Source organism: Citrobacter sp. GW821-FHT02E08 (genome assembly GCF_059421685.1).
Window position 1 is genome coordinate 228326 of sequence record NZ_JBWKVL010000001.1, and the last position, 57671, is coordinate 285996.

Sequence of the window (57671 nt, forward strand, 5' to 3'; positions counted from 1 at the left end):
TTGCACGGCGTGGGAATTTCCGTGGTAAACGCCCTGTCAAAGCGTGTTGAAGTTGCCGTTCGCCGCGACGGCCAGATCCACAGTATCGCCTTTGAGCACGGTGAAAAGGTCGAGGATTTGCACGTTTCCGGCACCTGCGGTAAACGCAACACCGGGACCAGCGTCCACTTCTGGCCTGATGAAAGTTTTTTCGACAGCCCGCGTTTTTCCGTGTCTCGTTTAACGCATGTGTTGAAAGCTAAAGCGGTTCTGTGTCCGGGTGTTGAAATCACCTTTAAAGATGACGTTAACAATACCGAACAACGCTGGTGCTATCAGGATGGTCTGAACGACTATCTGGCCGAAGCCGTAAATGGCCTGCCCACGCTTCCTGAAAAACCGTTTATCGGCAATTTTGAAGGTGAAACGGAAGCCATCGACTGGGCGCTGCTATGGCTGCCGGAAGGCGGCGAGTTGCTGACCGAAAGCTACGTTAACCTGATACCGACCATGCAGGGCGGTACCCACGTCAACGGCTTACGCCAGGGGCTGCTGGATGCCATGCGCGAATTCTGTGAATACCGCAATATTTTACCGCGCGGCGTGAAGCTGTCTGCGGAGGATATCTGGGATCGCTGCGCGTACGTGCTCTCCGTGAAGATGCAGGACCCGCAATTTGCCGGTCAGACCAAAGAGCGTCTCTCTTCGCGTCAGTGCGCGGCCTTTGTTTCTGGCGTGGTGAAAGATGCCTTTAGCCTGTGGCTGAACCAGAACGTGCAGGCAGCGGAACTGCTGGCGGAAATGGCGATTTCCAGCGCTCAGCGTCGTTTGCGCGCCGCGAAGAAAGTGGTGCGTAAAAAACTGACCAGTGGTCCGGCGCTGCCGGGGAAACTGGCGGACTGTACCGCGCAGGATCTCAACCGTACCGAATTGTTTCTTGTGGAAGGGGATTCGGCAGGCGGTTCTGCAAAACAGGCGCGCGATCGTGAGTATCAGGCGATCATGCCGCTGAAAGGTAAGATCCTAAACACCTGGGAAGTCTCCTCCGATGAAGTTCTTGCTTCGCAGGAGGTTCATGATATTTCCGTGGCGATCGGCATAGATCCTGATAGCGACGATTTAAGCCAACTGCGTTACGGCAAGATCTGTATCCTCGCGGATGCGGACTCCGATGGTTTGCACATTGCCACCTTGCTGTGTGCGCTGTTTGTGAAACACTTCCGTACGCTGGTGAAGCATGGACACGTCTACGTTGCGCTGCCGCCGTTATACCGTATCGATCTTGGCAAAGAGGTCTATTACGCACTGACGGAAGAAGAAAAAGCCGGTGTTCTGGAGCAACTGAAGCGCAAGAAAGGCAAGCCGAACGTGCAGCGCTTTAAAGGTCTGGGTGAAATGAACCCGATGCAGTTGCGCGAAACCACGCTGGATCCGAACACCCGTCGTCTGGTGCAGCTCATCATTGATGACGAAGACGATCAGCGTACTAACGCGATGATGGATATGCTGCTGGCTAAGAAGCGTTCTGAAGACCGCCGCAACTGGCTGCAAGAGAAAGGCGACCTGGCAGATCTCGAAGGATAATTTTCGCGAAGGCGTATGGTTACTGAAAGCGGGGGGAAGACGATTCCCCCCGTTTTTTTACTGAGCAATCAGGAAAAACAGCCCGGTCAACGCGGCGCTCATCAGATTCGACAGCGTACCGGCGAGGATCACCTTAACCCCCATTTTGGCGATAAAGCTTTTTTGTGCAGGTACAATTCCGCCCAGCACGCCGATTAGCGCCGCAGGGGCAGAGAGATTAGCGAACCCCGCCAGCGCCATAATGACAATAATTTGTGAATAGTCGGACAGGCTGGCTTTCAGCGGGATAAAGCTGGTGTACGCGACAAACTCATTGAGCACCAGCTTCTGCCCAAGCAGATTACCCACCTGCAGGATCTCAGACGAAGGCACGCCCAGTAGCCAGGCGACAGGAGCGAACAGGTAGCTGAAGATCAGCTGCAGGGTGACGTTCTCCATGCCAAACAGGCCGAACGCCCAGCCAAGCAGCCCGTTAACCATGGCGATCAGCGCAATCAACGCCAGCAGCATCGCCCCTACATTGACCGCCAGCTTCAGTCCCTGGCTGGCCCCATTGGTGGCCGCTTCGACGATGTTAATCGGTTTTTCTTCTCCGGTAGCCATTGCGCCGGAAACGTCGGCAATATTCTCTGCTTCGGTCTCCGGGTAGAGGATCTTCGCCATCAGCAGCCCGCCAGGGGCGGACATAAACGACGCGGCCACCAGGTAGCGAATTTCAATTCCCATACTGGCGTAACCGACCAGCACCGATCCGGCAATCGACGCCACGCCGCCGCACATCAGGGCGAACAGCTCAGAGCGGGTCATTTTCGGCGCATACGGTCGCATCAGCACAAACACATCTGTATTACCGGCAAAAATATTGGCTGTTGCCGCCATCGACTCCGCCGGGCTGGTTTTCAGCAGCTTATGGATACCGGTGCCGATGAGGCGGATCACCCACTGCATAATGCCCAGGTAGTAGAGCACCGAGAACAGCGCTGACATAAAGATAATGATCGGCAGGACATGGAAGGCGAACAGAAAGCCCATTTTAAAGCGGCCCAGATCGCCAAACAGAAAATTGATCCCCTCGGAAGAGTAGGTGAGCACGCCGGACAGGCTGTTAGAAATCGCCAGCAGGATTTTTTCCCCGGCCGGGACATACAAAATAAACGCAGCCAGCCCGGCCTGAATGGCGAACGCACCGCCCACGGTTCGCAGATTAATCGCTCGTCGGTTGGTGGAAAAGAGCAGTGCGATTGCCAGCAGCACCACGATACCAAGACACAGAATCAGAATTTGCATCATCGCTCCTTATCCGCGTCGATAATCTTGCGAAACAGATCTTTAAACAGATTGTCCCGCTCAATGAACTTCACCACCCGAATCAGATGACGGCGGTTGTCGAAGCTCCAGTTCAGATTGTCATTAATCAGCGGTGCGGGCTGGTACTGGCAGGTGTACCAGCCTGGGTTCAGCACGAACCCGACGGTGGTGATGTCCCAGATAACCTTACGGGACGCGAAGCCAATCCACGGGCAGCGCGGGGCTATCTCCGCAAAATAGCGGCCAATCCGGCTAGTGTTGGCAAAATAAAACTGCATTTCCGGAACGGAGGTCGCCATGCAGTTCGCCACGCCGAAGCAGGGGACTTGCGTCAGCGCCACACCGCTGTCAAACAGCACGCGGCTGGCGGCGATATCCTGCATCAAATTGAATTCCTGATTATCCTTCCAGTCGTGACTATTGCCGCCGAGCCAAATCAGATGAATTTTTTCAATAATATCGGGGGCGAGCAGCAGCGCATTGGCAATATTGGTCGGCGCGCCGATGCTCAGAACCTGAAGCGTCTGCTTTGCCGAACGGGCACGGGAAATCAAATCTGCGACTGCGGGTGAACATTCCGGCATATCGCTGCCGGTCAGATAGCGCGTTGCGCCTTTGAAAATCTCAGGCAGAGCCTGACACGCTGGGAGCTTTTCAAAGACCCGGTGGATCTCTTCAAAGCTAAGCGTCATACCGATGGCGGGATCGTTGACGTCAGTGTGTGAATTGCCCTCGCCAAAAAAATGGTTAGTAAACGGGGCGGCGTAAACGGCCTCTAGATCGATGCGTTCCGGGTGAAGGTAAGCCCAGGCGATAGCAATCTGATCGTCGATTTCATTATAAGTATCGCTATCGATGACGACCGGGACGCGTCCACCCTCCGGAATTGACATCAGCGATATTCTTTTTTCCAGCGTTAACGCTGGCCATTGTGCGGTTAACATAGCAATTCATTCCATGGGTTAGAAATCATAAGCCAGGCGATAGATCAGAATATCTCCGTATCCGTCGGCGCCGAGTTTGTTATAGAAATAGCGGTACATAAACGTGGTGGAGATATGATTGGTAATTTTCCACGTCAGATTAAGTCCGCCATTGAGACCTTCGCTGCCGTAGTTATTTGCAGAGTAGTCGTCATTACGATCCAGCTCAATTTCATTCCAGTTAGAGAATAAAAAATCCTGGTTAAATAGCTGGAAAGCATACCCGGCATTCCAGCCGATGGTAAAACCGTTGAGACCGTTAATATCATAAGCAGGGCCAAAGTTATTATGTGCAGTAATATATTGCCTGGCGATCCACGGTTTAAACCACCATCCATCACCTTTCAAATTTGTATAACCAAGACCTATAAATTGATTCGTTTCTTTAAAGTCGGGACTTTGCGAGTTATAGACCTTGGTGAAAATGCTGGCTCCTGTGTCCCATAAATAGGTATGAATCTCGCCATTGGCAGTTTGCCCCTGGTTCCCTTCTTCCTCTAATATGTTTTCAAAATCGTAAAAGCCATACATTTCCCCCCAATCAAAACCTATGCCACCTTCAATGCCGATCAATGCTTGTTCATATTCTAAATCTTTAACGCCAGCATCCCATGACTGATAATCAAAATGAATATTTCCCCAGCCATATTTTTGTTCTGCTATGGCGGGTAGAGAAATTAATGCAATAATGAGCACTGAAATTATTTTTTTCATTCTTTATATTCCTTATACCGGGATGGTTAGGCGGAATGAGAGTTTGTGAGTGAATTAAGGCGTTTGATAACCACGTTATGTTCCGGCATATTGGATGCCCCCTGACGTTCAACGGCCAGAGAGGCAAAAGCGCCGGCATAAATCAGTGCGCTGGTGATGTTTACTCCGCTGGATAACTGTGCTGCCAGAGCGCCATTAAAAGCATCACCAGCACCTGCGGTATCGATATTCACCGCCGGAAAGGCTGGAAATGAGCGATGTTGTAGGCCGTCAAAGAGCCAGCAACCTCTATTCCCTAATGTGATGATGACAAGTTGCGGTCCCGTGTGATGAATTGCTTCTGCGGCGCGGCGAATGTCATCTTCTGTACGAACAGGCGAACCAACAATTGATTCAGCCTCTGTCAAATTTGGCGTGACAATGGTTGCCCATGACAACAGGTTCCGCGCACTTTCACGCCATGGCGCTGGGTTCAGGATCGTAGTGATACCGCATGTATGAGCAAATTTGAGCGCCATTGCGGTAGCATCAGGGTTGTTTTCCATCTGGGTGAGAAAAACATCAGATTTACCGATAGCGTCATAACAAGTCATTACCTCGTCGGTGCTGAGCGTCTGGTTTGCGCCGGGATTAATCACAATTGCATTATCTCCCGCATCTTCAGAAATCATGACGACAGCGCTGCCGGTTGGAATGGAGGGATGGCTAAACAGCGTGAGTGATTCAAGCCCTACGTTGTCCAGGAATTGTTGTGCTTTTGCCGCAAATTCATCTTCACCCACTTTTGCAGCGAAATGTGTATGTGCTCCGGCCATGCAAGCTGCGACGGCCTGGTTGCTCCCTTTTCCACCAGGAAGGCAGCAAGAACTTAGTGCACGTATGGTTTCTCCAGAATCCGGGAAATGTTGTAAGCGATAGACTAAATCGGTATTGAATGATCCCAAAATAAATACACGTCCATTTTTTTGGGTACTGGCTTGCTTAAAACTAAACATGTTAATATCCATATTGGTATGTAAATAAAGTTTGTTTTCTTCATACGGAAACGCATCGTTAATACTGCAAAGCACAGCGCCGCCATATTGAGGTTGTATCAACCCTGTGTGTTTCAAATCCTGAATGTCACGACGAATTGTTCTTTCGGCTACGCATAATGTTTTTGCTAGCGTCGTAACTTTTACACTTTTATTTTTTTTGATTTCCGAAAGGATAAAGTCTTGACGCAGTTGCCTATAGCGATGGGCCATTGTTTAAATCCTCGTTAGAAACAGTAGATGCAACGCTTAATAATAAATAATTTGTGGATTTTTATTTTTAATATCCATAGTAAATTCCATTATCTGAATAAGTAATTACATGCCTGGCTGTGGCTGATTATATATAACTTCTAAAGCATTTTGGCACGCGAGATTTTTTTCCAGGATCTCAGAGACAATGTCTGTAATTACACCTGCTCGTTAATTCGTATTTAAATGATACAGATAAAAGTTAAGAATTGAATGCGGCTTAAATCACATAAAAAACGTACAACTGGACATAATGTCCGATTGAATCATCGGTAGCGGTATTTATGCTATAGAAATATTTTATTCGTGAATTAAATATGGATGTTTATTCTGCTGGGTTATGCGAACTATCCTGCCGGAAAGTTTTTCAGGATATATTTGATGACAGATTTGGTATGTCAGTTGGGAGGGGACTTCAGTGTGGCTGCTTTAAGCGATAGTTCATGTTGCCTGATGGTACTGCACTCATTGCGCATACCATCAGGAGTTGGCCGGATTCGGCTTTACGCCGTCATCCGGCATTAAGACACACTTAAAGACCTGATTCCAGAATACGAATATTCGTTTCCAGCACTTCGCCTTTAACGGCTTCGCTCCAGGCTTTCATGTGTGGGGTCTGCAGATGCGCTTCAAGATGCGCCACGCTTTCCCACAGTTCGATCATCACGATTGAATCAGGGGCTGTGGTCTGGAAGCTCACACCCGCGGCGTGATCGACCATCGGCGCATAGCCGTGGCAACCCTCTTCTTTCAATACGGTGGGGACGATTTTAGCGAACTGTTCCAGTACCGCCTGGCGGTGGTGTTGACCTGGACGCGTACGGATTTCAGCAATGACTGTAAGCATGGTTAACTCCTTCTATACCCGGCATACTTCAAGCTGCAGCTGCGTTGGCTACAGCTTGAATTACTGGGGTCTAATTTTGAATGACCAGTTAACCAAAAATCTCGCTCAGATGCTTGCGATATTCTGCGATATAACGTGGGACGTCCGGCATTTTAATCACGTCGTTGACGATAAAGGTCGGCAGCGGATCCATCCCCAGGAACTGGTTAGCTTTATGGAACGGCAGGTATGCGCCATCCACGCCCACGCCTTCAAAGAATTGATCTTTCTCGGTGAAGGCTTCCATCGGAGCGTTCCAGGTCAGTGAAAGCATATATTTTTTGCCCTGAATCAGACCGCCTGAACCGTACTTCTTCGAGGCGTCTGAACGGGTGCGTCCATCGCTGGCGTACAGGATGCCATGACCTTCAGTGAAGACGTCATCAATGTATTTTTTAACCGTCCACGGCGCGCCCATCCACCAGCCTGGCATCTGCCAGATTATTGTATCGGCCCAGACGAAGTTCTGAATTTCGATGTTGATGTCGTAATCACTTTCGGCACGGACGACTTTAACATCATGCCCGAGGTCGCGCAGGAGGCCATCCGCGACCTCGGTCAGGGTGTCATTCAACTGACCATTGGAATGGGCGAATTTTTTTGCGCCGTTGATAATCAGAATGTTGCTCATTATTTGTCCTCACAGGAATGCGTTTGAAGGCGATTTTACGCTGATGAACGTCCCGGTAAAATTAGCAAAATGTGCAAAGTCTTTTGCTAATTTAGCAATAATCCTGGTTCACCACGTCACCACGTCACCACGTCACCCTGGCTTCAAACCCTCCCTGGGCGGCATGACTAAACGTCACCTCCATGCCATGTAATGCGGCGATCCGGCGAACGATCGACAGGCCCAGCCCGCTGCCTGTCACGCTCTGTCCCGGTGGGCGATAAAAACGTTCGCCGATGTGGGGCAGAATGTCGGGCGCCACGCCGGGGCCATTATCGGTAACGGTAAAACAGCGCGCCTGTAAGGTCACGTTCACGATGCTACCCTGCGGGCTGTAGCGAATGGCGTTATCCAGCAGATTTCGTACCAGCAGACTCAGCAGCAGAGGCTGTGCGGTTCGCATGACATTGTGTGCATTAATGTTCAGACGCACATCGATGTGTGCCTGCTGCGCCAGATGATAAATCTCCATCACCGCGGATTGCAGAACCTCCTCCAGAGAGAGTTCTGCCACATCCTGTAGATTGTCGAGCGAGTCGAGTCGTGAAAGGGTTAAGAGTTGATCAACCAGTCGCGTGGCGCGGTCAATACCTGCATGCAGTTGCACAAGCGCTTTTTCCCGGGCCTTCGGATCGTCGTCAGAGAGTTGCGCCACTTCAGCCTGGACTTTCAGCGCCGTTAACGGGCTGCGCAGTTCATGTGCCGCGTCTGAGGTGAAGCGTCGTTCACGCACCATCATTGAGTGCGTGCGGATAAATAACTGATTGAGTGCTTCAACCAGCGGGCGAACTTCACTGGGGACGCCTTTAGGATCAAGCGGCTCCTCTGATTCCGGGGCGCGCAAACGCAGAGTTTGCGCCAGTTTTTTCAACGGCTTGAGTTCCCAACTGAGTAACACAATCAGGATCAGCAGCATCAGTGGGAGGGCGATAAGCCAGGGGGTGAGTTGCGCCGTGACGATCGCCAACGCCATATCTTCGCGGTATTCCCACTCTTGCCCCGCCACAATACGGTATTTACCGTCGGCGGAGGTTAACCAGATAAACCGCCATTTGTCGTTATCCCCTTTCAACCGGCCATCATCAAAACCATCCCGACGGTAGCTATAGGGAATGTCCCGTCCGTTATCACCATCGTGCAGCACCATTCTGCCGTCGCGGGTGTACACCGCAAAAGCCAGAACATCGTCATCGACGTGGCCGTGTTTGAATTTTTTCGGCGTACGCGCCATTCGGGCCGACGCGTTGATGTCGTTGATATCCAGCGCGCTCAGACGTTTGGCAAACAGCATCAGTTGCGTGTCAAACAGCTCATCAACGTTGTCGGTTGTTTTCTTCCACGCGACAAAGCTGGAAACCGCCCAGGTGAGGGATGCCAGGATCAGAAAGATCAGGGTTAGCCTGACCCGCAGGCTGAGACGTTGCGTTAATTTCATGCGTCACCCAGGGTGTAGCCAATTCCATGTACGGTACGGATAAAGTCGCTGCCAAGTTTGCGGCGCAGATGATGGACATGCACTTCTACGGCATTGCTGGAGACGTCATCGTCCCAGCTATACAGTTTTTCTTCGATGAGTTTGCGTGGCAGAACTCGCCCGCTGTTGCGCATGAGCAGTTCCAGCAGCGCAAATTCTTTCGGTTTGAGCGGTAAAGGTTCGCCCGCCAGCGTCGCCACCAGGCTACCGGGATTGAGCACCACCTGCCCGTGACGCAGTTCGCTGCTGGCCTGGCCGTTGGCGCGGCGCACCAGCGCCTCCAGTCGGGCGGCGACTTCGATGAGCGCAAAGGGTTTGCAGAGATAGTCGTCTGCGCCGAGACGCAAACCTTCAACACGTTCCGCCAGCGCATCACGCGCCGTCAAAATCAAGACCGGTTCGCGTTTACCGTTTTCACGCCACTCGCGCAGAATCTCCCGCCCGTCCATTCCCGGCAGCGTCAGGTCGAGGATCACCGCATCATACGGGGCGCTGTAGAGCGCTTCTTTACCCAGGCGTCCTTCGGTAAACCAGTCGACGTTGAATCCCATTTTACCCAGACCCGCTTTGACGCCATCGCCAATCAACGCGTCATCTTCTACCAGTAAAATTCGCATGATATTCGTCCCTGCAGTGATTCAGTCTGTGGTCAGTAAACCCTGTCGTCGTGGGCGATGTACAGAAAAAATATCTCTTTTTTTGGCTTAAGAAGTTGTTAAGGATTAACGTATTTAATGGACGTGAAACAACATGAAAGGGAGAAAGTATTATGAAGAAATTGGCTGCAATGATTGCCGTGATGGCATTGAGTTCTGCACCGGTCCTGGCGGCTCAACAGGGCGGATTTTCTGGTCCGACGGCGACGCAAAGTCAAAGCGGTGGGTTTGTTGGCCCGAATGGGAGCAGCACGACGGTCGAAAGCGCGAAATCGCTGCGTGATGATACCTGGGTAACGCTGCGCGGGAATATCGTTGAGCGTATTTCCGACGATTTGTATCTGTTTAAAGATGCCACCGGCACCGTGAATGTGGATATCGACCACAAACGCTGGAACGGGGTGACCGTGACGCCGCAGGATGTTGTGGAAATCCAGGGAGAGGTCGATAAAGACTGGAACTCTGTGGAGATCGATGTAAAACAGGTCACCAAAGTTGCCAAATAATCCTCATCAGGGCTGCGCTGGCGGCCCTTTTCTTTATGTCTGAAAGATGATGTAAATCAGCCTTCTGACGACATTCAGGCGTAAAGTGATACGCTCTACTTTTTCTGACAGAGATATCATGAAAATGCGTCCTCTATTATGGCTGGTCAGCCTGATATGCACTCCCTCTCTTTTTGCCGCGACAGTTCCTGAAGGAACCGTGCTCTCACCGCAACAAATTTTCCGCTATAACAACCACAGCGACCCAGGCACTCTGGACCCACAAAAGGTGGAGGAAAATACCGCCGCACAGGTCGTTCTTGATCTATTTGAAGGTCTGGTCTGGATGGATGGCGAAGGCAATGTGCAACCCGCGCAAGCAGAGCGCTGGGAGGTGTTGGACGGCGGCAAACGGTATGTTTTTCATCTGCGAAAAGGGCTGCAATGGTCAGATGGAACGCCACTGACGGCTCAGGATTTTGTCGTCGGCTGGCAACGCGCGGTGGATCCGCACACGCTCAGCCCCTTTGCGGGGTATCTCGGCGCAGCGCACATTCGCAATGCGCAGGCTATCGTTGAAGGAAAATCGCCGGTGGCCTCACTTGGGGTCAAGGCCGTGGACGACCAGACGCTGGAGGTTTCCCTTGAGCAACCCGTCCCGTGGTTTACCGCTATGCTGGCATGGCCAACGATGTTTCCTGTTCCGCATCATGTGATTGCACAATATGGTGATGCCTGGAGTAAGCCTGAGCATATGGTCTTCAACGGCGCGTTTGTGCTGGATAAATGGGTGGTTAACGAGAAGATCGTGGCGCGTAAAAATCCACGTTACCGCGACGCGCAGAAGACGGTATTGCAGCAGGTGGAGTATCTGGCGCTGGATAATGCGGTGACGGGATACAATCGCTATCGTGCAGACGAGGTCGATCTGACCTGGGTGCCCGCGCAGCAGATTCCGACAATTGAAAAGAACCTGCCTGGCGAGTTGCGGGTCATTCCCCGTCTGAACAGTGAGTATTATAACTTCAATACCCGCAAAGCCCCCTTCAATGACGTGCGCGTGCGACGAGCATTATATCTCACGGTAGACCGGCAGCTTATTGCGCAGAAGGTTCTGGGGCTGCGGACACCAGCGACAACGCTAACCCCGCCACAGGTCTCTGGTTTTGCCGCGCCCGCGCTGGATGAATTGCAGCTGCCGATGAGTCAGCGGGTCGAAATGGCAAAAGCGTTGCTGAAGCAAGCGGGCTATGACGCCCAACATCCGTTAGCGTTTGAGCTGTTTTACAATAAGTACGATCTTCACGAAAAAACGGCGATCGCACTCTCTTCTGAGTGGCGAAAGTGGCTGGGCGCGGACGTGAAATTGCGGACAATGGAGTGGAAAACGTATCTGGATGCGCGTCGGGATGGGGATTTTATGCTCTCTCGCCAGTCGTGGGACGCCACTTACAATGAAGCCTCAACGTTCCTGAATACATTGCAGTCGGAGAATACCGAGAATGTCGGGCACTGGCAAAATGCGCACTATGATGCCTTGCTGGCGCAGGCGGCTCAGACAACCGATGCAAAGCAGAGAAACGCACTTTATCAGCAGGCGGAGCTGATCATTTATCAGCAAGCGCCGCTGATCCCGCTCTATTATCAACCGCTGATTAAATTGCTTAAACCGTATGTGGGCGGCTTTCCAGTTCACAATCCGCAGGATTATATCTACAGCAAAGAGTTGTACATCACTGCACACTAGTGGCGTTGCCCCCGTCCTTGCCAATGGGACGGGGGAAAGCTGGCAGACTTTGTGACTCAACGCGCCAGATAGGGTAATATCTGCGGCAATATTGCCTGGCAGATAGCGGGTATTGTTCAGGCTAACAGTTGAGGAACCACGATTAATGAGCGATATGGCAGAGCGCCTTGCGCTGCATGAATTCACGGAAAACGCCTATCTGAACTACTCCATGTACGTCATCATGGACAGGGCGTTACCGTTTATTGGTGACGGGCTGAAGCCGGTTCAGCGTCGTATTGTGTATGCGATGTCGGAACTGGGGCTGAATGCCAGCGCCAAATTTAAAAAATCCGCCCGTACCGTCGGTGACGTACTGGGTAAGTATCATCCTCATGGTGACAGCGCCTGCTACGAAGCCATGGTGCTGATGGCGCAGCCATTCTCTTACCGTTATCCGTTAGTTGACGGCCAGGGGAACTGGGGGGCGCCGGACGACCCGAAATCCTTCGCAGCGATGCGTTATACCGAATCTCGCCTGTCGAAGTACGCGGAGATTCTGCTGGGCGAACTGGGGCAGGGGACGTCAGACTGGGTGCCGAACTTTGACGGTACGATGCAGGAGCCGAAAATGCTGCCTGCGCGTCTGCCGAACATTCTGCTCAACGGGACTACCGGTATTGCGGTCGGGATGGCAACAGACATTCCTCCACATAACCTGCGCGAAGTGGCGAAAGCGGCCATCACCCTGATTGAACAGCCGAAAACGACGCTGGATCAACTGCTGGATATCGTGCAGGGGCCGGACTACCCGACAGAAGCCGAGATCATTACCTCCCGTGCTGAGATCCGTAAGATTTACGAGAACGGGCGCGGTTCCGTGCGCATGCGTGCGGTATGGAATAAAGAAGACGGCGCAGTGGTAATTACCGCGCTGCCGCACCAGGTTTCCGGCGCGCGTGTCCTTGAGCAAATCGCGGCCCAGATGCGCAATAAAAAGCTGCCGATGGTGGACGATCTGCGTGACGAGTCGGATCACGAAAACCCGACACGTCTGGTGGTCGTACCGCGATCCAATCGCGTGGACATGGATCAGGTGATGAACCACTTGTTCGCCACCACGGATCTGGAAAAAAGCTATCGCATCAACCTGAATATGATCGGTCTGGATGGTCGTCCGGCAGTGAAAAATCTGCTGGAGATCCTGACCGAATGGCTGGCGTTCCGTCGTGACACCGTGCGCCGCCGCCTGAACTATCGTCTGGAGAAAGTCCTCAAGCGCCTGCACATCCTTGAAGGTTTGCTGGTGGCGTTTCTCAATATCGACGAAGTCATTGAGATCATCCGTCACGAAGATGAACCAAAACCTGCGTTGATGTCGCGCTTTGGCATCACTGAAACGCAGGCTGAAGCCATCCTCGAACTGAAACTGCGTCATCTTGCCAAACTGGAAGAGATGAAAATCCGCGGTGAGCAGGATGAGCTGGCGAAAGAGCGTGATCAGTTGCAGAGCATTCTGGCTTCCGAGCGCAAAATGAATAACCTGCTGAAGAAAGAGCTGCAGGCTGACTCTGATGCCTATGGCGACGATCGTCGTTCTCCGTTGCAGGAACGCGAAGAAGCTAAGGCGATGAGCGAGCACGACATGCTGCCGTCTGAGCCAGTGACCATCGTGCTTTCCCAAATGGGCTGGGTGCGTAGCGCCAAAGGTCACGATATTGACGCGCAAGGGCTGAACTATAAATCGGGTGACAGCTTTAAAGCCGCCGTGAAAGGCAAGAGTAACCAGCCCGTGGTGTTCATTGACACGACCGGGCGCAGTTATGCCATCGACCCGATTACGCTGCCGTCGGCACGTGGTCAGGGCGAACCGCTGACCGGTAAGCTTACGCTGCCGCCAGGGGCGACGGTGGATCATATGCTGATGGAAGGCGATGAGCAGAAACTGTTGATGGCGTCTGATGCGGGTTATGGCTTTGTGTGTACCTTCAACGATCTGGTCGCGCGCAATCGTGCGGGCAAAGCACTGATTACGTTACCGGAAAATGCGCATGTGATGCCGCCGGTGGTGATTGAAGATGACACCGATATGCTGCTGGCAATAACACAAGCGGGCCGCATGTTGATGTTCCCGGTCAGCGATCTGCCGCAATTGTCGAAAGGCAAAGGGAATAAGATCATCAATATTCCTTCTGCAGAAGCCGCGAAAGGCGAAGATGGCCTGGCGCAGCTTTACGTTCTGCCGCCACAAAGCACGCTGACGATTCACGTCGGCAAACGCAAAATTAAACTGCGTCCTGAAGAGCTGCAAAAAGTGACTGGCGAACGTGGCCGCCGCGGCACGCTGATGCGTGGTCTGCAACGTATCGATCGTATCGAGATCGACTCTCCTCGTCGCGCAAGCAGTGGCGATAGCGAAGAGTAATTGTCTCGTCTTATTCTCCCTCCTTTCATGGAGGGAGAATAAACGTTAAAAATTCCCGTGAAACCGTTGTTTATTCGTGCGTTGCGATTAACAATACGCTTTTCCAGAGAGCCGCTCTTAACAAAGCTCTAACCTGATAGCAGGTGACGTACAATAGGTAGGCTCTTGGGGCTTCAGAGGTTGTTATGCTATATATTTTTCGTCTCTTTATTACTGTTATTTACTGCATTCTGGTCTGTATTTTTGGGTGTATCTACTGTCTCTTCAGTCCACGAAATCCTAAGCACGTCTCGACCTTTGGTCGTATGTTTGGTCGCCTGGCCCCTTTGTATGGCTTGAAGGTGGAATGTCGTTTGCCTGCCGGTGTTGAAAACCACGGCAATGCTATTTATATCGCTAACCATCAGAATAATTACGACATGGTGACGGCTGCGAATATTGTTCAACCGCCTACCGTTACCGTGGGTAAAAAAAGCCTGTTGTGGATACCGTTTTTCGGGCTGTTATATTGGTTGACCGGCAACTTATTGATCGACAGAGATAACCGGGCCAAAGCGCACAGTACTATTGCGCAGGTGGTACGCCATATTAAGAAACGCCATATTTCCGTCTGGATGTTCCCGGAAGGCACGCGCAGCCGTGGGCGTGGTCTGCTACCGTTTAAGACGGGGGCGTTTCATGCCGCGATTGCCGCAGGCGTACCCGTTATTCCCGTGTGCGTATCCAATACCTCAAATAAGATTAACCTTAACCGACTGAATAACGGTCTGGTGATTGTTGAGATGTTGCCGCCGATTGATATCAGCGCCTTTGGTAAAGATCAGGTTCGGGAACTCGCGGCACATTGCCGTACACTGATGGAACAAAAAATCGCAGAACTCGACAAAGAAGTCGCAGAACGGGAAGCGGCCGGCAAGGTTTAAGTCGGTTAGTGAGAGATTTGCGGAATACGATTTCCTGCGCATTATTTTAGCCAGTTTTACATGGAGCTTATATGTCACTCAGTCGGCGTCAGTTCATTCAGGCCTCAGGGATCGCACTGTGTGCTGGTGCTGTTCCGCTGCGAGCACATGCTGCCGGACAGCAGCAACCGTTACCTGTTCCGCCACTGTTAGAGTCCCGTCGTGGACAGCCATTATTTATGACGTTGCAGCGTGCGCACTGGTCCTTTACGCAAGGGACTCGCGCACCGGTCTGGGGCGTTAATGGCCGCTATTTGGGACCGACGATCCGCGTCTGGAAAGGGGATGACGTTAAGCTTATCTACAGTAACCGCCTGGCGGAAAATGTCTCGATGACCATCGCGGGTCTTCAGGTGCCAGGGCCACTGATGGGCGGCCCGGCGCGCATGATGTCGCCGAATGCTGACTGGGCGCCGGTGTTACCGATTCGCCAGAGCGCCGCCACCTTGTGGTATCACGCCAATACGCCGAACCGAACCGCGCAGCAGGTGTACAACGGCCTGGCCGGGATGTGGCTGGTAGAAGATGAAGTCAGCAAGTCGCTGCCGATCCCTAACCACTACGGTGTGGATGATTTCCCTGTCATCATCCAGGACAAACGGCTGGATAATTTTGGCGCGCCAGAGTACAGCGAACCGGGAAGCGGCGGTTTTGTCGGCGACACCTTGCTGGTTAACGGCGTACAAAGCCCGTATGTGGAAGTGTCTCGCGGTTGGGTGCGACTGCGTTTGCTGAACGCTTCCAACTCACGTCGCTATCTTTTGCAGATGAGCGACGGTCGCGCACTGCATGTGATTTCGGGTGACCAGGGCTTTTTACCTGCGCCCGTATCAGTTAAACAGTTGTCGCTGGCGCCGGGCGAGCGTCGTGAGATCCTGGTAGACATGACCAACGGTGATGAGGTGTCGATCACCTGTGGTGAAGCGGCAAGCATTGTCGACAGGATCCGCGGGTTCTTTGAGCCTTCCAGTATTCTGGTGTCGACGCTGGTGCTGACGTTGCGCCCAACGGGGCTTCTGCCGCTGGTGACAGACAATCTGCCGATGCGCCTGTTGCCGACGGAAATCATGAGCGGCGCGCCGATTCGCAGTCGGGATATCAGCCTTGGCGAAGATCCGGGTATTAATGGGCAGTTGTGGGATGTAAACCGCATTGATATCACCGCTCAGCAGGGCTCCTGGGAGCGCTGGATTGTACGCGCCGATCTGCCACAGTCGTTCCACATTGAGGGTGTGACCTTCCTGATTCGCAATGTGAACGGTGCAATGCCTTTCCCGGAAGACCGGGGCTGGAAAGACACCGTTTGGGTGGATGGTCAGGTGGAACTGTTGGTCTATTATGGACAACCGTCCTGGGCGCATTTCCCGTTCTACTTTAACAGCCAGACTCTGGAAATGGCGGACCGTGGCTCTATCGGGCAGTTACTGGTGAACCCGGCGCCGTAATCCTCTTCTCGCCCGCGAGGGCGAGATAAGAATACCTTTCGATTTCTCATTCGTTCCGGCTTATAATCGCCGGCCTTTGATTATTTTTTTACCATTTTTGGAAGTGTTATGAGCGCAATATCCCTGATCCAGCCAGACAGAGACCTTTTCTCCTGGCCTCAGTACTGGGCAGCCTGTTTTGGTCCCGCACCTTTTTTGCCGATGTCACGCGACGAAATGGACCAACTTGGCTGGGATAGCTGCGACATTATTTTGGTTACCGGTGATGCGTATGTCGATCATCCGAGTTTTGGTATGGCGATTTGTGGCCGTATGCTGGAATCGCAAGGATTTCGTGTCGGCATCATCGCTCAGCCGGACTGGAACAGCAAAGACGACTTTATGCGTTTGGGTAAACCGAACCTGTTTTTCGGCGTTACCGCCGGCAACATGGACTCGATGATCAACCGCTATACCGCCGATCGCCGACTGCGCCATGATGATGCCTATACCCCGGATAACGTGGCGGGCAAACGCCCGGATCGCGCCACGCTGGTCTACACCCAGCGCTGTAGAGAAGCGTGGAAAGATGTCCCCGTGATCCTCGGCGGCATCGAAGCCAGTCTGCGCCGCACCGCACACTACGATTACTGGTCGGATACCGTACGCCGCTCGGTGCTGGTGGATTCCAAAGCCGACATGCTGATGTTCGGCAACGGCGAGCGCCCGCTGGTGGAAGTTGCGCACCGTCTGGCGATGGGGGAAACCATCGACCAGATCCGCGATGTGCGTAACACCGCGATTATGGTGAAAGAAGCTCTGCCGGGCTGGAGCGGCGTGGATTCCACGCGTCTGGACACGCCGGGTAAAATCGATCCCATCCCGCATCCGTATGGCGAAGACTTGCCGTGCGCCGATAACAAACCGGTAGCGCCGAAAAAGCAGGAAGCAAAAGCGGTCACTGTTCAGCCGCCGCGTCCGAAGCCGTGGGAAAAAACCTACGTGCTGCTGCCATCCTTTGAGAAGGTGAAGGGCGACAAGGTCTTGTATGCGCATGCTTCGCGTATTTTGCACCATGAAACCAACCCTGGCTGTGCGCGTGCGCTGATGCAAAAACATGGCGATCGCTACATCTGGATCAACCCGCCGGCCATTCCGCTCTCGACTGAAGAGATGGACAGCGTTTTTGCTCTGCCGTATAAGCGCGTGCCGCACCCGGCGTATGGCGACAGCCGTATTCCGGCTTATGAGATGATCCGTTTTTCGATCAACATCATGCGCGGCTGCTTTGGCGGCTGCTCCTTCTGTTCGATCACGGAACACGAAGGGCGCATTATTCAGAGCCGCTCGGAAGATTCGATCATCAATGAGATCGAAGCGATCCGCGACACTGTTCCTGGCTTTACGGGCATTATTTCTGACCTCGGCGGCCCCACGGCGAACATGTATATGTTGCGCTGTAAGTCACCGCGCGCGGAGCAAACCTGTCGCCGCCTGTCGTGCGTTTATCCGGATATTTGCCCCCATATGGACACCAACCATGAGCCGACGATTAATCTCTATCGCCGCGCCCGCGATCTGAAGGGCATCAAGAAGATCCTGATCGCCTCCGGGGTACGTTATGACATCGCCGTTGAAGACCCGCGTTACATCAAAGAGCTGGCGACCCATCATGTCGGCGGCTACCTGAAGATTGCGCCGGAACATACCGAAGAAGGCCCATTGTCGAAGATGATGAAGCCGGGTATGGGCAGCTATGACCGTTTCAAGGAACTGTTTGATACCTATTCGAAACAGGCGGGTAAAGAGCAGTATCTGATCCCTTACTTCATCTCTGCGCACCCCGGTACGCGAGACGAGGATATGGTGAATCTGGCACTGTGGCTGAAACAGCGTCGTTTCCGTCTTGATCAGGTACAGAACTTCTATCCGTCGCCGCTGGCGAACTCGACCACCATGTATTACACCGGGAAAAACCCGCTGGGTAAAATTGGTTATAAGAGTGAAGATGTGGTGGTGCCGAAAGGGGACAAACAGCGTCGTCTGCATAAAGCGCTGCTGCGTTACCACGATCCGGCTAACTGGCCATTAATCCGTCAGGCGCTGGAAGAGATGGGTAAAAAGCATCTGATCGGCGGTCGCCGTGAGTGCCTGGTTCCGTCACCGACGCTGGAAGAGATGCGCGAAGCGCGTCGTCAGAACCGTAATACGCGTCCGGCATTGACCAAGCACACGCCAGTGGCGCATCAGCGTCAGACACCGGCGAGCGCGAAGAAAGCGCCGTCAACGCCGTCGCGCAAACCGTCTGAAGGGGCGAAAAAACGCGCTAAACCTACGGCAGGGCGCTAAACCTTATTGCCCGGCAGCGCTAACGCTGACCGGGCTTTCGTTTAACGCTACGAACAGTCGGCCGGAAAGGGGCTTGCACCACCCTCCGGCCAGCATCATAGTCTTAGTACAGACCCAGCACTTTCCACCATGCCAGACCCACGGTCAAAAAGACCGCCTGATTAAACAAGCTGATGACAAATCCCGTTCGCCACCACACACCTGTTGGAACATATCCTGCGCCAAACAGGATCGGACCGCGTGCGTGGGTGTACTGGGTGAGTGAACAATACAGGCTGCTGGTAAACGCCAGCATCAACGCCATCGGCGCTGCCGGGATATTCAGGTGCAGGCCAACCCCCAGGAATACGGCATAGAGTGCGGCGATCTGAGCGTTACCGCTGGCGAAGAAGTAATGGGTATAGAAATAGGCGGCATTCAGGATAAGCAGAACGATCACCCAACTGGTACCCTGCATCGTGCTGCCGATACTGTCGCCAATCAGATTGCCAAACCAGGTGGTGAAACCTAATTTCTTCAACTGGTTTGCCATCATTAACAATGCCGCAAACCAGATCAGCGTATCCCATGCGCCTTTCTCGCTTTTGACGTCTTCCCAACTGAGTACGCCGCTCAGTAGCAGAATAGAGAGACCGACAAACGAGGCTGTTGTCGCATCCACCCCCAGCGCATCACCAAAAATCCACAGCACCAGCAGGACGCCGACGGTTGCCAGCATCAACCATTCACCTCGCGTCATGCTTCCCATTTCCGCCAGCTCTTTGCGTGCGATATTGGGAGCATCGGGAGTATGTTTGATTTCCGGTCGGGTCAACCAGTAGACGAGGAGGGGGACGATCAGCAGCGAGACCAGGCAGGGCAGCAGCGCCGCCATAAACCAGCTTCCCCATGTTAAGGTGACGCCTGCGTTTGCCGCCAGTTTCACCGCTAACAGGTTACCGGTGTAGCCCGTCATGAAGAGCGCGGCGGTAACGTCATTCACGTTCCCGATACAGGTGATCAGAAAGGTGCCGATTTTACTGCGAGACTCATCATCGGGTCGTGAATCAAAGCTGCGCGCCAGTGAGTCGGCAATAGGGTAAATCACGCCGCCGCAGCGAGCGGTGTTACTTGGCATCGCCGGAGAGAGGATCAGATCGGCGCAGGCCAGGCCGTAGGCGAGCCCCAGCGTACGTTTGCCCAGTAGGCGGATCATCTGCAAGGCAATACGCCGACCCAGGCCGGTTTTGATAAATCCCCGGGCGATCATAAACGCCACGACAATCAGCCAGATCAGTGAACTGTTCAGTTCACTCAGTGCCGTGGTGATTGCGCCACTGGCGGTTTTATCCCCGGCAGCATAGACGAGCGCAAAAACGGTAATGCCAATGAGGCCCACTGCGCCAATGGGCAGTACTTTTGCAACAATAGAGGCGATAGTGGCTACAAAGATAATGGCCGAGTGCCATGCAGGTGCTGTTAATCCGGTGGGAGGAGGGAGTTGCCACAGTCCGACGGTGATCAACATAATGATAATGAGTGGGAGCCATTTGACGCCCTGGGTTTTGTTTTCCTTCACAATAAGCCACCTATAAAATATTGTTATCAGTTATGGGTGAATATAATTTCCATGAGTAACCAAATGGTTAACTAATATAATGCTGCACCTGAGTTGGCAGGAAATATACAGAGAATCAGGCGGATATTGTTTCGGTGTATGTCAAAATGAAAAAAGCCCGACAGGAAATCGGGCTTAAAAAAGTAACGTGAACGCGTTAACCGCCGAACTGATCCGGGTCTGGCCCCAGACGTTTTCCTTGATCGAGTTTGGCAATTTCGCTCAATTCATCTTTATCGAGACGGAAGTCCCAGACGTTGAAGTTTTCCGCAATACGTGAAGGCGTGACGGATTTCGGGATCACCACCAGACCGCTGTCCAGATGCCAGCGAATCACAATTTGCGCCGGAGATTTGCCATATTTGTCTGCCAGGTCGCGAATAATGGGGCGATCAAATACCCCCTCGCCGCCCTGCGCCAGCGGACTCCAGGATTCTGTCTGGATCTTGTGGGTGGCATTCCAGGAATGCAGTTGGCGCTGCTGCATCAAAGGGTGTAGTTCGATCTGGTTGATAACCGGCGCCAGACCCGTTTCGTCGATCAAACGCTGGAGGTGATTGACCTGAAAGTTACATACGCCAATGCTTTTCACCAACCCCTGCTTTTGCAGGTCGATCATCCCTTTCCATGCTTCAACATAATGGTTAATAGCAGGGACAGGCCAATGCATCAGGTAGAGATCCACGTAGTCGAGCTGTAGCTTGTCCAGGCTTTCCTGCAGTGCTTCATAAGGACGTTTTTGATCGTCATTCCACAATTTGGTGGTGATGAACAGCTCTTCCCGGGCAATGCCCGCATTTTTTAACGCCTTGCCGACCCCTTCTTCATTCTGATACGCGGCAGCAGTGTCAATTGAGCGGTACCCCACTTCCAGCGCTTTATGAATGGCGGAGATCACTTCCTCATTGCTCGCCTTCCAGACACCCAGGCCCAGTTGCGGCATTACATTGCCATCCTGAAGCTTGATAATGGTTGGTGTAGCCATGCGTTCCTCCTTCATATGAGCTCACCGGAGCATCGCCCCGGTGAGGTTGTGTGACTTAAGTCTGGACGAAATGCCCAAAAACGAAAGTCTGAAGCGAAAAAACCTTAGCGCGCCGCCTCATAAATACGGCGGCTGACGTCCAGCGTAATATCCTGATGTTCACCGAGATTTGTGCCACCGTGCGCTTCGAGTTTTGCCAGCAACGCCGGGATAGAGCTGCCGTCCAGACCATAATCCGAGAGACGGGTAGGCACCCCTAATTGCTCAAAGAAACTGCGGGTGGCGGCGATAGCGGCATCAATACGCTGGTCATCAGAACCTTCCGTAATGTTCCAGACGCGCTCGGCGTATTGCAGCAGTTTGGCTCGTTTGGTGTCGCGTTTTTCATTCCACAGCGCTGGCAGAACAATAGCCAGCGTTTGGGCATGATCGAGGCCGTGCATGGCGGTGAGTTCATGACCCAGCATATGGGTTGCCCAGTCCTGGGGAACACCTGCGCCAATCAGACCGTTCAACGCCTGCGTCGCCGCCCACATCACGTTGGCGCGGACATCATAGTTTTCAGGCTCCTGCAGCGCTTTCGGGCCATCTTCAACCAGCGTCAGCAGAATGCCTTCAGCGAAACGATCCTGGATTTTTCCGTCGACCGGGTAGGTAACATACTGTTCTACCGTGTGTACAAACGCATCGACGACGCCGTTGGCAACCTGACGCGGCGGCAGCGTGTAGGTGTAAACCGGATCCAGTACGGCGAAGACCGGCTGTACAAACGGTGTCATAAACGCCAGCTTATCGCCGGTGGTTTTGCGCGAGATAACCGCACCAGAGTTAGATTCAGAACCGGTCGCGGGCAGCGTCAGAACGGAACCCATCGGGACTGCGCTTTTCACGTCGTTGCCGCGGGTTTCCAGAATTTTCCACGGATCGACGCCATCGGTGTAGTGAGCGGCGGCAGCGATAAATTTGGTACCGTCCAGGACGGAGCCTCCCCCTACAGCCAGCAGGAAAGTCACCTTCTCATCACGCACCATTTTGACGGCATTCATCAGCGTTTCATAAGACGGGTTTGGCTCAATCCCGCCAAACTCCAGCACATCAAGACCGCTGAGGGCATCATGCACCTGAGCCAGAACGCCGGTCTTTTTCACGCTACCCCCACCGTAGGTGACTAACACGCGGGCGCCCTGCGGAATTTGCTGGCGCAGATCGGTGATAGCGCCTTTACCGAACAGAATACGGGTTGGGGTATGCAGATTAAAATTGTTCATTGTTCGTTCCCTTATGTGGGTAGAAAAGAGGGCAGGTGGATGGCTGCCTGATGGTGAACATTGTGGTCTTCGGCGGCGTTCCTCTCAATGCTCATTTCTGCCAATGTCTTGCCCATTTCTCCAGAAGGCTGGAGAAAACGGATAAAAGTGCGCACTATGTAGAGGTTGTAAACCAATGGCAAAGTGGCGCGCTATGAACCGAGAAGAGACCTGTCTTCTGCTGACAGATAAAATTAAGCAGCTGAAAAACAATGAGAAGAAGCTTAGTGAATTGCTTCCTGATATTCGCTTGCTGTATGGCTCTGAACCTGGCCTGCGTACGCCTGTGATGTATGAGCCTGGCATCATATTCCTCTTCTCCGGACATAAAATCGGTTATATCAATGAGCGCGTATTTCGCTACGACGCCAATGAATATCTGCTGCTAACAGTACCTTTACCCTTTGAATGTGAAACTTATGCGACGCCAGAACGCCCGCTGGCCGGTATTCGTCTGAATGTGGATATCCTGCAACTGCAGGAGTTGCTGATGGATATTGGTGAGGACGATCGCTTCCAGCCGTCGATGGCGGCGAGCGGGATTAACTCCGCCACGCTGTCAGATGAGATCCTCTGCGCCGCCGAGAGACTGTTAGATGTGATGGAACGGCCACTGGATGCGCGTATTCTGGGTAAACAGATTATCCGTGAAATGCTTTACCACGTGTTGACCGGACCGCGCGGCGGAGCGCTGCTGGCGCTGGTGAGTCGCCAGACACACTTTAGCCTGATTAGCCGTGTGCTTAAGCGCATTGAAAATAAGTACACTGAAAACCTTAACGTTGAGCAACTGGCGGCAGAGGCCAATATGAGCGTCTCCGCGTTCCATCATAATTTTAAATCGGTCACCAGCACGTCGCCGCTGCAATACCTGAAAAGCTACCGACTGCACAAGGCGCGTATGATGATCGTTCATGATGGGATGAAAGCGAGCGCTGCTGCAATGCGGGTAGGCTATGAGAGCGCGTCGCAGTTCAGTCGGGAATTTAAACGTTATTTTGGCGTTACGCCGGGTGAGGATGCGGCGCGAATTCGGACTCTCCAGGGGAGTTAACCGATTCCCGGCTGGTAAGGCCGGGAAAGAGGAGGGACTCAGGCGCTGCAGTACTTTTTCTTGATGACAACGATCACCGTGCCGAGCAGACCTGCGGTCAGCAAGGCAATCGGCAGGATCATTAAAAACGTCATCACCTGATCTTCATGGCGTTTGACGAACGGGATCATGCTGAGCGCATAGCCGAAACTGGTCACCACGCCAACCCACAGAAGACCACTCAGCCAGTTAAAAAACTGGAATCTGCGGTTAGAGAGTCCGGAAATTCCCGCCATTGTGGGCAACAGCGTGCGAACAAACGCCAGAAAACGCCCAACCAGCAGCGCCAGAAGGCCGTGTCGGTCAAACATACAGGTTGCGCGTTGATGGTATTTGGACGGTAACTGTGCCAGCCAGCCTTTCACCGTTTGGGTATTTCCCAGCCAGCGACCCTGAATATAGCTGAGCCAACAGCCCAGACTGGCCGCCGCGGTTAAAATAGCCACGGTGGGTACAAAGTCCATCACTCCTTGTGCAATCAGCGCTCCTGCCAGTATCAGCAGGCTGTCTCCGGGTAAAAAGGATGCAGGCAGCAGGCCGTTTTCTAAAAACAGCGTGGTAAACATCACAAAGTAGACAACGCTAACAACATGTGGATCCGCCAGCGCAGCAAAATCGTGTTGCCAGAGCGCAGCGATTATATCTTGAATGACAGCCATGGACTTTCCTGTGGAACCGCGTTTAAGTGCCTATTGTACTCTCGAATTGCCCGGGACGCTTTGATCCCGGACGCAACAAACACAGACTTTTCTGCTGGAAGTGTCTGCAATTATGTCCATTGGCGGCAACTTTACACGATCCGGGCAAATCCTGCGGCTAAATCCTCAATAAGATCGTCAACATTTTCTAAACCAATATGTAAGCGAATAAGTGTTCCGCTGAAATCCACCACGCCTTCCGGGCGAATAGCGGCAATGTGCTCAGGTTGATTCGCCAGAATCAAGGATTCAAAACCACCCCATGAGTAGGCCATGCTGAACAGGCTGAAGTTGTCGAGGTAGGCTGACATCTCGTCATTATTAAGCTTTTTATTCAGAACAAATGAAAACAAACCGCTGCTGCCGGTAAAATCGCGCTTCCAGAATTCATGGCCTTTACTGCCGGGGAGCGCAGGATGGTTGACGCGCGTGACTTGCGGGTGGTTTGCCAGCCATTCAGCCACTTTCAGGCTGCTTTCATGATGCTGACGCAGGCGCACGCCCAATGTACGTAAACCACGGCTGGTCATGTACGCCGTGTCGGCATCCAGCATTTGTCCCATCAGATAGGCATTCTCACGCAGTTGCTCCCAGCAGCGGGCGTTGGAAACCGCCGTGCCGACCATCGCGTCAGAGTGTCCAATCAGATATTTTGTCCCTGCCTGAATAGAGATATCGATTCCAAAATCCAGCGCTTTAAATAGCACCCCGGCGGCCCAGGTGTTATCAATCATGATAATCGCATCAGGCGCAACTCGTCTGACGGCTTCAACAATCGCTGGGATGTCATGGACTTCCATTGTGATGGAGCCCGGGGATTCCAGGAAAACGATTCGGGTGTTGGGCTGAATGTGTTTTATGATATCGGCGCCGATCATGGGGTCGAACCAGCCGGTGGTCACGCCGAGTTTGGCGAGAATTTTGGTGCAGAAATCCTGGCTTGGCTCGTAGGCTGTGTTGGTCATCAGCACGTGATCGCCCTGTTCGACGAAAGCCAAAATGGTGTTGGCGACGGCCGCCGCGCCACAGGGGAACAAGGCGCATCCGACGCCGCCCTCCAGTTCGCACATTGCTTCCTGGAGAGAGAAATGGGTCAACGTTCCGCGACGGCCATAGAAAAGCTCGCCGTTGGCGCGGTTGTGGGTGGCGTGTTTTTTCGCTTCAACGGTTTCGAACACCAGTGAAGAAGCGCGTTGAATCACGCTGTTTACCGATCCCAGGGTGTACTTTTTACTGCGCCCTGCATTCACAAATTGGGTATCAAGGTGTTTTTTTGCCATGTCGCACGACCTGTTTTTTTATACGTCTGGATGTCTAAACTAACATGAATGCTGCACCACGCATCCAGAGGAATCTCGATAAAGCAGAAAATTTTATCAAAATAACCTCTCGTGACTTTTTTACTGCGTAAGCGCAAGGAAAAGAAACCAAAGGTGCGGCAATATGTAAATAGTAATGAGAACGACTATCAATTCGACGTCGTTTTGATATTATTGCGCTCAGATTTTGTGATTTGCGTCCTGGAGATACAGAGTGGGTAATAATTTGATGCAGACGGATCTTTCCGTCTGGGGTATGTATCAGCACGCCGACATTGTGGTCAAGTGCGTGATGATTGGTCTGATTCTGGCGTCAGTGGTCACCTGGGCTATCTTCTTCAGCAAAAGCGTTGAGCATTTCACGCAGAAGCGCCGACTCAAGCGTGAGCAGGAGCAGCTGGCTGAAGCCCGTTCTTTGGATCAGGCAAGCGATATCGCTTCTGAATTTGACGAAAAAAGTTATAGCGCTATGTTGATTAACGAAGCGCAAAACGAACTGGAACTGTCAGAAGGCAGTGAAGATAACGAAGGTATTAAAGAGCGTACAGGGTTCCGTCTGGAACGCCGCGTCGCAGCCGTGGGTCGTCATATGGGACGGGGTAACGGCTATCTGGCGACTATCGGTGCGATCTCTCCTTTTGTGGGTCTGTTCGGTACGGTATGGGGCATCATGAACAGCTTCATCGGTATCGCGCAAACGCAAACCACTAACCTTGCCGTCGTGGCGCCGGGTATCGCAGAAGCGCTATTGGCGACGGCGATTGGCTTGGTTGCGGCTATTCCTGCGGTGGTTATCTACAACGTCTTTGCTCGCCAGATTGGTAGCTATAAAGCGATGCTGGGCGACGTGGCGGCACAGGTGTTGTTGCTGCAAAGCCGTGATCTGGATTTGAACGCGAGTGTCTCCGCTCAGCCGGTACGTGCCGCGCAGAAATTACGTGTAGGATAATGTTTCATGGCAATGCGTCTTAACGAAAACCTGGACGATAACGGTGAAATGCATGAAATCAACGTGACGCCGTTTATCGACGTTATGCTGGTTCTGCTGATCATCTTTATGGTGGCTGCGCCCCTGGCGACGGTGGATGTGAAGGTGAATTTGCCTGCCTCCTCCAGTGTGCCGCAACCTCGTCCGGAAAAACCGATTTACCTGTCTGTGAAGGCCGATAACTCCATGTTCATCGGCAACGATCAGGTCACGGATGAAACCATGATCAACGCGCTTAATACGTTGACCGAAGGAAAGAAAGACACCACGATCTTCTTCCGCGCGGACAAAACGGTTGATTACGAAACCATGATGAAGGTAATGGACTCGCTGCATCAGGCGGGTTACCTGAAAATTGGTTTGGTTGGCGAAGAAGTCGCAAAAGCGAAGTAATCGTTTTGCCGGACGGTGCCTGGGCCTGTCCGGCCTGCTTTCTGCGGCTCATTGGCCGGGCAGGCATAGTTGCCCGGCACACCCCTACTCACCGTTGTCCTTGAAAACCTCTTCCACACTTTCACTCTTCGCGTTTATTGTCGATTCTCATCCAGCGCTACCGTCGTGATATTGGCTGTCCGGTAATTGCCATCGGAAAGTTTACGGGTCAGACGTAATGTGGCTGTTTCCCGCGTCAGCAAGTGCTGCCAGCTGCTTTCCAGGCGAGCCATGATTTTGTCATGTAGCTCCGGGCGTTGCTGCGTGAGGGTGTTAATGATCGCGCCGTAGATCTCTTCCTTTACCTGAAGGGCATAGATTTCACGGCGGTTTTGCCATTTTAACCGCACCAGCGCGGCGGGAATTGACACCATCTCTTGCGCGACGTTTTCAAGGATGGCATTTTTATTGGCAATTAACGCGTCAAGATTTTGCTTTAAGATAAATTCATCACTTTTATCGCTATCTAAAGCTAAATAAACATTATTATCCTCAACGTCTTTCATTTTACGCATCTTCCAGAGAATAAAAGATAGGGGTGTTTTTCTCCCCGGTAATTAAATTAAGCCAAATTTTATTACCATCGTCGTTTATCCGTGCGGTTGTTTCTGCCAGTATTTTGCTGACGGTTTGCGCATCAATATCACCTTCGGCCTGCAGTGCATTTATAAGGCGGGCAAACGTTTCAATTTTGGCAACTCGATATAATCGATCTTTTAAATGGCGGTCGCGTTCTTCAAGTAGCATATTCCTGGCTTGGCCAGTTGCGGTGGTGCTAATTAAAATATCTGATTCATAATCGCTGAGTGATTTCTTTCCCTGAGCTAAATTTTCACTCTTTTCTGCGGTGCCGGGTTCAGTAGGGGAAGGTGATAAATGAAAACGAGACGGAACAAGATGCTCGGGAAGCATGCTGTAATATCCTTTCCTGTCAATAGTATAACGAGTGTGTTTATAAGGCGGGTTTCGTTGACAATAGCATGGTGTAATTTTAAAATCAAAAAAAATGGAGCCAATAAATGAACAGTGTTTTTTATTCTGTTATTACCCTGCTATTGCTTACCTTTGGTGTTCTTGTCCTGATGCGAGGACTTAATAAAAATTATTCTGAAGCGGGAGCAAACGCACCCCATCAACAGGAACCGATGACGAAAGAAGAAGGTGAAGATCATTTTTCATCGCTCATGAACACTATTACGCCGGTATGGTACTGGCGAGTTAATCATGAATATATCGATTTTCTTCACGCCACGATAAAACGGATGACGGTGGCTGAATTGAATGGAACGCCAGGTTTGTTTGACGCGCAAAGACGTTGTAGCGATCTTAATTCTGCGGTGTACAAATACTATGACAATATTAAAAAACGTTGTCTGAATGGAGAAAAGGTCTCGCATTCTGATCTTGATGTGCTCAATTTGCGACAATGTTTTCGGGAGTTCAGCCTGGAGGCTTATCCCTCCCTGGTCGCGCTGGTGTGGCCAGAATATCAGCGCCCGCCCGTAAAACCGGATGACGTTTGAGCGCTGTGAATCTGCTGCGGTAAGAATGGTCAGAAGCGGGTTTTCACTCACTGGCCGGGTAAGGCAAAAGGGCCGCCCGGCGCAATGTCTTTACTTATCTGATGATGCTTGCCACAGATTCAGTTTGCCATCCGCGACATGTTTATCAATCTGCGTGAGTTCTTCAGGGGTGAACGTCAGGTTATTCAGCGCCTGAACGTTCTCTTCCAGTTGTTCAGGGCGACTGGCCCCAATCAGTACGGATGTGACCCGGGGATCCTTCAGCAGCCAGCTTAATGCCATTTGCGCCATCGACTGTCCGCGCTGTTGCGCCATCTCGTTGAGCAAACGCAGGCTGGTAATATTCTCTTCGGTGAGCATGTTCTCCGTCAGGCCACGGGCCTTTTTCCCTTCACGCTGCATGCGGGAACCTTCCGGGATTCCGTTCAGGTATTTTCCCGTGAGCAACCCCTGGGCGAGCGGGGTAAAGGCGATACAACCTGCCCCGTTGGCTTCCAGCGTATTCAGCAGACCGCTTTTATCAACCCAACGGTTTAACAGGTTGTAGGAGGGTTGATGGATCAGCAGCGGGATCTTCCATTCGCGCAGCAGATCGGCCATCTGCTGAGTACGTTCGGGAGAGTATGAGGAGATGCCGACATAAAGCGCTTTCCCGCTTTGTACAGCCTGAGCCAGCGCAGAAGCCGTCTCTTCCATCGGCGTATTTTCATCGACCCGGTGCGAATAGAAGATATCGACGTAATCCAGCCCCATACGTTGCAGGCTCTGATCGAGGCTCGCCAGTAGGTATTTACGTGAACCGCCAGCGCCATAAGGACCCGGCCACATGTCGTATCCGGCTTTGGTGGAGATTAGCAGTTCATCGCGATGGTTCGCAAAATCTCGGCGTAACAGGCGGCCAAAATTCTCCTCTGCGCTGCCCGGAGGCGGTCCATAGTTATTGGCCAAATCAAAATGGGTGATACCTAAATCAAATGCTTTCCGCAGCAGGGCTTGCTGTGAATCCAGCGCGTGAACGTGACCGAAACTGTGCCACAAGCCCAGTGACAGCGCAGGCAAACGCAAACCACTTCTCCCGCAATAGCGATAAAGCATTTGCTCATAACGTTCAGGGTTAGCTAACCAGGTCATGCAATCTCCTTAGAGCTGTTGGATTTCAAAACAACGTTTCTATTCTAGCGACTGCGTCAGATCTGTCCCGTTCGCCAGGTCACATTGAGATGAAATATTGGGCAAAAATACGCTGCTATGCTTTGCTTAAAAAAACATCTGTGCCGGAGTGAGGGTATGCCGAGACTAACTGCCAAAGATTTTCCACAAGAACTGCTCGATTACTACGACTACTATGCGCATGGAAAGATATCCAAACGTGAGTTTCTCAACCTCGCCGCGAAGTACGCTGTGGGTGGCGTGACGGCGCTTGCGCTGTTTAACCTGCTGAAACCGAATTATGCACTGGCAATGCAGGTGGAGTTTACCGACCCGGATATTGTGCCGGAATACATTACCTATCCGTCACCGAACGGGCATGGCGACGTTCGCGGGTATCTGGTCAGGCCCGCAAAGGCTGAAGGTAAAACGCCTGCGGTGGTGGTGGTTCATGAGAATCGAGGGCTGAATCCTTATATTGAAGATGTGGCGCGGCGAGTGGCAAAGGCCGGTTACATTGCACTGGCGCCAGATGGCCTGAGTTCTGTGGGCGGTTACCCTGGTAACGATGATAAAGGCCGGGAACTGCAGCAACAGGTCGACCCCACAAAATTAATGAATGATTTTTTTGCCGCCATTGAGTTTATGCAGCACCATCCGGCGGCGACGGGTAAGGTCGGTATCACCGGCTTTTGCTATGGCGGCGGGGTATCGAATGCGGCGGCAGTAGCGTATCCAGAGTTGGCCTGCGCTGTTCCTTTTTATGGCCGCCAGGTTCCGGCGTCAGATGTCCCCAAAATCAACGCACCTTTGTTATTACACTATGCCGCTCTGGATACGCGGATTAACGAGGGTTGGCCCGCCTATGAAACAGCGCTTAAAGCAAATAATAACGTCTTTGAAGCGTATATTTACCCTGGGGTAAATCACGGTTTTCACAATGATTCGACGCCGCGCTATGACAAATCCGCCGCCGATCTTGCCTGGCAGCGTACACTGGCCTGGTTCGAAAAGTATTTACGCTGAAAGGTATGAGTCTGCTTATAAGTATTAAGACCGGACATTGAATAATAATAGTTTCCCATTCCGTTAGCATTTATTCAATATTGTGATTGAGGGAGGTCTTATCGCATAAAAAATGAAAAGTAAGTATATCTTCTTCACATTTTGCCGATAACGAAGATAAGTCACGCCTAATGGCGAATCCTCATTTACGGCAAGGGAATACTTATGTACTTACTGCGAAATCTCTCTATTCGTGTTGTCATGCTGACAATATTGGGCCTTTTTTGTCTGCTCTGGTCGGGCGTCGGTGTATTTAGTATCCATGCCTTATCTAACGTCACGCAAGGGAACGAAGTTGACCGACATCTGGTGCGCCAGATGACGGTTCTTAGCCAGGGCAACGATCAGTATTTCCGCTTTGTTACCCGTCTGAGTCGCGCAATGGACGTGAAAATCGGCGGCGGCATCCCGGACTTCGCGCCTGCACAGCAATCGCTTGATAATATGCGTAAAAAGCTTCAGGAAATGAAAACGCTGTCGCCGGGGCCAATGGAACCGGAGGTGGCTGCTGCGGTGCTGGCGAGTTGGCAGGCCTTGCTGGACAAGGGGATTATGCCGCAAATGCAACTGGCAACGCAGGGTTCTCAGGCGGCATGGCGCGAACAGGCTACGACCGTGACGCCCGCCTTAAGTCGTGCGTTTGGTGCCAGTGTAGAGCGTTTTAACCACGAAGCCGGGACCCAACTGGATCACACCCGTGTCATGGTGGATGGTCAAACATCGGTTATCCGCACGATGATCATCACCGCCGCGATTCTGGGTATCGCAATCCTCCTCTTTACTGACCGTTATCTTGTGGTGCTGCTGATGAAGCCGCTGGCGCGTATCCGTCAGCAGTTTCGCCAGATTGCGCAGGGCGATCTCAGCCAGCCGATTGAAGATCTGGGGCGTAACTGTGTGGGGCAACTGATGCCTTTGCTCCGTGCAATGCAGGACAGTCTGCGTGAAGCGGTGAGCACCATTCGCTCAGGCAGTGATAATATCTGGCGCGGCGCGACGGAGATCTCAAGCGGAAATAACGATCTCTCTTCCCGCACAGAGGAACAGGCTGCAGCACTGGAAGAGACGGCTGCCAGCATGGAACAACTTACCGCAACGGTAAAACTGAATGCAGATAACGCGCGCCAGGCCAGCCAACTTGCAGATATTGCATCGGCCACCGCCGAAAAAGGCGGCGCGCTGGTGTCGGAAGTGGTTGATACCATGGACGGTATTTCTGCAAGTTCAAAGCAGATTGCCGAAATCACTACCGTTATCAACAGCATCGCCTTCCAGACCAATATCCTGGCGCTGAATGCCGCCGTAGAAGCCGCCAGAGCGGGCGAACAAGGTCGCGGATTTGCGGTTGTCGCAGGCGAAGTGCGCAATCTGGCCAGCCGCAGTGCGGGCGCCGCGAAAGAGATCGAAACGTTGATTGCTGAATCAGCGCATCGTGTCGGGCAGGGAGCGCAGCTGGTGAAAGATACCGGCTCGACCATGGAGGCCATTCTGCGGGGCGTCACGGAAGTTACTACCATCATGAAGCAGATTGCATCGGCCTCCGAGGAGCAGAGCAAAGGCATCTCTCAGGTGGGGGTGGCGATCACCCAGATGGACAGCGTGACCCAACAAAACGCCGCGCTCGTGGAGCAGATCTCAGCGGCCGCGTCAGCGCTGGAACGTCAAACCGAGGAGTTGCAGCACTCAGTACAACGGTTCCGCCTCTCTCATAGCGAACCGCAGACTCAGCCGGGAAAAAACACCTCCGGCCCAGCCCAAACCGGGGCTTCTGCTTCTGGTTTAACCGATGAGTGGGTTGCCTTTTAATCAGGGTAAAAATTACGTAATACCGCTGGCCTTTGTTTAAAAAATCGCTATATAATTTATTATATAGCGATTGGAGGCGGTATGAAAAATCATTTTGGCAAAGGTTTGATGGCTGGGTTAAACGCATCACACGCTGACAGCGCATGTAATGTGGCGAATTTTTGTGCCGATTATAAACGTGGTTTCGTATTAGGTTTTTCGCATCGAATGTTTGAAAAAACAGGCGATCGCCAACTTAGCGCCTGGGAGGCGGGAATTCTTACTCGCCGTTATGGACTGGATAAAGAGATGGTGATGGACTTCTTTAGAGAGAATCAGTCGAATACTACAATTCGATTTTTCATGGCCGGTTATCGACTCGAAGCTTGATCCAAAAGGGGTATTCTCTTGGTTTAATTAATTACACTATTGTCTTACACCTTCGTTTTATTGTCCCGTCGCAGTATCATAATATACATAACCATAAAGAAAGTGTGGTAAATGGCGCACCGATCGCAGTATGGTTTTTGCGATGGGTGCAAAATAGAGCCAGGTCTTTGCAACGGAATAACAATATAATGACTGGAGATAATACTCTCACCAATTCTCACGGCGTTAACCGTCGTGATTTCATGAAGCTTTGTGCAGCACTAGCCGCTACGATGGGGCTCAGTAGCAAAGCCGCCGCAGAAATGGCCGAGTCGGTTACCCGTCCTCAGCGTCCACCGGTTATCTGGATTGGCGCTCAGGAATGTACGGGTTGTACTGAATCCCTGCTGCGAGCAACTCACCCAACGGTAGAAAACCTTGTTCTGGAGACCATCTCTCTTGAATATCATGAGGTTCTTTCCGCCGCCTTCGGCCATCAGGTCGAGGAGAACAAACACAATGCTCTGGAGAAATACAAAGGGCAGTATGTGTTGGTTGTCGATGGTTCTATCCCATTAAAAGATAACGGTATTTACTGCATGGTTGCCGGTGAGCCTATTGTGGATCATATCCGCAGAGCGGCTGAAGGCGCGGCGGCGATTATCGCTATCGGCTCCTGTGCTGCATGGGGCGGCGTGGCTGCTGCGGGCGTGAACCCAACGGGTGCCGTCGGTTTGCAGGAAGTACTGCCAGGCAAAACCATCATCAATATCCCAGGCTGTCCGCCTAACCCGCACAACTTCCTTGCGACAGTTGCGCACATCATTACGTATGGCAAGCCACCGAAACTGGATGCGAAAAATCGTCCTACCTTTGCCTATGGTCGCTTGATTCACGAACATTGCGAACGCCGTCCGCACTTTGATGCCGGTCGTTTTGCGAAAGAGTTTGGTGATGAAGGCCACCGTGAAGGCTGGTGCCTCTACCATCTGGGCTGTAAAGGGCCAGAAACCTATGGTAACTGCTCCACACTGCAGTTCTGTGATGTCGGCGGTGTGTGGCCGGTCGCGATTGGACACCCTTGCTACGGCTGTAACGAAGAAGGCATTGGTTTCAACAAAGGCATCCACCAGCTCGCTCATGTGGAAAATCAAACTCCGCGCTCAGAAAAACCTGACGTGAACATGAAAGAGGGCGGCAACGTTTCTGCTGGCGCTATCGGGTTGCTTGGCGGTGTTGCTGGGCTGGTTGCCGGTGTCAGCGTGATGGCGGTACGTGAACTGGGGCGTCAGCAAAAGAAAGATGACGCTGACTCACGGGGAGAATAACCGTGAACAGACGTAACTTTATTAAAGCAGCCTCCAGCGGGGCATTGCTGTTAGGCGCCGCGCCGTCTGTCAGCTATGCAGCTGCCGAAAATCGCCCGCCGATCCCAGGATCGCTGGGGATGTTGTATGACTCGACGCTGTGCGTAGGCTGTCAGGCTTGCGTAACCAAGTGTCAGGATATCAACTTCCCGGCGCGTAACCCGGAAGGGGAACAGACCTGGTCCAATAACGACAAACTGTCGCCATACACCAATAACGTTATTCAGGTGTGGCGTAGTGGTGATGGCGTCAACAAGGACCAGGAAGAGAACGGCTACGCGTACATTAAAAAACAATGTATGCACTGCGTCGATCCCAACTGCGTCTCTGTTTGTCCGGTATCTGCACTCAAAAAAGATCCTAAAACCGGCATCGTCCATTACGACAAAGATGTGTGTACCGGTTGTCGTTACTGCATGGTTGCCTGTCCTTACAACGTGCCGAAATACGACTACAACAACCCGTTTGGTGCACTGCATAAATGTGAACTGTGTAACCAGAAAGGTGTTGAGCGTCTTGATAAAGGCGGTTTGCCAGGCTGCGTCGAAGTTTGTCCGGCAGGGGCGGTCATTTTTGGTACGCGTGAAGAGCTGATGGCGGAAGCGAAAAAACGTCTGGCACTGAAACCAGGCAGCGACTACCACTATCCGCGCCAAACGTTGAAATCGGACGATACCTATCTGCAGACGGTACCGAAGTACCACCCGCATCTGTACGGTGAAAAAGAGGGCGGTGGTACACAGGTGCTGGTGTTGACGGGGGTTCCTTATGAGAATCTGGACCTTCCGCAACTGGCCGATCTTTCAACAGGTGCACGTTCCGAACATGTTCAACACACCCTGTATAAAGGCATGATGCTACCACTGGCCGTGCTGGCGGGCTTAACCGTGCTGGTTCGTCGTAACACCAAAAACGACCATCACGACGGAGGAGACGATCATGAGTCATGATCCTAAACCGCTGGGCGGAAAAATAGTCAGTAAACCGGTCATTATTTTTGGGCCGCTTATCATCCTCTGCATGATCCTCATCGTGAAACGTCTGGTATTCGGATTGGGGTCTGTCTCCGATCTGAACGGCGGTTTCCCGTGGGGCGTGTGGATCGCGTTTGACCTGTTGATCGGCACCGGTTTCGCCTGTGGCGGCTGGGCGCTGGCGTGGGCGGTGTATGTCTTTAATAAAGGGGAATATCACCCGCTGGTACGTCCTGCATTGCTGGCGAGCCTGTTCGGTTATTCCCTCGGTGGTCTGTCGATCACTATCGACGTAGGCCGATACTGGAACCTGCCGTATTTCTACATTCCGGGCCACTTTAATGTGAACTCGGTACTGTTCGAAACGGCGGTCTGTATGACCATCTATATCGGCATCATGGCGCTGGAATTTGCCCCAGCCTTGTTTGAACGTCTGGGGTGGAAAGTGTCCCTCAAGCGTCTGAACAAAGTGATGTTCTTTATCATTGCCCTCGGCGCGCTGCTGCCGACCATGCACCAGTCTTCAATGGGTTCATTGATGATTTCTGCGGGTAATAAGGTCCATCCGCTATGGCAAGCCTATGAAATGTTGCCGCTGTTCTCGGTATTGACCGCCTTTATCATGGGCTTCTCGATCGTGATTTTTGAAGGTTCGCTGGTACAAAGCGGTCTGAAAGGGAACGGTCCGGACGAGAAAAGTTTGTTCATTAAGCTAACGAACACGATCAGCGTCCTGCTGGCGATCTTCGTGGTTCTGCGCTTTGGTGAACTTATCTATCGGGACAAACTGTCGTATGCGTTTGCAGGCGACTTCTACTCAGCCATGTTCTGGCTTGAGGTTGTTCTGATGGTCTTCCCGCTGGTGGTACTGCGCATCGCGAAACTGCGTAACGACTCACGTATGTTGTACCTGTCCGCGCTGAGCGCGTTGTTAGGTTGTGCAACATGGCGTCTGTCCTACTCGCTGGTGGCATTCAATCCAGGCGGCGGCTACCACTACTTCCCGACCTGGGAAGAACTGTTGATTTCTATTGGTTTTGTGGCTATTGAGATTTGCGCATATATCGTACTCATTCGTCTACTGCCGATACTTCCTCCTTTAAAGCAAAACGATCAAAATCGTCATGAGGCGAGCAAAGCATGAGCCAGAGAATTACTATTGATCCGGTAACCCGTATTGAGGGGCATTTACGCATCGACTGCGAAATCGAAAATGGCGTGGTATCAAAAGCATGGGCATCCGGCACCATGTGGCGCGGCATGGAAGAGATCGTGAAAAACCGCGATCCGCGCGATGCGTGGATGATTGTGCAGCGTATTTGTGGTGTTTGTACCACGACTCACGCTATCTCTTCCGTGCGTGCAGCAGAAAGCGCGTTGAATATTGATGTTCCCGTGAACGCACAGTACATCCGTAACATCATTCTGGCAGCGCACACCACGCATGACCATATCGTGCACTTCTATCAGCTGTCTGCGCTGGACTGGGTGGACATCACCTCCGCACTGAAAGCCGATCCGGCGAAAGCCTCGGCGATGCTGAACGGCGTGTCGACCTGGCACCTGAACAGCACGGAAGAGTTCACCAAGGTTCAGAACAAGATTAAAGATCTGGTTGCCAGCGGTCAGTTAGGCATTTTCGCTAACGGTTGCTGGGGTCACCCGGCGATGCAACTGCCGCCGGAAGTGAACCTGATTGCGGTGGCGCACTACCTGCAGGCGCTGGAATGCCAGCGTGATGCAAACCGCGTCGTGGCACTGCTGGGCGGTAAAACACCACACATTCAGAACCTGGCGGTCGGTGGGGTAGCGAACCCTATCAATCTGGACGGTCTGGGCGTGCTGAACCTTGAACGCCTGATGTACATTAAGTCCTTCATCGATAAACTGAGCGACTTTGTTGAGCAGGTTTACAAGGTGGATACCGCGGTTATTGCGGCGTTCTATCCTGAGTGGCTGGAACGCGGTCAGGGTGCGGTGAACTACCTGAGCGCGCCGGAATTCCCGACTGACGGCAAAAACGGAAGCTTCCTGTTCCCGGGTGGTTACATCACGGATGCGAACCTGTCTACCTATCGTCCGATCACCTCTCACTCCGACGAATACCTGATCAAAGGGATTCAGGAAAGTGCGAAGCACGCGTGGTACAAAGACGAATCGCCGCAGGCACCGTGGGAAGGCACAACGGTTCCGGATTACACCGGTTGGTCAGATGACGGCAAATACTCCTGGGTTAAAGCGCCAACCTTCTACGGTAAAACTGTCGAAGTGGGCCCGCTGGCCAACATGCTGTGTAAACTGGCGGCGAAACGTGAGTCTACTCATGCCAAGCTGAATGAAATCATTGCGATTTACACCAAGCTGACCGGTAAAACGATCGAAGTGGCGCAGCTGCATTCGACGCTGGGCCGCATTATTGGTCGTACTGTTCACTGCTGTGAACTGCAGCATGTCCTGCAGGATCAGTATAACGCGCTGATCGTGAACATCGGCAAAGGCGACCACACGACCTTCGTGAAACCGAATATTCCGGCAACTGGCGAATTCAAAGGTGTCGGCTTCCTGGAAGCGCCACGCGGTATGCTTTCTCACTGGATGGTGATTAAAGACGGCATTATCAGCAACTACCAGGCGGTTGTACCGTCAACCTGGAACTCTGGCCCACGTAACTTTAATGACGAAGTGGGACCGTATGAGCGCTCTCTGGTAGGGACGCCGATCGCCGATCCGAACAAACCGCTGGAAGTGGTGCGTACCATTCACTCCTTCGACCCTTGTATGTCATGTGCTGTGCATGTGGTGGACGTTGACGGGAACGAAGTCGTCTCAGTTAAGGTTCTGTAATGCGGATATTAGTCTTAGGGGTCGGCAATATTTTGCTGACCGATGAAGCCATCGGAGTACGTATCGTTGAAGCGTTAGAACAGCGATATGTGCTGCCGGATTTCGTTGAGATCCTCGATGGCGGCACGGCGGGAATGGAGCTTCTCGGCGATATGGCGAACAGAGATCACCTGATCATTGCTGACGCCATTGTGTCGAGAAAAAACACACCGGGAACCATGATGATCCTGCGGGATGAAGAGATTCCGGCACTGTTTACCAACAAGATCTCCCCGCATCAGCTTGGGCTGGCCGACGTTTTGTCGGCCCTTCGCTTCACCGACGAATTTCCGAAGAAACTGACCCTGGTGGGGGTTATCCCGGAATCGCTGGAACCGCATATTGGCTTAACGCCGACAGTGGAAGCGATGATTGAACCTGCTTTAGAGCAGGTTCTTGCCGCGCTGCGCGAATCAGGTGTTGAAGCTATCCCACGGGAGGCGGCGCATGTCTGAGGAGTTTTTAGGGTTCCAGACTCCCCCGAAGGCGCAGATTCAGACCGCGTTTGAAGAGATTGCGCAGCGTTCGATGCACGATCTCGCTTTTCTGCATCCGAATATGCCGGTGTACGTCTCTGATTTTACGCTATTTGAAGGTCAATGGACGGGGTGTGTTATCACCCCGTGGATGTTGAGTGCGCTGATTTTCCCTGGGCCGGAACAACTCTGGCCGCAGCGTAAAGTCAGTGAAAAACTGGGGCTTCGTCTGCCCTACGGCACAATGACCTTTACCGTTGGCGAACTGGATGGCGTTTCACAGTATCTCTCCTGTTCGCTGATGTCGCCGCTTAATCACAGCATGTCGGCTGAAGAAGGGGTCCGCCTGGCGGATGACTGTGCGCGGATGCTGCTGTCGCTGCCGGTTAGCAATCCTGACGCGCCACAGCTAAATCGTCGTGCGCTGCTGCTGGGCCGTAGGAACTGCGAAAATGCATGAGTTGTCTCTGTGCCAGAGCGCCGTTGAGATCATCGTGCAGCAGGCAGAACAACATGATGTAAAGCGGGTCACCGGCGTGTGGCTGGAGATCGGGGCGCTCTCTTGCGTTGAAGAGAGCGCTGTGCGTTTCAGTTTCGATATCGTTTGCCAGGGTACGGTTGCGCAGGGATGTGAGCTTCACATCGACTACAAACCGGCTCAGGCCTGGTGTTGGGATTGTAGCCAGGCGGTTGAAATCTCACAGCATGATGCTCAGTGTCCGCTTTGTCATGGCGATCGTCTGCGTGTTGAAACTGGCGATACGTTGAAAGTAAAAAGTATTGAAGTTGAATAACCCGTTGTACATTCCAGGTGGTTAACTATGTGTATTGGAGTTCCGGGTCAGGTGCTGGCCGTCGGTGAAGATATTCACCAGCTTGCGCAGGTTGAAGTGTGCGGCATCAAGCGTGATGTCAACATTGCGCTGATATGTGAAGGCGATACTGCTGAGCTGGTCGGGCAGTGGGTACTGGTGCATGTGGGATTTGCGATGAGTATCATCGACGAAGAGGAAGCCAAAGCCACATTAGATGCACTGCGCCGTATGGAGTATGACGTCACCAGCGCCTGATAACCCCTGATGACAATCTGTTAAGTGCCCTTACATCGCTATATAATTAATTATACATCGATAGTGAGGACACCCGCATGCTTAAATCCTTACGCCAGCTTTCCTTGCTGGCGTTGCTTTTTTCCCTGCCATTACTGGCTCAGGCCGACCGAACATTTACCGATCAACTTGGCCGCCAGGTGACTGTTCCGGACTCCGTGGATCGCGTGGTCGTGCTTCAGCATCAGACGCTAAACCTGTTGGTGCAGATGAATGCCACCGACAAAATTGTTGGCGTGATGGCGAACTGGAAACAGCAACTTGGCGACGGTTACGCGCGCCTGGCTCCGGAACTGACAAAGAAAGCCACCCTGGGTGATTTAACCCATGTGGATGCTGAAGCGTTGGTGGCTCTGCACCCCCAGGTCGTGTTCGTCACGAACTACGCGCCACAGGAGATGATCGACAAGATAAGCCACCTCGGCATTCCGGTGGTGGCTATTTCTCTGCGTGTTGATACCGCCGGTGAACAATCCAAAATAAATCCGACGATGGCGGATGAAGAACAGGCTTACGATCGGGGTCTGCGTGAAGGTATTACGCTTATCGGCGATATCGTCAACAAGCCGGAAGAGGCAAAAGCGCTGATTGCAGCAACGGATAACGGGCGCAAGAGGGTCAGCGATCGTTTGCAGGCTATTCCTGAAAATCAGCGTGTTCGCGCTTATATGGCGAACCCGGATCTGACCACCTACGGTTCCGGTAAATATACCGGGGTGATGATGGCGCATGCGGGGGCGCTGAATGTAGCGGCTGCCACGATTAAAGGCTTCAAACCGGTAGCCATGGAACAGGTGATTGCCTGGAACCCGCAGGTGATCTTCGTGCAGGATCGCTATCCGAAAGTGGTCGACGAGATCCTGCAAAGCCCGCAGTGGCAGGTGATTGATGCGGTGAAAAATCACCGCGTATACCTAATGCCAGACTATGCCAAAGCCTGGGGCTACCCGATGCCGGAAGCGATGGGCATCGGTGAATTGTGGATGGCGAAAAAGCTCTATCCACAGATGTTTCAGGATATTGATATGCGTAATGTCGCCAATGACTGGTATCAGCGATTTTATCGTACCGATTATCAGGGTGTTGACTGATGCACATACTGGCTGCCGGGAGTTTACGCGCGGTCTGGCGACCTCTAATTGCGTGTTTTCAGGCGCAAGAAAGACAGGATATTTCCTGTGATTATGGTCCAGCGGGGTTGCTGCGCGAACGGATTGAAGCAGGGGAGCCGTGCGACTTTTTTGCCTCGGCAAACCTGGCGCATCCGCAAGCGCTGTTGGACGCCGGGCGCGCGCTGTTTGTCGCGCCATTCACCACCAATCGCCTGTGTCTTTGCGTACGGGAAGATCTCGTGCGTGCCGGTGATGACTGGCTGGCGCTGTTAACCCGTCCGACGCTGCGGATTGGGACATCAACGGCGGGTTGCGATCCGTCCGGTGATTATACCCAGCAGCTTTTCTCACGAATGGGGGAAGCAGGAGAACGTGTGCGAGAGCGCGCAGTGGCGTTGGTCGGCGGCAGGGAAACATTAGCCATTCCGGCGGGCAGGCTGGCTGCGGAGTGGTTAATCAACAACGACTACACCGATGCCTTCATCGGCTACGCCAGCTATGCGCCCAGATTGCGTGAGGTTGCTACGCTAAAAATTCTGGCAATACCTGAGCCGTATAATCCGGTTGTTCAGTACGCTTTTGCTTGCTTAAGTGAACGGGGTAAGCCGTTTTCAGACTTTCTGCTTTCACCACAAGCGGGGGCGATCCTCAGGCAACATGGGTTTAGGTAAACAGAGACAAACGTGTAGGCCTGATAAGCAAAGCGCCATCAGGCAATCTCATGCCGGACGGTGACGTAAACGTCTTGTCCGGCATCCAGGTTTAGCTCTGGCGCTTATCTTCGGTCTGGGTGTCGAAGTCGCTGGCGTCATGACGTTCATGCAGTTGCTCGTCCAGCGGTCCGTGAGTGCGGTTTACAATCCGCCCGCGCTTAACAGCCGGACGCTCTGCTATCTCTTTCGCCCAGCGCTGGACGTTTTGATAACTGCCCGCATCGAGGAACTCTGCCGCGTCGTAAACGTTCCCTAACACGACGTTACCGAACCACGGCCAGATTGCCATATCGGCAATGGTGTACTCATCTCCCGCGACATACTGGTTATGAGCTAACTGCTTATCCAGCACATCCAGCAGACGTTTAGCTTCCATCGTGAAGCGATTGATGGCGTACTCAATTTTCACTGGCGCATAGTGGTAAAAATGGCCGAAACCACCGCCGAGGAACGGTGCAGCTCCCTGGAGCCAGAACAGCCAGTTCAGGGTTTCAGTGCGTTTTGCCAGGTCCTGCGGCAGAAAATAGCCAAACTTTTCCGCCAGATAAAGCAGGATAGAACCTGATTCGAACACACGACACGGCGGGGTCAGCGAATGATCGCGCAACGCCGGGATCTTCGAGTTTGGATTGACCTCAACAAAGCCGCTGGAAAACTGATCGCCTTCGCCAATGCGGATGAGCCAGGCGTCATATTCCGCTCCGGTTACGCCCTGCGCCAGCAACTCCTCCAGCAGGATTGTCACTTTCTGACCGTTAGGCGTTCCCTGAGAGTAGAGCTGTAGAGGATGCTTGCCGACAGGCAGCGTTTTTTCATGGGTTGGGCCAGAAACCGGGCGATTGATATTGGCGAACGCGCCGCCGTTGGATTTTTCCCACGTCCAGACTTTCGCGGGCTGATAAGTGTTATCGGACATGTTGACCTGCCTTCTGAGGGGTTGTGTTGAAGCAGTGTAGCAGTTCAGTACGTCCGCATTTAACAGATTGGGACATTAAGATAGCCACCCATTGTGAATTTTTTGCCTCTGAACGCCATCCGCTTCGTTGAGGTGTATGATAAGTCGACCTCTGTCCGGTTAGTGTCGCAGAGCAGGCAATCAGAGCGAAAAATTAACGCCAGGCTGCTCAGGCTGTATTGTTTTGAGGTAAGGTGCATGAGCAAAGGAACGACTAGTCAGGATGCCCCTTTCGGGACATTATTGGGCTACGCCCCCGGTGGTGTGGCGATCTACTCTTCAGATTACAGCTCCCTCGACCCACGGGACTACGACGATGATGCTGCTTTTCGTAGCTACATTGACGACGAATATATGGGCCACAAATGGCAGTGCGTCGAGTTCGCCCGCCGTTTTCTCTTTCTTAATTATGGTGTTGTGTTCACTGATGTTGGAATGGCGTGGGAAATCTTCTCGCTGCGCTTCCTGCGTGAAGTGGTGAATGACAACATCCTGCCGTTACAAGCTTTTCCTAATGGTTCTCCCCGGGCACCCGTCGCGGGCGCGCTGCTGATCTGGCAAAAAGGCGGTGAGTTCAACGACACTGGCCATGTGGCGATCATCACCCAGCTACTGGGCACCAAAGTCCGCATTGCGGAACAGAACGTGATCCACACGCCGCTTCCCCCGGGTCAGCAGTGGACCCGTGAACTGGAGATGGTAGTAGAGAACGGCTGTTATACCCTTCGCGATACCTTTGATGACACCACTATTCTGGGCTGGATGATCCAGACGGATGATACGCGCCACAGCCTGCCGCAACCTGAGATCGCCAACGACGCGTTGAAGATCCGTGGTGCGCGGCTGGAAGACACAGGGCAGTTTGACGGTAAATGGCTCAATGAACAGGATCCGCTGCAGAAAGCGTATGTGCAGGCGAATGGTCATGTGATCAATCAGGATCCGCATCAGTATTTCACCATAACCGAAAGTGCAGAGCAGGAGCTGATCAAAGCGACCAATGAATTACATCTGATGTACCTGCATGCGACCGACAAAGTGCTGAAAGATGACAGCCTGCTGGCGCTGTTTGATATCCCGAAAATCCTCTGGCCGCGCTTGCGGCTCTCCTGGCAACGCCGTCGCCACCATATGATCACCGGTCGTATGGATTTTTGTATGGATGAACGCGGGCTGAAGGTATATGAATACAACGCCGATTCCGCGTCGTGTCATACCGAGGCAGGCTTGATCCTCGAAAGATGGGCGGAGCAGGGCTATAAAGGGACGGGGCATAATCCGGCGGAGGGGTTGATCAACGAACTGGCGGGCGCCTGGAAACACAGCCATGCGCGTCCTTTCGTGCATATCATGCAGGATAAGGATATTGAGGAGAACTATCATGCGCAGTTTATGCAGCAGGCGCTGCATCAGGCGGGCTTTGAAAGCAAGATCCTGCGCGGTCTGGATGAACTGCGTTGGGATGATGCCGGTCAGTTGATTGATGGCGAGGGTCGGCTGGTGAACTGCGTCTGGAAAACCTGGGCGTGGGAAACGGCCATTGAACAGGTGCGTGAGGTCAGTGAAACTGAATACGCGGCGGTACCGATTCGTACCGGGCATACCCACCAGGAAGTCCGTCTGATCGATGTGCTGCTCCGCCCGGAAGTTTTAGTCTTTGAGCCCTTGTGGACAATGATCCCCGGCAACAAAGCTATCCTGCCGATTCTGTGGCAGCTGTTCCCCCATCATCGCTATCTTCTTGATACGGATTTCACCGTTAACGATGAACTGGTGCAGACAGGATATGCGGTGAAGCCGATCGCGGGCCGCTGTGGCAGCAACATTGATTTGGTCAGTCATCAGGAAGAGCTACTGGATAAAACCAGCGGTAAATTTGCAGAGCAGAAGAACATTTATCAGCAGCTTTGGTGTCTACCAAACGTGGCGGGTAAGTACATTCAGGTCTGTACGTTCACCGTTGGCGGTAACTACGGCGGCACTTGCCTGCGTGGTGACGAATCACTGGTGATTAAGAAAGAGAGTGATATAGAACCTTTGATAGTTGTGAAGGCGTAGCCTCTCGTTTTGAAGAGAAATCAGCGGTGGTTGTCTGCCGCCGCTGATTCATAAAGGTCATTTCATTCTCAAAACGCTAAAAACGACTTCCTGGCAGGCATGTTGGTGCGGCAATCCCGGTTTCGGCGTTGCATCTCCCTTGAAATATCTGAATTTAGTGTTGAATGGCGATATATTTAACTGAAATTATACGCCGACTTTCATTGGTTCACTGACTTCTGTGCGATGGGGCGCAAATTGTTTCAATTTTTCTGTTGTTTTATTTAGAGCAATACTACTTTCAGATTGTTTTCGCATCACATGCTGTATTATTTCTGAGCAGAAAATTAAAAGTGTGATATTATTCCCACCATGAAAAGTGACTGACAAAGATGCTCAGCCACAGAATCCAATATACACCGACATGAGTTAACAAGACGTTCTCATACTGTTATGCCCCCATATCAATAAATATTCCTATTAAATAAAATAACGCCTGGCAGTACTGGGTTTGTTTTTAATTCTGGATTAGTCAAATACATTTAATTTTGTTAAGTGATATTGTGCATCAGATATAAACAATGTCACATACAAAACAACATCACTCTCTATTTATTAACAGTCAACAGACAGGTATTAGCAATGCATTTCATTAAACTGGTTGCGGCTTTTTTATTTGTTATTTCTGGCAGTGTATTGGCAGCAGATCTTACAGTGACTCCAGCAGTGATTAAAACGACTAAAATTTATCAGAGCAGTGCCGCTACCCATATGCAAAGCGCTTCTCATCATATGGCGACTGTCGAGCAGGGTGGTGTAAATAATCGGGCCTCGATTACTCAGGCGAATGCAGGGAATACGGCAGATATAAAGCAAAATGGTCATAATAATAGCCTGTCGATCTCCCAAAATGGTGGATATGATATGGCTGATGTGCAACAGGATATCGCGACCTCTAACAGCGATATTACCATTAACCAGGGGACTATGGATTTAGGTACGGATTCTCGTGATGCAAGAACGGTTCACGTTCAGCAACTCGGCGCGACAGGGAGTTCAGTGAATATTACTCAAAATGCTGCGGCTTCAGCATATGTTAGCCAAAGCGGTTCACAAAATAGTGTCAGTATTGTGCAACGCTGATCAGCGTATTTTTTCTGCCCTGTATGAAGTGACTCTGACCATTTATAAAAAGTGGGATACAATCTTGCTGCACTAAAGTGCTACCTGTTCAGAAGGGAAGTGGTAATGCTTCCCTTCTCCAGACGTTGTTGCGCCTACATCATAACAATCTGACGTTTTGCACACGGGTTGGGTATGAGTTGGTTGATCCTGCTTGCCCCATTTTTCTTTTTCACTTACGCTCAGGTCAGCGTAAAGAAGAAGAATATTTAAAAGGGTGACTATGAGAATTATAACTATCGTTTTTTTGCTGCTTTCATTTCCTGCTATGGCTAAGGATCAAATAGTTACACTTTCGGAATTGCAAACTCTATACGATAAATTAAACATCTCGACTTTTCGAAGTTCTTTAATGCCAAAGAGAACGAAAGATATGGTCTATTTAAGTCAAACAGGGCTTCCTGCTCCTGATTATTTTAGTAATGGATTTTCGATAGAGAATAAAGACTGGATCTATACATTTAGCGTCATAGAGAAAAAAGACAAGAACAGAGACGGCGTTATCGACTACACAATCTGTTTCTCGGATAAATCGAAAACAGGAACATATCATTCAGTCCAGCCAATGTTGATTTCACCATTAGGCATCGACGGTCAATTCATCGCTCTGTCATTCACCGTGGATGGATGTTGACTTCAGGAAGTGAGCGGGTCTCTTGAACGCAATCAGGGGGGATACCTTATGGAATAAAACTACATTAAAAAACGCCGAAGTATGGGCATGATATTGTTTTTATCAAGTGTAATTCTTCTGCTTGTTTTCATCCCCAATTTGTTATTAAAGTAACTCATAACACCAGGGATATTTATATCAATTTTGATGCAGCTGAAATGATTCATTGATGATATTTTTTGTGATTCACAGCCAAATGATTGGCTGGATAACGCCTTTCCCGTTCGACACCAAAGAGCAAAATGCTCACAGTTATTTTTAAGCAGGTTGTACTCTGACATACCTAAGCATTGCCGAGCCCTTTGATACGACTGCTCAAGGGAAAACTCAGTGGTGTGTTTTTCATCAAACGCCATAATGTCAAAGTAACGTTCAAATTTTTCTACAAAATGATCTAAAGGTTCTCTCTTTACCGCACCATCTGAAAAATGTATGACTTTCTCATTCCCTGCGTAAATACCAAAATGATAAAACTTAAACCCTAATTTAGATAACTCTGAGCGAATGACACATCCTCTGCGTATCTTTTCTTCTTTAATGTATTTTGGTTCATGTCCCATAATTTCCACCTTAATATACATCTGTCGTATCAGTTCTGCAGTAACGCTCCATGATATAACATGCTGTTCTTGAAGAATAAAGATATTTGGCGAGCAGCTCAGAAAAAAGGTGCGTTTATAAATAAAATATTATCTTTATCTGAGTCCGGAGGACTCTATAAAAGCATCATGGTTGACTGATATTACGATTATGCCAATCCGGCTATAGGCAGATTTACGGACTAGGGCATAGTTTCCAGAGAGTAATGTCTATGGCTGAGGGATTATGTAGGACCGGATGTCGGTGGTAGTGAACGGGCTTAATGAGCACGGTTGACCAGAAATCTACCAGAACCCCAAAAGCAAAAAACCAGTCGTAGGCTGGTTTTTCTGGAATAAGTGGTGCCGGACTCGGGTTTACAGCCGGCTACGATGACACAGGCATAGAGTCGGCAGGGCACTGGGGGAATGTGAAGGTGGAGATGCTCTGGAGGGGGAATACTGCCAGATCAAAACCCGTCAGCGTAACCACAGACTGCCTGGCTGAGTGCTTATCACCTGTGGACTCCGGTGTTTTATAAATATGTGACGTACGTATATAAACCGATGTTTTATTTTATTCGGTTATGTGTTTTATTTGTTTCAGGCGGTAACACTCCGCCTCTGGGATTCTGTTGTTGCCATGACTTACGGGACCTGGGACATGGCTCCCGACAGATGGTCAACTCTGACCGGAAAACGCATAACTGGAGACAAACGTGAAAAAATTATTTTGTACGGCATTATTGCTGTTGAGCAGCTCCTGCTTTGCACAAAGTACTGATGTTAAAGCGGTGACTGACGCGGTAGAAAATATGCGTCTTGCCATGCTCAGCGCTGAAAAAGCCAGTCTGGAAAAAGTGGGCCTGCCTTCTCTGAGCTATGGTCACTCAAGCGGAAGAATTGAAAATAACGCCGAGTTTGTTGATGCGATTGTGACAGGCAAATCTAAATTTGAGACGCTGAACCTTAACGACCAGACTGTCCAGGTTGACGGGGATGTTGCCATTGTCCGCCATATTCTGGAGGCAAAAACCCATGACAGTGGTAAACCGGCGGGTGAAGTTAAAATCGGCGTGATGCTGGTCATGAAAAAAGACAGCGCCGGAGAATGGAAGTTGCTAGCCCGTCAGGCGTATAAGTTACCTCAGTAATATTCAGGAATCTGGTGCATCAAATGATGGATGTACCAGATTTTGCAATACAGGCGCTGTAACCTCAGGGCACCATGAAACCAGGAAGGAGTTTCAGCCGCTTACACAGTGTCTTCTTGCTTCTGGAACCAAAGGTATGCGCGATAACGCGTTTCAGACGCAACTCCCGTGCGTACCACCACCAGCGCAAACACTTTTTGCCGCCGACAAACGATCACATCTCGTCCACTTCGCAAATCAGCTGAATTTACAGGTTCTCCAGAGGCAGAGTAGCAGCACCTGTAGTCAGCAAGACCAGATATCTACCGGAACCCCAGAAAGCAAAAAACCAGCCCGTAGGCTGGTTCTTCTAAATAGTGGTGCCCGGACTCGGAATCGAACCAAGGACACGGGGATTTTCAATCCCCTGCTCTACCGACTGAGCTATCCGGGCAACGGGGCGCATTAAAACCGATCCGCCTCGTTTCGTCAACGAAATTTCTTCAAATTAACGCAGACTGCACAATCTATCACCACTTTGCTGTTATTGCACACATCTTCAGGAAAAAAACGCTGTCCAGGCGGCAGAGAATGGCATCGCCAGCAGCAGGGCAGGCAGCATATTCACCACGGCAAACATCTTAATTCCGCAGATACGTAAACCGGTCGCCAGCAGGAGCAATCCGCCCACTGCGCTAAAATCCGCCATCATCGCGGGGGTGGTGAGCGGCAGGAGCAACGCAGCGCTGGCGGCCAGCATTAACTGAATGACAAGCATTGGCGCAGAGATGGCGGAAACCGCGATCCCCAACGAGCAGGCAAAAATCATCGCGGTAAAGAAATCGAGAAAGGACTTGGCGATTAAAATGCTCGGATCGCCCGTCATTCCCTCATGCATCGAGCCGAAAATACCGGTGCCGCTTGCGCAAAAGAGCACAATGATAGCCACGTAATTCTGGATAAAAGTGTCGTGGACGGCCGTTTTTCCTGGCTTCTTAAACAGTTGCGGTGCCTTTGCGACTGCTGAATTGATGCCTCTTTCCAGAAAACAGATTTCACCAATCAGCGCGCCAATAAGGGTCGCCAAAACCATCACGGGCAGGTTGGCGCACTTGATGACCAGTAAAATACCGATTCCCAGTGAGGCCAGACCGAATATCGAGGTCATTGAGACGCGAAGACGTTCCGGTAAACGCTGGCTGAGAAGTGAACCGATCACACCGCCAATCAACACAGCGCTGGCGTTAATAAAAGGACCAATTACCATATTAGCTCCCATAACTATACTGACAGATTGCATTATTATGCTCTGATAATCGCGTTTAATGGCAGTTTCTTAGCAAAGTGAATGCATACGGATTTTATCTTGCAGCCCCTGGGGAAAGGTGCCATGATTGCGCGAATTTTCTCCTGTCTGAATGGGGTTGCCTGGGATGATTGTATTCCCCTCACATCACCTTCAACATCGCCATCTCGCGCGAAGCTTGCCCTTTCCTGTGACCTCCCGACATTCGCTCGCCATGCGGTGAGGGAAGCGTACGCTCACTGCAGGACAACAGTAAAATCAGATAATGTCTGCTTTTACTGATGTCTGGCGGTCGGAGCTGGTGACCAGTTTGACCCGACAAATCGTTCGGCAAGGCCATTGTGCTTTGTCCGGGGCTTTTACACTCCCGAAACGGGTTTTTGTGCTTATGAAATCAATGAATATTGCCGCCAGCGGTGAGCTGGTATCCTGCTTGTCTACCCACCGTCATGTGGTGGCGCTGGACAGTACCGATTTTACCGACGTCGCGGCAGTCGTCATTACCGTTGCGGACAGCCGTAGCGGCATTCTTTCCCTGCTCAAACGTACCGGTTTTCATTTGCCGGTATTTATGTTCTCAGAAGAGACGACAGACGCGCCTGCGGGCGTCGAGGCGGTCATTGCGGGCAGCGCGCAGGACTGGCTGGAACTGGAGTCTGCTGCCTGCCGTTATGAAGAGGATCTGCTGCCGCCATTTTATGACACGCTGACGCAGTACGTTGAGATGGGCAACAGTACCTTTGCGTGCCCCGGGCATCAGCACGGCGAGTTTTTTAAAAAACATCCTGCGGGTCGCCATTTTTACGACTTTTTCGGTGAAAACCTGTTTCGTGCCGACATGTGCAACGCTGATGTGAAGTTGGGCGATTTGCTGATCCACGAAGGATCGGCGAAACATGCACAGAAATTTGCCGCCAAAGTCTTCCATGCGGATAAAACCTATTTTGTGCTTAACGGGACGTCAGCGGCGAATAAAGTGGTTACCAATGCGCTGCTGACACGCGGCGATCTGGTGCTGTTTGATCGTAACAACCACAAGTCGAATCACCATGGCGCACTTATTCAGGCGGGCGCTACGCCGGTTTATCTTGAGGCGGCACGTAACCCGTTTGGTTTTATCGGCGGCATTGATGAGCATTGTTTTAACGAGGCGTATCTGCGCGAGCAAATTCGCAATGTCGCGCCGGAAAAGGCAGATAAAGCGCGGCCCTTCCGTCTGGCCATTATTCAGCTTGGCACCTATGACGGCACTATCTACAACGCACGCCAGGTGATCGACAAGATAGGTCACCTTTGTGACTACATCCTGTTTGACTCGGCCTGGGTGGGTTATGAGCAATTTATCCCAATGATGGCCGATGGCTCGCCGTTGTTGCTGGAGCTGAATGAAAACGATCCGGGCATTTTCGTTACCCAGTCTGTCCATAAACAGCAGGCCGGCTTCTCGCAAACCTCGCAGATCCACAAGAAAGATAACCATATTCGCGGCCAGACGCGTTTCTGCCCGCATAAGCGACTGAATAATGCCTTCATGCTCCATGCGTCGACCAGCCCGTTCTACCCGCTGTTTGCGGCGCTGGATGTTAACGCCAAAATTCATGAAGGGGAGAGTGGCCGCCGCCTGTGGGCGGAATGCGTCACGCTGGGTATTGAAGCGCGTAAAGCTATTCTCGCCAGCTGTAAGATGCTTCTGCCATTTATTCCTCCCGTCGTCGACGGCAAACCGTGGCAGGAACATCCCACATCGGTGATTGCCAGTGAGCGCCGCTTCTTCAGTTTTGAACCCGGTGCGAAATGGCATGGTTTTGAAGGGTATGCCGACGATCAGTATTTTGTCGATCCCTGCAAGCTGCTGCTGACGACGCCTGGCATTGATGCCCAGACCGGGCGTTATACCGATTTTGGTATCCCTGCCACCATTCTGGCGCACTATCTGCGTGAAAACGGCATCGTGCCGGAGAAATGCGATCTCAACTCGATTTTATTCCTCCTGACGCCAGCTGAAAGCGCTGACAAAATGGCGCAACTGGTGGCGATGCTGGCGCAGTTTGAACAGCATATTGAAGACGATACGCCGCTTTCAGAGGTGTTGCCGACCATCTTCAATAAATACCCGGTGCGCTATCGCGACTATACCCTGCGCGAACTCTGCCAGGAGATGCACGATCTGTACGTCAGCTTCGATGTTAAAGATCTGCAAAAAGCGATGTTCCGTCAGGTGAGTTTGCCAAAGGTGGCGATGAATCCTCAGGATGCCAACAGCGCGTTTATCCGCGGTGATGTCGAGCTGGTACGTATTTGCGATGCAGAAGGCCGTATCGCGGCGGAAGGGGCGCTACCTTACCCTCCAGGCGTCCTGTGCGTGGTCCCTGGTGAAGTGTGGGGTGGGGCGGTTCAGCGTTACTTCCTCGCGCTGGAAGAGGGCGTGAACCTGTTGCCAGGTTTTTCACCAGAGCTACAGGGCGTGTACAGCGAAACAGACACAGACGGCATTAAGCGTTTGTATGGCTATGTGCTGAAGTAAGTACGAAAAAAAACGGGTCACCCAAAGGTGACCCGTTTTTGTCAGAGAAGAATTAGTGTGTCACGGGCTGAGAGCCTGTTGGCGTGCGAACGTGTTTGTATTTAAACAGGGCGACGAACGCGAAAGCCAGAATCAGAGAGTAGCCGGCGAAAATCAGCCACACGGTTTGCCAGTCGGTAATACCGTTCAGTGTGTAATGCTCAACCACTTTCCCGCTGACCACACCTCCCAGGATGCAACCGAAACCGTTGGTCATCATCAGGAACATACCCTGTGCGCTGGCTCGGATTTCAGGGCGAACTTCTTTTTCAACAAACACTGAACCGGAGATGTTGAAGAAGTCGAAGGCGCAGCCGTAAACAATCATCGACAGAACCAGCAGTACCGTACCGAACGGCGTCGGGTCGCCATAGGCGAACAGACCGAAGCGCAGCATCCACGCCACGATACTGATAAGCATAACGTTCTTAATGCCGTAGCGGCTCAGGAAGAACGGGATCGTCAGGATAAACAGGGTTTCGGAGATCTGTGAAATCGACATCATCACCGAGGCGTGCTCAACAATAAAGCTCCCGGAGAACAGCGGGTTGTTGTCGAAGCTGTGCAGGAAGGTGTTCCCGAACATGTTGGTGATTTGCAGTTCAGCGCCCAGCATCATTGAGAAGATGAAGAAGATCGCCATACGCTTGTTTTTAAACAGCGCGAAGGCATCCAGACCCAACATTGAGGTCCAGCTCTGGTTTTTCTGCTGGTTGGCTACCGGAATATGCGGCAGCGTCAGGGTGAACAGCGCCAGAACAACGGAGAGGACAGCACCGATGTACAGCTGCATATGGCTCAGTTCGAAGCCGGAGAAGCTCACACCCCACATGGCAAAGATAAAGCCGATGGTGCCCCAGATACGGATTGGCGGGAAGTCGGTCACAATGTCCATCCCCGCAGATTGCAAGCGGTAGTAGGAGATGGTGTTGATCAGACCCAACGTCGGCATATAGGCCAACGAGTTAAGGAGGATCACGAAGAACATTGCGCCCGGCGTGGTCACCTCCGCCGCCATAAACAGCGTTGCGGCGCCAACTATGTGGCAAATGGCATACACCCATTTCGCACTTAACCATTTGTCCGCCACAATCCCTAACAGCGTAGGCATCAGGACGGCGGCGATCCCCAGGGAGCTATAAACAGCACCGATGGAGGCACCGTCAAACTTAAGGGTGACAAACATATATGAGCCGAGGGTCGTGAGCCAGCTTCCCCACAGGCAGAACTGCAGAAAGGAGAGGACTTTCAGCTGCAGCTTAAGATTCATGTTAATTTCCTCACACCGTAATGCGGATGAATGTTTTAAAAGGCACATTTGCCGTTGCAATATGATGTGATTCTATCAACGACAGACCTTCGTTTTTTGTTACCTGTGACAAATATTTGCAAACATTTTCCTATTGCAAGGCAAAAGGGTGATGGAGTTAACACTTTTATACCCCGCCCTCGTGGTTTCCAGAGGGCGGGAGGGGGCGCAGAGAGGCTATTTACGGCGATATGATTTTTGCGCCGAATTGACCTTATACAAATAACGACGCGATTCTGCAGAAGGGTGTCGGGTGGTCAGCGTCTGGTAAACATCTCCTGGCGACATGCTGTTAATAATAGCAGCAGCCCGGATCTTATCATTGGAGAATACGCGCAACACGCTGCCCGCGCCGCCGTTGTAGGCCGTGATCACCGCGTAGCGTCGTGATGTCGGGTTATCGATCCCCCCTAAATACACATTGTTGAGCATCGCCAGATAAGCGGTGCCGGTATCAATGTTACTGGCAGGATCGAACAGGAAGCTGCGGCTTGGGGTGCCCGAACGTCCCTGCGAACGGAAAACGTCTTTCCCGGCGCTATGCTGAACCACCTGCATCAGACCCAGCGCGTCGGCATGACTGACCGCGTACGGGTTAAAGGAAGATTCAGTCTGCATAATCGCCAGAATGAGTGATTCTTCGACGCCATATTTCCGTGATGCCTGACGCACCATACCAAGGTATTTATGCGCGCGTTTATCAAGGTGGTTTGGGACAAGGTTGATGGTGACGCTGTAAATGATACGCAGACCGTTGCTGCGGCTCTTAAGCCGGGTTTGCAGCAGATAATCGGCGAAGTTTGTCGCCCGGCCCTCCCAGCGAATGGCCTGGCCTGTATGATCCACTACCTGACCGTACAGGAATGGCTCTTTGGAGATCTGAATATCATCAACGTCAGAATAGAGATCGACGGTTGTCGGATCGTCGCCCATTAACAGCGTCTTGATAATGGCGCGACGCAGATGCCCGGCGGGATCTGTTCCGGCAATGGTTTCAACGGTGATGGTACCGGCATCAAAGTTGATATGGCTGCGGGTCTGAAACTGATCGGTGTATTTCACATAGTCTTTTGGACCTGCGATCAGAACTTCCTTGAACCCCCACAGATTTTCAATGTTATGGGCAAATTGCCCCATCAAAATATCAAAACCGTTGGTATCCTTGACCCAGGCTTCATTGTACGAATCGCCTTTGTTGGTCGAACTGGAACAGGAGATGAGCAACGGCGCAACAAGTGCAAGCGCGAAAAATTTTTTCATCATTCCGGGAGTGCGTGTTGTGTTGTTATGTGATGTAAAAAAGGGCGGTTAAGCCCTTATTTTTTGTCTTCCGGCGTATAGCCTTCAATGTGTACATCTTTGCCTTCAAACAGGAAGTTAATCATCTCCTGTTCCAGCAATTTACGATGCTCAATATTCATCATGTTGAGTTTCTTTTCGTTGATCAGCATCGTTTGTTTATGCTGCCACTGCGCCCAGGCTTCTTTGGAGATTTCGTTATAGATGCGTTTTCCCAGTTCGCCTGGGTACAGCTGAAAATCCTGGCCTTCGGCATCACGTTGCAGGAAAGTACAAAAAATCGTTCTGCTCATAAATTATCCTCTTTATCGCCCGACGGCTTAAACCAAAGCGCCGGTGCGTAACTGCTGTAACAAACGCTCCACGGGAGCCGCCAGTCCGACCGACGGCGGTTGCACTAAGTTATACCAGAGCGCGTTGCCTTCATCCATGCATGAGGTGAAGGAAGACACGGGAAGCCACATGGGCACAATATCCAGATGGAAATGGCTGAAGGTATGGCGAAACGCATTCAGCTGACTAAGTTTATCAGCTTTAATATTCCGTTGCGCCAGCCACTTACGCAGGCCATCCTCATCTTCAAACTGAGGAAAACAGTACAATCCCCCCCACAATCCGCTGGGAGGCCGCTGCGCCAGCAGCACGGTATCTTCATGCTGCATCAGCAAAAAATAGCCAGTGCGTTCCGGTAGTGTCTGTTTCGGTTTTTTGCCGGGGTAGAGCGACCAGCTGTCGTTGGCGGTCGCGATGCAGCCGTTTTGTAGTGGGCAAAGGGAGCATTTTGGCTTCGACCGCGTACACACCATCGCGCCTAAATCCATCATCGCCTGGTTAAAACGCTCAACACCGTTGGCGGGCGTGACCTGTTCACTGATCTCCCACAGTTTTTTCTCGACCTCTTTTTTGCCCGGCCAGCCGCTCACCGCGTAGCAGCGCGCCAGAACACGTTTGACGTTGCCGTCGAGAATCGGGAAATGTTTGCCCAGTGAGAGAGAAAGTACGGCACCTGCAGTAGAACGCCCGATGCCAGGCAATGCCGCCACTTCATCGAAGGTCTCCGGAAACTGACCGCCATGTAGCGTGACAACCTGTTGGGCCGCTTTGTGCAGATTTCGCGCCCGCGCGTAGTAACCTAAGCCGGTCCATAAATGAAGAACTTCGTCCAGCGGCGCATTGGCTAAATCAGCCACCGTGGGAAAGCGCGACATAAAGCGTTCAAAATAGGGAATAACCGTGGCAACCTGGGTTTGTTGCAACATGACTTCTGAGAGCCATACTTTGTAAGGCGTCTTGTCAATTTGCCAGGGCAGCGTTTTCCGCCCGTATTTGTCGTACCAGCCCAACACCTGAGCTGAAAATTGAGACGCTTGCATGGTCACCGCTTAATATTTGCTGGGGGGCAGATTGCAGCACAGAGGCAACAGGGTGTAAACCGGAACTTTCCGGTGCTGACTTTCTTCCTTTACTTGCATCCGCCAACTAACTTTGGATAATGCCCGTTTTCGCAACTCAATCACAAGCAGACTTAACTTTTATGAAGAACGACGTCATTTCACCGGAATTTGATGAAAACGGCCGCCCGTTGCGCCGTATTCGTAGTTTTGTTCGTCGCCAGGGGCGACTGACGAAAGGGCAGGAACACGCGCTGGAAAACTACTGGCCGGTGATGGGCGTTGAATTCAGCGAAGATCCTGTGGATTTTGTGGCGCTGTTTGGCCGTGAAGCGCCGATCACGCTGGAGATCGGTTTTGGGATGGGCGCATCGCTGGTGGCGATGGCAAAAGAACGTCCGGAACAGAATTTCCTCGGCATTGAAGTGCATTCACCGGGGGTGGGCGCATGCCTGGCTTCTGCCCATGAGGAAGGGGTTGAGAACCTGCGAGTGATGTGCCATGACGCGGTCGAAGTGCTGCATAAAATGATTCCTGACAATTCTTTATCCATGGTTCAGCTCTTTTTCCCTGACCCGTGGCATAAAGCGCGTCATAATAAACGCCGTATCGTTCAGGTACCGTTTGCTGAGCTTGTGAAGAGCAAGCTGAAACTGGGCGGTGTTTTCCACATGGCGACCGACTGGGAAGCCTATGCAGAACACATGCTTGAGGTGATGACCTCCATCGACGGGTATAAAAACCAGTCTGAAACCAACGATTATGTACCGCGCCCGCAATCGCGCCCGGTAACCAAATTTGAACAGCGTGGTCATCGTCTTGGCCACGGCGTATGGGACTTAATGTTCGAGAGGGTGAAATAATGGCAAAGAACCGTAGCCGTCGTCTGCGTAAAAAAATGCATATCGACGAATTCCAGGAATTAGGATTTTCGGTTGCATGGCGTTTTCCGGAAGGTACATCTGAAGAGCAGGTTGATAAAATCGTTGATGATTTTATTAATGACGTCATTGAACCGAACAAACTGGCCTTTGACGGCAGCGGTTATCTGGCCTGGGAAGGTCTGATCTGCATGCAGGAAATCGGTAAATGCACGGAAGAACATCAGGCGATAGTTCGTAAATGGCTGGAAGAGCAAAAACTTGAAGAAGTGCGCACCAGCGAACTTTTCGATGTTTGGTGGGACTAACAAAACATACGGGGCCAGCATTTGCTGGCCCGATTTGTCTTGAGGGAAAGTTATGATGCGCAAAACGCTGCTGGCGGCAGTCCTAACGTTCACGGCGATGGCCGCACACGCAGATTACAAATGCAGCGTCACACCGCGTGACGATGTGATTTTGAGCCCGCAAACGGTGCAGGTGAAAGGCGAAAATGGCAACCTGGTCAT

The 57671-nt window shown here is 51.8% G+C and carries 54 protein-coding genes, 1 tRNA gene and 1 pseudogene (2 of these 56 running past the window's edge); 31 read left to right on the forward strand and 25 right to left on the reverse strand.

Translation table 11 applies throughout. The annotated features are described in order from the left end of the window. Positions 1-1563 carry the 3' portion of a DNA topoisomerase IV subunit B gene (gene parE, locus AC07UY_RS01125; RefSeq protein WP_203359962.1) on the forward strand. It extends 330 nt beyond the left edge of the window, so 1563 of the gene's 1893 nt are visible here — the last part of the coding sequence; its start codon lies beyond the left edge, outside the window; the stop codon is at positions 1561-1563. 57 nt (positions 1564-1620) lie between these two features. Here the strand turns inward: parE and AC07UY_RS01130 are convergent, their stop codons facing one another. From AC07UY_RS01130 to qseB, 8 genes are all read right to left on the reverse strand, one after another. Next, entirely contained in the window at positions 1621-2850 is a 1230-nt protein-coding gene (locus AC07UY_RS01130; protein ID WP_494661422.1) for a NupC/NupG family nucleoside CNT transporter, read from the reverse strand. After that, on the reverse strand, positions 2850-3815 hold the full coding sequence (locus AC07UY_RS01135; protein WP_494661423.1) for a nucleoside hydrolase: 966 nt from the start codon (positions 3813-3815) through the stop codon (positions 2850-2852). The genes AC07UY_RS01130 and AC07UY_RS01135 overlap by 1 nt, the downstream gene beginning before the upstream one ends. 18 nt (positions 3816-3833) lie before the next feature. Beyond that, positions 3834-4568 carry an outer membrane protein OmpK gene (locus AC07UY_RS01140; RefSeq protein ID WP_494661424.1) on the reverse strand — a complete coding sequence of 245 codons (735 nt, stop codon included), beginning with the start codon at positions 4566-4568 and terminating at the stop codon, positions 3834-3836. A 26-nt stretch (positions 4569-4594) separates the two neighbouring features. Next, positions 4595-5815 (reverse strand): ribokinase, encoded by a 1221-nt coding sequence (locus tag AC07UY_RS01145; RefSeq protein WP_494661425.1) that lies wholly within the window; start codon positions 5813-5815, stop codon positions 4595-4597. A gap of 571 nt (positions 5816-6386) precedes the next feature. Then, a complete protein-coding gene (locus AC07UY_RS01150) occupies positions 6387-6701 on the reverse strand; it encodes a putative quinol monooxygenase (protein WP_494700603.1) in 315 nt (104 codons plus the stop codon). Positions 6702-6789: 88 nt separating this feature from the next. Further along, entirely contained in the window at positions 6790-7371 is a 582-nt protein-coding gene (locus AC07UY_RS01155; RefSeq protein ID WP_494661426.1) for an NAD(P)H-dependent oxidoreductase, read from the reverse strand. Between the two features lie 124 nt (positions 7372-7495). Next, positions 7496-8845, reverse strand: coding sequence for a quorum sensing histidine kinase QseC (qseC, locus tag AC07UY_RS01160; protein ID WP_494661427.1), 1350 nt, complete (start codon positions 8843-8845; stop codon positions 7496-7498). Then, positions 8842-9501, reverse strand: coding sequence for a quorum sensing response regulator transcription factor QseB (gene qseB, locus AC07UY_RS01165; protein WP_494661428.1), 660 nt, complete (start codon positions 9499-9501; stop codon positions 8842-8844). Before qseB ends, qseC begins: the two co-directional genes overlap by 4 nt. A 152-nt stretch (positions 9502-9653) precedes the next feature. Here qseB and AC07UY_RS01170 point away from each other — a divergent pair, with 152 nt between their 5' ends. The 6 genes from AC07UY_RS01170 (at position 9654) to AC07UY_RS01195 (ending at position 18911) form a co-directional block, all read left to right on the forward strand. Continuing rightward, positions 9654-10046 carry a YgiW/YdeI family stress tolerance OB fold protein gene (locus AC07UY_RS01170; protein ID WP_162379494.1) on the forward strand — a complete coding sequence of 131 codons (393 nt, stop codon included), beginning with the start codon at positions 9654-9656 and terminating at the stop codon, positions 10044-10046. 118 nt (positions 10047-10164) lie between these two features. Then, entirely contained in the window at positions 10165-11772 is a 1608-nt protein-coding gene (locus tag AC07UY_RS01175) for an ABC transporter substrate-binding protein (RefSeq protein ID WP_494700604.1), read from the forward strand. A 145-nt stretch (positions 11773-11917) separates the two neighbouring features. Continuing rightward, a complete protein-coding gene (gene parC, locus AC07UY_RS01180; RefSeq protein WP_203359971.1) occupies positions 11918-14176 on the forward strand; it encodes a DNA topoisomerase IV subunit A in 2259 nt (752 codons plus the stop codon). A gap of 185 nt (positions 14177-14361) precedes the next feature. Further along, positions 14362-15099, forward strand: coding sequence for a 1-acylglycerol-3-phosphate O-acyltransferase (gene plsC, locus AC07UY_RS01185; protein WP_494661430.1), 738 nt, complete (start codon positions 14362-14364; stop codon positions 15097-15099). Positions 15100-15170: 71 nt separating this feature from the next. Continuing rightward, positions 15171-16583 (forward strand): cell division protein FtsP, encoded by a 1413-nt coding sequence (ftsP, locus tag AC07UY_RS01190; protein ID WP_494700605.1) that lies wholly within the window; start codon positions 15171-15173, stop codon positions 16581-16583. A 108-nt stretch (positions 16584-16691) separates the two neighbouring features. Then, positions 16692-18911, forward strand: coding sequence for a YgiQ family radical SAM protein (locus tag AC07UY_RS01195; protein WP_494700606.1), 2220 nt, complete (start codon positions 16692-16694; stop codon positions 18909-18911). A gap of 103 nt (positions 18912-19014) precedes the next feature. Here AC07UY_RS01195 and AC07UY_RS01200 read toward each other — a convergent pair whose 3' ends face one another. From AC07UY_RS01200 to yqhD, 3 genes are all read right to left on the reverse strand, one after another. Beyond that, positions 19015-20469, reverse strand: a complete 1455-nt coding sequence (locus tag AC07UY_RS01200; protein ID WP_203359975.1) for a DASS family sodium-coupled anion symporter — start codon at positions 20467-20469, stop codon at positions 19015-19017. A gap of 196 nt (positions 20470-20665) precedes the next feature. After that, on the reverse strand, positions 20666-21493 hold the full coding sequence (gene dkgA, locus AC07UY_RS01205; protein ID WP_203359976.1) for a 2,5-didehydrogluconate reductase DkgA: 828 nt from the start codon (positions 21491-21493) through the stop codon (positions 20666-20668). 104 nt (positions 21494-21597) lie between these two features. Further along, on the reverse strand, positions 21598-22761 hold the full coding sequence (gene yqhD, locus AC07UY_RS01210; protein WP_494661433.1) for an alcohol dehydrogenase: 1164 nt from the start codon (positions 22759-22761) through the stop codon (positions 21598-21600). A 193-nt stretch (positions 22762-22954) separates the two neighbouring features. On the opposite strand from yqhD, the gene AC07UY_RS01215 reads away from it, so the two are divergent. Next, on the forward strand, positions 22955-23854 hold the full coding sequence (locus tag AC07UY_RS01215; RefSeq protein WP_494661450.1) for an AraC family transcriptional regulator: 900 nt from the start codon (positions 22955-22957) through the stop codon (positions 23852-23854). Positions 23855-23892: 38 nt separating this feature from the next. Here AC07UY_RS01215 and yghB read toward each other — a convergent pair whose 3' ends face one another. Beyond that, positions 23893-24552, reverse strand: a complete 660-nt coding sequence (yghB, locus tag AC07UY_RS01220; RefSeq protein WP_203359978.1) for a DedA family general envelope maintenance protein YghB — start codon at positions 24550-24552, stop codon at positions 23893-23895. Positions 24553-24683: 131 nt separating this feature from the next. Continuing rightward, positions 24684-25871, reverse strand: a complete 1188-nt coding sequence (metC, locus tag AC07UY_RS01225) for a cystathionine beta-lyase (RefSeq protein ID WP_494661434.1) — start codon at positions 25869-25871, stop codon at positions 24684-24686. A gap of 253 nt (positions 25872-26124) precedes the next feature. On the opposite strand from metC, the gene exbB reads away from it, so the two are divergent. Next, positions 26125-26859: a tol-pal system-associated acyl-CoA thioesterase gene (gene exbB, locus AC07UY_RS01230; protein ID WP_494661435.1), complete on the forward strand. Its 735-nt coding sequence runs from the start codon at positions 26125-26127 to the stop codon at positions 26857-26859. 6 nt (positions 26860-26865) lie between these two features. Beyond that, positions 26866-27291 carry a TonB system transport protein ExbD gene (exbD, locus tag AC07UY_RS01235; protein ID WP_162379505.1) on the forward strand — a complete coding sequence of 142 codons (426 nt, stop codon included), beginning with the start codon at positions 26866-26868 and terminating at the stop codon, positions 27289-27291. Positions 27292-27425: 134 nt separating this feature from the next. Here exbD and AC07UY_RS01240 read toward each other — a convergent pair whose 3' ends face one another. Both AC07UY_RS01240 and AC07UY_RS01245 read right to left on the reverse strand, forming a co-directional pair. After that, positions 27426-27836, reverse strand: a complete 411-nt coding sequence (locus AC07UY_RS01240) for a cytoplasmic protein (RefSeq protein WP_203359981.1) — start codon at positions 27834-27836, stop codon at positions 27426-27428. 1 nt (position 27837) lies between these two features. Then, positions 27838-28242: a hypothetical protein gene (locus AC07UY_RS01245; RefSeq protein WP_494700607.1), complete on the reverse strand. Its 405-nt coding sequence runs from the start codon at positions 28240-28242 to the stop codon at positions 27838-27840. Positions 28243-28349: 107 nt separating this feature from the next. Between AC07UY_RS01245 and AC07UY_RS01250 the strand changes: the two genes are divergently transcribed. Next, a complete protein-coding gene (locus AC07UY_RS01250) occupies positions 28350-28853 on the forward strand; it encodes an ESA_00282 family adhesion-associated protein (protein WP_494700608.1) in 504 nt (167 codons plus the stop codon). A 90-nt stretch (positions 28854-28943) separates the two neighbouring features. On the opposite strand, the gene AC07UY_RS01255 is transcribed toward AC07UY_RS01250, so the two are convergent. Next, a complete protein-coding gene (locus AC07UY_RS01255; RefSeq protein WP_494700609.1) occupies positions 28944-29984 on the reverse strand; it encodes an aldo/keto reductase in 1041 nt (346 codons plus the stop codon). Between the two features lie 156 nt (positions 29985-30140). Here AC07UY_RS01255 and yghX point away from each other — a divergent pair, with 156 nt between their 5' ends. The 13 genes from yghX to AC07UY_RS01320 all read left to right on the forward strand — a co-directional run bounded on the left by yghX (position 30141) and on the right by AC07UY_RS01320 (position 41813). Beyond that, positions 30141-31028, forward strand: a complete 888-nt coding sequence (yghX, locus tag AC07UY_RS01260; RefSeq protein WP_494700610.1) for a YghX family hydrolase — start codon at positions 30141-30143, stop codon at positions 31026-31028. 204 nt (positions 31029-31232) lie between these two features. Then, entirely contained in the window at positions 31233-32873 is a 1641-nt protein-coding gene (locus AC07UY_RS01265; RefSeq protein WP_494700611.1) for a methyl-accepting chemotaxis protein, read from the forward strand. Positions 32874-32954: 81 nt separating this feature from the next. Beyond that, positions 32955-33242: a DUF2623 family protein gene (locus AC07UY_RS01270; protein ID WP_203359987.1), complete on the forward strand. Its 288-nt coding sequence runs from the start codon at positions 32955-32957 to the stop codon at positions 33240-33242. 188 nt (positions 33243-33430) lie between these two features. Continuing rightward, a complete protein-coding gene (hybO, locus tag AC07UY_RS01275) occupies positions 33431-34549 on the forward strand; it encodes a hydrogenase 2 small subunit (protein ID WP_203359988.1) in 1119 nt (372 codons plus the stop codon). 2 nt (positions 34550-34551) lie between these two features. Then, positions 34552-35538, forward strand: coding sequence for a hydrogenase 2 operon protein HybA (gene hybA / locus AC07UY_RS01280; protein WP_203359989.1), 987 nt, complete (start codon positions 34552-34554; stop codon positions 35536-35538). Continuing rightward, complete coding sequence (hybB, locus tag AC07UY_RS01285) at positions 35528-36706, forward strand: Ni/Fe-hydrogenase cytochrome b subunit (RefSeq protein WP_203359990.1); 1179 nt, start codon at positions 35528-35530, stop codon at positions 36704-36706. The genes hybA and hybB overlap by 11 nt, the downstream gene beginning before the upstream one ends. Continuing rightward, positions 36703-38406 (forward strand): hydrogenase 2 large subunit, encoded by a 1704-nt coding sequence (hybC, locus tag AC07UY_RS01290; protein ID WP_494700612.1) that lies wholly within the window; start codon positions 36703-36705, stop codon positions 38404-38406. Before hybB ends, hybC begins: the two co-directional genes overlap by 4 nt. Continuing rightward, positions 38406-38900, forward strand: a complete 495-nt coding sequence (locus AC07UY_RS01295) for a HyaD/HybD family hydrogenase maturation endopeptidase (protein WP_203359992.1) — start codon at positions 38406-38408, stop codon at positions 38898-38900. The genes hybC and AC07UY_RS01295 overlap by 1 nt, the downstream gene beginning before the upstream one ends. Then, positions 38893-39381: a hydrogenase-2 assembly chaperone gene (hybE, locus tag AC07UY_RS01300; RefSeq protein WP_494661442.1), complete on the forward strand. Its 489-nt coding sequence runs from the start codon at positions 38893-38895 to the stop codon at positions 39379-39381. The genes AC07UY_RS01295 and hybE overlap by 8 nt, the downstream gene beginning before the upstream one ends. Beyond that, on the forward strand, positions 39374-39715 hold the full coding sequence (gene hypA / locus AC07UY_RS01305; RefSeq protein WP_192613474.1) for a hydrogenase maturation nickel metallochaperone HypA: 342 nt from the start codon (positions 39374-39376) through the stop codon (positions 39713-39715). Before hybE ends, hypA begins: the two co-directional genes overlap by 8 nt. A gap of 27 nt (positions 39716-39742) precedes the next feature. Continuing rightward, a complete protein-coding gene (gene hybG / locus AC07UY_RS01310) occupies positions 39743-39991 on the forward strand; it encodes a hydrogenase maturation factor HybG (protein ID WP_192613473.1) in 249 nt (82 codons plus the stop codon). A 77-nt stretch (positions 39992-40068) separates the two neighbouring features. After that, a complete protein-coding gene (locus tag AC07UY_RS01315; RefSeq protein ID WP_494661443.1) occupies positions 40069-41121 on the forward strand; it encodes an ABC transporter substrate-binding protein in 1053 nt (350 codons plus the stop codon). Further along, positions 41121-41813 (forward strand): molybdate ABC transporter substrate-binding protein, encoded by a 693-nt coding sequence (locus AC07UY_RS01320; protein WP_494661444.1) that lies wholly within the window; start codon positions 41121-41123, stop codon positions 41811-41813. The genes AC07UY_RS01315 and AC07UY_RS01320 overlap by 1 nt, the downstream gene beginning before the upstream one ends. A gap of 91 nt (positions 41814-41904) precedes the next feature. Here the strand turns inward: AC07UY_RS01320 and yghU are convergent, their stop codons facing one another. Further along, positions 41905-42771, reverse strand: coding sequence for a glutathione-dependent disulfide-bond oxidoreductase (yghU, locus tag AC07UY_RS01325; protein WP_494661445.1), 867 nt, complete (start codon positions 42769-42771; stop codon positions 41905-41907). A 237-nt stretch (positions 42772-43008) separates the two neighbouring features. Between yghU and gss the strand changes: the two genes are divergently transcribed. Both gss and AC07UY_RS01335 read left to right on the forward strand, forming a co-directional pair. Next, a complete protein-coding gene (gss, locus tag AC07UY_RS01330) occupies positions 43009-44868 on the forward strand; it encodes a bifunctional glutathionylspermidine amidase/synthase (protein WP_203359998.1) in 1860 nt (619 codons plus the stop codon). 621 nt (positions 44869-45489) lie between these two features. Then, positions 45490-45990, forward strand: a complete 501-nt coding sequence (locus tag AC07UY_RS01335) for a hypothetical protein (RefSeq protein WP_494661446.1) — start codon at positions 45490-45492, stop codon at positions 45988-45990. 732 nt (positions 45991-46722) lie between these two features. On the opposite strand, the gene AC07UY_RS01340 is transcribed toward AC07UY_RS01335, so the two are convergent. After that, positions 46723-47262, reverse strand: a complete 540-nt coding sequence (locus tag AC07UY_RS01340) for a lecithin retinol acyltransferase family protein (RefSeq protein WP_494661447.1) — start codon at positions 47260-47262, stop codon at positions 46723-46725. A gap of 737 nt (positions 47263-47999) precedes the next feature. Here AC07UY_RS01340 and AC07UY_RS01345 point away from each other — a divergent pair. After that, positions 48000-48434, forward strand: a complete 435-nt coding sequence (locus tag AC07UY_RS01345) for a nuclear transport factor 2 family protein (RefSeq protein ID WP_494700613.1) — start codon at positions 48000-48002, stop codon at positions 48432-48434. 70 nt (positions 48435-48504) lie between these two features. On the opposite strand, the pseudogene AC07UY_RS01350 reads toward AC07UY_RS01345, so the two are convergent. From AC07UY_RS01350 to AC07UY_RS01360, 3 genes and pseudogenes are all read right to left on the reverse strand, one after another. After that, a pseudogene (locus tag AC07UY_RS01350) lies at positions 48505-48705 on the reverse strand (IS1 family transposase); the annotation flags it as partial. Positions 48706-48791: 86 nt separating this feature from the next. Beyond that, positions 48792-48867 (reverse strand) — tRNA-Phe (locus AC07UY_RS01355). Positions 48868-48972: 105 nt separating this feature from the next. After that, positions 48973-49680, reverse strand: coding sequence for a DUF554 domain-containing protein (locus AC07UY_RS01360; RefSeq protein WP_494660685.1), 708 nt, complete (start codon positions 49678-49680; stop codon positions 48973-48975). A 427-nt stretch (positions 49681-50107) separates the two neighbouring features. Here AC07UY_RS01360 and AC07UY_RS01365 point away from each other — a divergent pair, with 427 nt between their 5' ends. Beyond that, positions 50108-52243, forward strand: coding sequence for an ornithine decarboxylase (locus AC07UY_RS01365; RefSeq protein ID WP_494660686.1), 2136 nt, complete (start codon positions 50108-50110; stop codon positions 52241-52243). A 52-nt stretch (positions 52244-52295) separates the two neighbouring features. On the opposite strand, the gene AC07UY_RS01370 is transcribed toward AC07UY_RS01365, so the two are convergent. From AC07UY_RS01370 to mutY, 4 genes are all read right to left on the reverse strand, one after another. Beyond that, positions 52296-53552, reverse strand: coding sequence for a nucleoside permease (locus AC07UY_RS01370; protein ID WP_494660687.1), 1257 nt, complete (start codon positions 53550-53552; stop codon positions 52296-52298). Between the two features lie 216 nt (positions 53553-53768). Beyond that, on the reverse strand, positions 53769-54854 hold the full coding sequence (gene mltC / locus AC07UY_RS01375; protein WP_494660688.1) for a membrane-bound lytic murein transglycosylase MltC: 1086 nt from the start codon (positions 54852-54854) through the stop codon (positions 53769-53771). A 53-nt stretch (positions 54855-54907) separates the two neighbouring features. Then, positions 54908-55183 carry an oxidative damage protection protein gene (locus AC07UY_RS01380; RefSeq protein ID WP_192613456.1) on the reverse strand — a complete coding sequence of 92 codons (276 nt, stop codon included), beginning with the start codon at positions 55181-55183 and terminating at the stop codon, positions 54908-54910. 27 nt (positions 55184-55210) lie between these two features. Beyond that, entirely contained in the window at positions 55211-56263 is a 1053-nt protein-coding gene (mutY, locus tag AC07UY_RS01385) for an A/G-specific adenine glycosylase (RefSeq protein WP_494700614.1), read from the reverse strand. Between the two features lie 161 nt (positions 56264-56424). Between mutY and trmB the strand changes: the two genes are divergently transcribed. The 3 genes in view from trmB to AC07UY_RS01400 are tightly spaced (at most 52 nt apart) and all read left to right on the forward strand, a layout consistent with a single transcriptional unit that may run on beyond the window. Next, positions 56425-57144: a tRNA (guanosine(46)-N7)-methyltransferase TrmB gene (gene trmB / locus AC07UY_RS01390; protein WP_203360008.1), complete on the forward strand. Its 720-nt coding sequence runs from the start codon at positions 56425-56427 to the stop codon at positions 57142-57144. After that, complete coding sequence (locus AC07UY_RS01395; protein ID WP_046497219.1) at positions 57144-57470, forward strand: YggL family protein; 327 nt, start codon at positions 57144-57146, stop codon at positions 57468-57470. The genes trmB and AC07UY_RS01395 overlap by 1 nt, the downstream gene beginning before the upstream one ends. Positions 57471-57522: 52 nt before the next feature. After that, positions 57523-57671, forward strand: partial view of a YggN family protein gene (locus AC07UY_RS01400; protein ID WP_203360009.1) — the start only. The gene runs 571 nt beyond the window's last position; the window shows 149 of its 720 coding nt (coding positions 1-149); the start codon lies at positions 57523-57525; its stop codon lies beyond the right edge, outside the window.

Bases quoted from the DNA above. Each gene is read 5' to 3' on its own strand.
- AC07UY_RS01140 (WP_494661424.1), bottom strand. From the start codon at position 4,568: ATGAAAAAAATAATTTCAGTGCTCATTATTGCATTAATTTCTCTACCC.
- AC07UY_RS01360 (WP_494660685.1), bottom strand. From the start codon at position 49,680: ATGGTAATTGGTCCTTTTATTAACGCCAGCGCTGTGTTGATTGGCGGT.
- AC07UY_RS01395 (WP_046497219.1), top strand. From the start codon at position 57,144: ATGGCAAAGAACCGTAGCCGTCGTCTGCGTAAAAAAATGCATATCGAC.
- AC07UY_RS01215 (WP_494661450.1), top strand. From the start codon at position 22,955: ATGAACCGAGAAGAGACCTGTCTTCTGCTGACAGATAAAATTAAGCAG.
- trmB (WP_203360008.1), top strand. From the start codon at position 56,425: ATGAAGAACGACGTCATTTCACCGGAATTTGATGAAAACGGCCGCCCG.
- qseB (WP_494661428.1), bottom strand. From the start codon at position 9,501: ATGCGAATTTTACTGGTAGAAGATGACGCGTTGATTGGCGATGGCGTC.
- AC07UY_RS01370 (WP_494660687.1), bottom strand. From the start codon at position 53,552: ATGAATCTTAAGCTGCAGCTGAAAGTCCTCTCCTTTCTGCAGTTCTGC.
- qseC (WP_494661427.1), bottom strand. From the start codon at position 8,845: ATGAAATTAACGCAACGTCTCAGCCTGCGGGTCAGGCTAACCCTGATC.
- hybB (WP_203359990.1), top strand. From the start codon at position 35,528: ATGAGTCATGATCCTAAACCGCTGGGCGGAAAAATAGTCAGTAAACCG.
- hypA (WP_192613474.1), top strand. From the start codon at position 39,374: ATGCATGAGTTGTCTCTGTGCCAGAGCGCCGTTGAGATCATCGTGCAG.
- plsC (WP_494661430.1), top strand. From the start codon at position 14,362: ATGCTATATATTTTTCGTCTCTTTATTACTGTTATTTACTGCATTCTG.
- AC07UY_RS01245 (WP_494700607.1), bottom strand. From the start codon at position 28,242: ATGCTTCCCGAGCATCTTGTTCCGTCTCGTTTTCATTTATCACCTTCC.
- AC07UY_RS01270 (WP_203359987.1), top strand. From the start codon at position 32,955: ATGAAAAATCATTTTGGCAAAGGTTTGATGGCTGGGTTAAACGCATCA.
- AC07UY_RS01145 (WP_494661425.1), bottom strand. From the start codon at position 5,815: ATGGCCCATCGCTATAGGCAACTGCGTCAAGACTTTATCCTTTCGGAA.
- AC07UY_RS01170 (WP_162379494.1), top strand. From the start codon at position 9,654: ATGAAGAAATTGGCTGCAATGATTGCCGTGATGGCATTGAGTTCTGCA.
- hybO (WP_203359988.1), top strand. From the start codon at position 33,431: ATGACTGGAGATAATACTCTCACCAATTCTCACGGCGTTAACCGTCGT.
- AC07UY_RS01380 (WP_192613456.1), bottom strand. From the start codon at position 55,183: ATGAGCAGAACGATTTTTTGTACTTTCCTGCAACGTGATGCCGAAGGC.
- hybC (WP_494700612.1), top strand. From the start codon at position 36,703: ATGAGCCAGAGAATTACTATTGATCCGGTAACCCGTATTGAGGGGCAT.
- parC (WP_203359971.1), top strand. From the start codon at position 11,918: ATGAGCGATATGGCAGAGCGCCTTGCGCTGCATGAATTCACGGAAAAC.
- yghU (WP_494661445.1), bottom strand. From the start codon at position 42,771: ATGTCCGATAACACTTATCAGCCCGCGAAAGTCTGGACGTGGGAAAAA.
- AC07UY_RS01295 (WP_203359992.1), top strand. From the start codon at position 38,406: ATGCGGATATTAGTCTTAGGGGTCGGCAATATTTTGCTGACCGATGAA.
- AC07UY_RS01265 (WP_494700611.1), top strand. From the start codon at position 31,233: ATGTACTTACTGCGAAATCTCTCTATTCGTGTTGTCATGCTGACAATA.
- AC07UY_RS01250 (WP_494700608.1), top strand. From the start codon at position 28,350: ATGAACAGTGTTTTTTATTCTGTTATTACCCTGCTATTGCTTACCTTT.
- ftsP (WP_494700605.1), top strand. From the start codon at position 15,171: ATGTCACTCAGTCGGCGTCAGTTCATTCAGGCCTCAGGGATCGCACTG.
- mutY (WP_494700614.1), bottom strand. From the start codon at position 56,263: ATGCAAGCGTCTCAATTTTCAGCTCAGGTGTTGGGCTGGTACGACAAA.
- AC07UY_RS01155 (WP_494661426.1), bottom strand. From the start codon at position 7,371: ATGAGCAACATTCTGATTATCAACGGCGCAAAAAAATTCGCCCATTCC.
- AC07UY_RS01320 (WP_494661444.1), top strand. From the start codon at position 41,121: ATGCACATACTGGCTGCCGGGAGTTTACGCGCGGTCTGGCGACCTCTA.
- hybE (WP_494661442.1), top strand. From the start codon at position 38,893: ATGTCTGAGGAGTTTTTAGGGTTCCAGACTCCCCCGAAGGCGCAGATT.
- AC07UY_RS01150 (WP_494700603.1), bottom strand. From the start codon at position 6,701: ATGCTTACAGTCATTGCTGAAATCCGTACGCGTCCAGGTCAACACCAC.
- AC07UY_RS01135 (WP_494661423.1), bottom strand. From the start codon at position 3,815: ATGTTAACCGCACAATGGCCAGCGTTAACGCTGGAAAAAAGAATATCG.
- metC (WP_494661434.1), bottom strand. From the start codon at position 25,871: ATGGCAAAAAAACACCTTGATACCCAATTTGTGAATGCAGGGCGCAGT.
- exbD (WP_162379505.1), top strand. From the start codon at position 26,866: ATGGCAATGCGTCTTAACGAAAACCTGGACGATAACGGTGAAATGCAT.
- AC07UY_RS01195 (WP_494700606.1), top strand. From the start codon at position 16,692: ATGAGCGCAATATCCCTGATCCAGCCAGACAGAGACCTTTTCTCCTGG.
- AC07UY_RS01130 (WP_494661422.1), bottom strand. From the start codon at position 2,850: ATGCAAATTCTGATTCTGTGTCTTGGTATCGTGGTGCTGCTGGCAATC.
- AC07UY_RS01255 (WP_494700609.1), bottom strand. From the start codon at position 29,984: ATGACCTGGTTAGCTAACCCTGAACGTTATGAGCAAATGCTTTATCGC.
- mltC (WP_494660688.1), bottom strand. From the start codon at position 54,854: ATGATGAAAAAATTTTTCGCGCTTGCACTTGTTGCGCCGTTGCTCATC.
- AC07UY_RS01340 (WP_494661447.1), bottom strand. From the start codon at position 47,262: ATGGGACATGAACCAAAATACATTAAAGAAGAAAAGATACGCAGAGGA.
- AC07UY_RS01365 (WP_494660686.1), top strand. From the start codon at position 50,108: ATGAAATCAATGAATATTGCCGCCAGCGGTGAGCTGGTATCCTGCTTG.
- yqhD (WP_494661433.1), bottom strand. From the start codon at position 22,761: ATGAACAATTTTAATCTGCATACCCCAACCCGTATTCTGTTCGGTAAA.
- hybG (WP_192613473.1), top strand. From the start codon at position 39,743: ATGTGTATTGGAGTTCCGGGTCAGGTGCTGGCCGTCGGTGAAGATATT.
- AC07UY_RS01240 (WP_203359981.1), bottom strand. From the start codon at position 27,836: ATGAAAGACGTTGAGGATAATAATGTTTATTTAGCTTTAGATAGCGAT.
- AC07UY_RS01315 (WP_494661443.1), top strand. From the start codon at position 40,069: ATGCTTAAATCCTTACGCCAGCTTTCCTTGCTGGCGTTGCTTTTTTCC.
- gss (WP_203359998.1), top strand. From the start codon at position 43,009: ATGAGCAAAGGAACGACTAGTCAGGATGCCCCTTTCGGGACATTATTG.
- yghB (WP_203359978.1), bottom strand. From the start codon at position 24,552: ATGGCTGTCATTCAAGATATAATCGCTGCGCTCTGGCAACACGATTTT.
- dkgA (WP_203359976.1), bottom strand. From the start codon at position 21,493: ATGGCTACACCAACCATTATCAAGCTTCAGGATGGCAATGTAATGCCG.
- AC07UY_RS01335 (WP_494661446.1), top strand. From the start codon at position 45,490: ATGCATTTCATTAAACTGGTTGCGGCTTTTTTATTTGTTATTTCTGGC.
- yghX (WP_494700610.1), top strand. From the start codon at position 30,141: ATGCCGAGACTAACTGCCAAAGATTTTCCACAAGAACTGCTCGATTAC.
- AC07UY_RS01175 (WP_494700604.1), top strand. From the start codon at position 10,165: ATGAAAATGCGTCCTCTATTATGGCTGGTCAGCCTGATATGCACTCCC.